The sequence below is a fragment of the Alcaligenes phenolicus genome (genome assembly GCF_032063905.1).
Lineage (GTDB): Bacteria > Pseudomonadota > Gammaproteobacteria > Burkholderiales > Burkholderiaceae_B > Alcaligenes > Alcaligenes phenolicus.
This window is the reverse complement of the sequence record NZ_DAMBOE010000001.1, coordinates 113659-171329: the sequence shown is the minus strand read 5'-3', so window position 1 is coordinate 171329 and position 57671 is coordinate 113659. Positions and strand designations below refer to the sequence as shown.

The following is a 57671-nucleotide window of genomic DNA, read 5'->3' as shown; positions in this document are numbered from 1 at the left end:
GCCTTGCCATAAGCACCCACAATACGCCCGCGAATACGGCCATCTTCGGTAATGGGTGTGGAAACATCGGCATAGCCACGGGCAAAGTCCCAGCTGCCTACGTCCACGCCCCCCGATGCTGCAAAATCACGCAAGGGACGCTTGCGCACATAGTTGACCGAGGCCGAGGGGCTGCCCGCCCCCGTCATCAAACCTGTCGCACCGCGCACCACTTCAACCCGATCAAACACCACCAGGTCCAGATTGCTTTCACCAAAAGCCCAGGGCGAGAGCACAGGCTGGGTCCAGCCATCAAACTGATAGTTATCGATGCCAAAACCACGCGAGGAAAAGGAATAACGGTTGGTATCGCTGCGCGTCACGGAAATACCCGGGGCGCTTTGCAGGGCATCGGCCGTTGTCTGCATACCGCGATCTTCCATCATCTGGCGGGTCACCACACTGACCGACTGCGGTGTTTCACGAATGGACAATGACAAGCCCGTGGCTGTGCTCATGGCCTTGGTGGTGTAGGACTGGCTGGTTTCGGTCACCCCCGGATCGCGATTGCCTTTGACCGTAATTGTGGACAGCTCCACAGGGGATTGATCAGGAGTCTTGGTCTGCGCCCAGACCGGGCTGCCCGCGGCCGCCAGCAACATGGCGGAGCGAGTAAGAGGTGTCAGCAAACGCACTCGCACGCGAGCAGAACGGGAAAAAACGGCAGACATGAAGGTGGATCTCAGCAAAGGTTTTAGATGCGAATAATTATCATCTTCATGTTTCGTAGCGATGTATTCATAAACGCAAAAACGCTATGCCAAACATCAGTCCTGCCTATGACACGGCCCGATCTGCACGCTTTTGCAGCCAGAGCCAGGCTGCAAGGCTGGCAATTACGGCCAACAGCATCGCGGCCGCCATGCGCACAGGCTGCCCGTAGACCCAAGGTACGCACCAGCCACTGACCAGGGAAAAGGTAGCCATCTGACAAAACCCCAGCAAGGAAGCTGCCAACCCCGCACGTGCGGGAACCTGCGCCAAGACCTGCATGGTCATCACGGGAAACAGCATGGCCAGCCCGGCGGCAAACACTGCCGGCAACCCGACCGCCCACATCAATGCGGGCTCTGCAGCACGTGCCAGGTAGGCGACATAGGCCAGGCAGCTCCCCAGCATCAAGCCATAGGCACAAGTAATCAGCTTGCGCGCCTCCCAACGGCGGGCGAGCTGGGCCGAGGCCAAGGCTCCCGCGCTGGCCCCCATCACCAAGGGCACGAACAAAGCAGCAAATGCGGTCTCGGGCAGCTTCAAGGTATGGGTGATGAAATCAGGCGCGGCACCAATCAGAAATGCCTGCGCACCGATCAACAAGCTCAAAGCCAGACTCATTCCCATGAAACGAATATTGCGCAGCAAAAGCCATAGCTCGCCCCGCAACTGCGACCAGACCAAAGGCTGACGTCTGGACGTCGGCAAGGTCTCTGGCAGGCGCAGCGCACACAAGCAAGCCGCCAGCGCGGCCAATACGGCCAGCATCCAGAACACGGAGCGCCAGCCCAGATGGGCGATCAACTGCCCGCCCACAATCGGTGCCAGCGCGGGCGAGACATTGAACACCAGCAAGATATAAGAAAATGTGCGCTGCGCCTGCTGCCCCTGATAGCAATCACGCACCATGGCCTGCCCGATGACCAGGCCAGCTCCGGCGGACAAGCCTTGCAAGACACGGCCCGCCAACAAGAACGAGAAGCTGGGCGCCACAGCGGCCATCACTGAACCTGCCACATAAACCAGCAGTGAGGCCAACACCACCGGCTTGCGCCCCCAGGCATCGGACAAGGTACCGTGCAATAACAACATGGCCGCATAGGCAGACATGTACACGCCCAAGGTCTGCTGCACGCTGTGTGGCGGCACATTGAATTCCTGTTCCAGAGCGCTGAATGCAGGCAAATAAGCATCAATGGTGGCCGGTGCCACGCAGGCGAGCAGGCCCAACATCAAGACCATCAAGGGATACGGCGGAAGCAGGAAAGGCGGCACAGTCACATACAAAAAGAAGCGGCCCACAAGGGGCAGGGTCTTTCAGCATGAGCGATGCAAGCGTCGTCAGGGAATGCGCAATGCTTGAAGAGCTTTGGGCAATGACGGGACAGCCTAATTCAATTCGCTGGGTGAGATGCCATAGCGCTCACGGAATGCCGTGGCGAAGTTGGTGGCATGGCGATAGCCTACATAGTGTGCCGCCTGCTGTACGCTCCAGCCTTGCGCCAGATACTCTCGCGCCAGTTCCAGCCTGCGCTCACGCAGCCAGCCAAATACCGAGCATTGATAGACCGCCTGAAACTTCACCCGCAAAGTGCTGGGACTCATGCAGGCCAGTTTGGCCAGATCTGCCAAGGTGTGATCCTCGCCAGGCGAATGGTAGAGGCGCTCTCTGACACGTTCCAGCAATTGCCGATCACGTGCGGAGACGGGAGAATCGTTTTCTGTTTCTCGGGCCAGGCCATCCAGCGCATGAGCCAGCACTTGCAAGCTGACGCCCTCCAGCAGCAGATTGTGCAAGGTGCCCTGCCAGGGGCTGTCTATCAACTGATCGATCGCGGTCAACAAATGCGGGGGCACCGCCCAGCGTTGCAATCGTATCCGCGAAGAACCCATGACTTTGGCCAGCATCTCTCCCAAGGGCGAGTCAGCCAAGCTGTCAGGTGTATGTAAAGTGATGTTCAAGCCACGCAGACGCTGCCCAGCAGGATGAGTTCCAGTCATGGCCACCGCGTCCGCATGTGCAATGGTGGCCCCACTTTGAGCCATCATGCTGACCGTGTTCTGGCTGGCGAGCTGAGTCTGCGCCCGACCCTGCAACATGACAATGGCCGAGAACTGCGGCGCGGCCAAAGAGGTCGCCTGGTATTGGTGGTGAGTGATGATGTCTGAAAGCACCATCTTCATGCCGGGCCGGACCTCGTATTCCTGCACCCGCCCTTCAGCAATACAAACCTGCTCCATGTCCTGCTTGGGACCGTTGTAATCCGGCAAGCAATAGCGAAAGCCCGTCGGACTACCGAGTCGGTCAAAGTCCGATACCGTAAATCTGATCATAGGAGTTTGGGAGCAAGCAGCCCGAGCCAGGCCCGCAAATAATTCTTTAATGGCGCGGATGTCGGGAAAGGGTGAAATAGGTCACATGAGAATAGCACACATTCTCAATTATAAGGCGGCTTTATATTTCTACCCTTGCCGTCATGAAACCTGCGCTATCGGGATAGACTGGCAGGCAAGCCTGTCTCTGTACGCTGAACCAGCATGAAATTTATGATCCATACCATTGCTGCTCTCTTTTTCTGGTGGCTATTTTACGAACGCTATTACCAGTATCGCGACTGCATTTAAGCCGATTCCTCAAGCTGCTATGGGCCTGAAGGTAACAACCTGATCAGTGGAGGAGCAGTCTGGTCCGTCCCCGCTTTGCTCTTTAGCAGCATCGCGGCTTACCAGCTGTATAAATTGATTCGTCACTACAGAGGCCGTAGGATGTAATAATAATCATTATCAACTTACCTTATCGCCCTACAATTTGATAATGACCTCCCTGCCCCGCTTTCTGATCAGTACCGCCACGCTCTGCCTGGCGTTGACACTTCCCTCCCACGCCCAGCAAACCCAGCGCCCCTGGAACGAGGCAGCCGGCCCCTCCATCGTGGACCAGCAACAAAGCCTGTACCGCTTCGAGACGCTGATCATGTCCTCGGAAGACGGCAAGCGGCACTACAAAATACAGATAGGCACCCCGAACCGCCCCGCCCCCGCACGCGGTCATCCGGTGATTTATATGGTGGATGGCAATGCCGCCATGGCCAGTATTGATGTGGACGACCTGAAAGCCATCAGCGCCCTGTCTGCCCCGGTACTGGTTGCCATTGGCTACGACACCGAAGCGCGTCACGATGTGATTGCACGCGCCTTCGACTACACGCCTCCCGTTACGGAAAACGGCATCAGCAAGCCGGTGGAAGTACGGGGCCGTTCAGGAGGCGGTGCAGATATTTTTCTGGACTATATAGAAACCCACATCAAGCCTGCCGTGGAAGAACGCGAGCCTATTGATCGCTCCCGTCAGACCCTGTGGGGCCACTCTTACGGCGGCCTGTTCGCCTTGCACACCCTGTTCACCCATCCTGATCTGTACCAGCGCTACGTGGCGGGCGATCCCTCCCTGTGGTGGTATGACGGGATTCTGGTCAAGACGGCTCAAGCTTTTGATACAACGCTGGCCAAGGACAAGCGAATTGCCATCATGGTGGGCGGGCAGCGCCGCAGTACCTCCATGAGCAATGCTGCGGCTCAATGGTCCGCACAGGATATGGCCAAGCATTTGCAGGATGCAGGTCTGAACGTCAGCTACGAAAACTTCAGCGACTTGAACCACGGGCAGATGCTGGCCGCCTCCTTGAAGCCCGCCCTGCGAATTGCGGCTCAGCCGTAATGCCTTCAAACCAAAGGCATCACCACTGATCGCTCTATCAGCGCCCTGCCCTCAAGGGCGCTGAGCTGCACCTACAAAGCCACCATCAGGCAACTTCAAGACATTGAAAGGCGCGGGCTCAATGACCGCTCCCTTGGCGTGAATGCCATCAATGACGGCGCCCATATTATCCAGCGACAAACCGGGCGTGAAAGCGGTCGCCTTCTCCCATTCCCCATTAGCGGTCTGCACAAAGACAGCGCCATTGTTCATGGGGTTGTTAACCGACAGAACAATCGCTTCGTCTCCCGCTTCGCCCGGCAACAAATCCACAAATACCAGCAAGCAACCGGGATGGTTGCCCGGAGTTCGAGTCTCGCAAGCCTTGGCCAGATAGGCGATGTCCCAGCCTGGATAGGTTTCGATAAAGGACTGACGTAAAGGATGATCAGCTGGGGAGCTGGGCAAGGAGCCCAAGAGCATCTGCCGCGCCTTGTCCTCACCGATGTCCCAGACTTCGAGCTCTTGATCCGGCACAGCCTCCTCAGGTTTATCCTCGGACTTCCCAACCAACAAATTCTTCTCGACCACATAGTCCACGGCCTTTTGCCCTGGCAGTCCCCAATACATTCTCATTTCCGTATCCGGGAACTCATCTGCGCTTAGCGTACCGGCCTCAAGCCGAGCCACTTGCGAAGCCGCCGAGATCGCTTCGGGAGAGCCAATACGCAGCAGCCAGATAATAGCCAGCACAATCAAAGCCAGCGCCATCCCCACATTGGAGCGGCGTACTCGCGCCATCCAGTGTTGAGAGTGGCAGGCAGCCCAGAAGTAGCTCAAACCATAGCCAGCCGCCACCAGCGCTGCCGTCATGACCAGAACACGACTGGGGGTCCAACCATATTGAGCAACCCGCGCCCAAATCGCCCACAAGGCCACACTTGCCAGCACGGGCATGACAAAGCCCAGTAAACGGGCCGAGGCGCGCAACAAAGGGTTTGCGCTGGCATTCGCATCCTCGTCCGCGACGACCGAAGACACCAGAGTCGAGGCACCCAGAACGGCCGCCACGCACAAGGCGGCCAATGGCAAACCTTCACCCGTACGCCAGGGCAAAGCCACAATAAACACGACCATCACCACCAGCAAAATGGGGGTCAGCAAACGCAGCAGCTTCAGCAACAGAATAGGGGACAGATAGCCGCCATCCGAGTCCGAGGCCAACGCCAGACCTGCTCCCACCAAAGCACCAGACACCACAGCCGCAACCGTGGGTTCCAACAGCACATCCCCTAACAGGGTGATGCCGACAAAGCTGAGCAGCATATGGCACGCCATCAACACGCCCCAGGCCAGGCCGCAGAAGAACAGTGCGACGGCCCAGGAACACACCATGGACCAACTCAGCTCGAACAGGCGACGGTAATCAGCCCAATCGCGTGGACGCTCTACCAGAATGGCAAGAAACGGCAGAGTAATAGTCGCCAGCAGCCCCATTGCCACCCACATCTGCGGTGCCCGCCAAAAAAGGGCGACCTCTGCATATCCCCCTTGCGCCTGCAAGATCAGCGCCGCGCTGGCCACGCCCAAACCCAGGGACACCAGCAAGGCCTTGCGCACAGAGACGTGCATCAGCAAGGTGAAAGACGCCACCCCAAAGATTCCCACCGCCAACAGCAAGGACACCCAGATATGCTCGCGCGGCGCAGGCGCCATCATCAAATTGCTGAAGGCCACCCATTCAAGCAGGCCCAGCAGGGCCCCGGCCAAACACAAGGTCAGCGTCCGCCGGTTTTGTAAGGAAGAAAATGATATCGCAATCATGGTGAGTAAAAAGCAGTCGATTCAACAATGACAGCAGATGGAAGAACACCATTGCTGACGGCGTCAGGACATAGGGTGATAAGCCGCGTCATGCCCTGCGGAACCCGGCTAGTTTAGTACGGTGGAGCACCGCCCTTTGTCCCGAGCAGAACTGCTCTTGTAAGCAGAAGTTAGGCCTGAAATACGGCTTGCTTACACGCTACCTAGAACGATCAACACCCCAATCCGTTCGGCCAGATCCAGCACGGCATCGTAGCTGGCCGGGTCTTCGCTCAAACTATGGGATGGGCCTTGAGGCTTCAAGGCGCTTTTGGCAATGCGATCCCCAAAGAGCATCACGGCCCTTGCCGAATCATCCTGCCGGGACACCCAGCACAAGCCTTGCGCCTGCGGACATTGCTGATAAATCGCGGCAGCCCACAGACGGGTTGCTGGATACTGATCTTTTTCGGTGTCGATCAGTTGCTTGCGTGTCACACCCAGTTTCCTTAGCGGGACACTGGCCAGATCGACCAGAACCAAAGGCGCATTCAGCAGCACGGTGGAATGCACCTGTCCCAGCAGCTTTTTCTTGTCATAGCTTTTAAAGCCAGCAGCGTGCGACACGTCATGAAAGACGGTTTCCATCATGGCGCAATCGCGGCTGGTGCCACCGTACAAGGTAGGAATGGCGCTGCCCTTCTCATCCTGAATCGGACTGAAACGCGCATTGCCCTGCGTACCAGGGTTGAATTGGGTCACCAAATATTTATCTTGATGAACGCGGTGCAGTAACTGCCCTTTGGGCCATTCCATCAAGGTCAAACGCAACTCGCCGCCGGGAACGGAGATTCCTGATCCCTCCTCCTGCGGACTATGCTTTTTATCAGCGACCGAGGGCGAAGCTGGCTTAGCCATGAGCCACGGCTTGCACTTCGTCCTGAGCCGCGGCAATGACCTTTTCCGGTGCAGAGATCAACAAGTCCTGCGGCCGCTTGCCACCCAAAAAACTGTTGCTGGACATGAACCAGTAGGCCATGCCCCAGCTATCTTTATGTCCGGCCAGAATCTCCAGAACCTGGGCCAACGGTTTGGCAGGACGGAAGCTGGTAGCCGGGTCCAGACCATAGCCGGGAAAGTAATCCGCGCCACCATGATTGATGGCAAAAATCTGCCCCTGCTTCTTCCACTTATTAGGCTGGGCGCTAGGGTTGCGGGTACTTAAGCCCGCCAGTTGCGCCACATCAGCAGCACTAAGCCAATCCCCGCTTTCCAGCACCGCTGTACGGGCCTGAACCAGCATGGCGGCTTCTTTCAGCAGACGGGGCGATGGCGGCGTGCGGGGCACCAGAGCTTCAGCCAGACGCTCCAGCGACTCCTTGTCCTGACGCTCCTGCAAGACCTCGAACATGGACGAGGCCACATTGGTGAAGTTCTCTGCCAATGCCTTGAAAGCGGCGGGCTTGATGTGATCGAAAGCCAGCACCAACACCTGCTCGGCCTTGGACCGTCCTAAACTTGCCTTAACCTCTTTGGGCGTACCCACCAAGGTCGAGACACTGGGGCTACTTACCAGGACGCTCATGGACAGTTTCCTTGAAGGTTACCTTGGATAAAAAATAATACCATAACCTTGATAACCCAATAACTCGCGCCCTTATCACGTCGCCTCGTTACCTCACCCGCACCCGAGCCCGGTTCCCAACAACTAGAAAATCAAACCAAATGCGTAGGCGACGGCTCCAGAACCAAAGCGCCATTCGACATATCAGGCAAGCAGACAAAGAACCCCTTGCGTCAGCGACACCCAGTGTTGCGGTCTCCTCTAGGACCACATACAACGTCTGCCTCACTGCTTGGCGAGCTCGTATTCCGACTAGCAGACGAAGAACGCCTTTGGCTAGCAGCTTGTGTTTGAATGATTTGCTGCATGGATTGCATGAGAGCGGTCGAATCAGGCGGTGGGGGTGCGGCAACTCGTGAATAGTCTGGCTGCAAATTTCCAGACTGCACAGACTCGCTAACCAATGCATCAATTTGTGCTTGTATCTGAGCCTGTCTGTCCTGCTCCTGACGTGCTGCATCACGCCCCTCACAGACCTTACAACTAAAGATCTCCGCCTGCTCGGGGCGTATGGCTTTCTTGGATGTACCCAGAATCCTATCTTCACCAAACTTGCCATCTCTTAACAGTGTCATGTGAGGCGTACTGTCAATGTAGTACTCCACCTTGGCGCAATACGGTGCATCCGCATGAAAACGTAAGTCCGCACCAAACAACTTGGTACCCGGGGACTTCGTGGGAATAAGCTCCATAGTTGCCTGACAACTGGCGACTACCTTGCTGCAATTGCAGGGCCAGTCCTGGGCATAGCTAGAATTACTCACTCCTACAAGCAACGCCAGCATAAGCCAAGCCTGCACCATTCGATTTTTCAATGTGCGCTTTAACATGCCCCTCTCCATCCAGACTTATTATTTAGCATTGCTTCAAGGAGCGAATCTTTGTGATAAGTTCTGCTCTATTTTCATAGGCCTCACCATCAGCAGCCAGCTTGTCTCGCGTATGCGAGCGTGACTGATCAATTTGCTCTTGCTGTTGCACGACATCGGCCCTTCCCAAGCCCATAGCCAAGCCAGAGGTCACTGCCCCCAGAAAATCCATAAAGCCAAATCCCTGCTCATCTTTTGCGTGTTCAACCCTGGCCTCTAAAGCTGTCTGCTCTTGCTGCAGCTCCTGGCAATCAAGTTGCGCATAAGTATTAGTGTCACGCAGCTGCGGCAATGTTGTACAAGCGGTTGATACAACAGCGCAAACCAGCATAATGGGGAGTCGAGATAGTCTATCCATATATCAGCCTTTTCCAGAAAACGTCCGTCCTGCCTTGCAGGTCAGAGCATTTGTAATTTGTTGCTATTTTGAAAAAGATGATACGTACTAACCCTTCTTGTTTCCTCACCCATATGGATGAGAATAGGCGAAAAAACAATCGCCCAAAAAACAATCAAAAAGGGCTCAAAAAAACAAATTCACTTCAGGAAAAACTGCAATGCTAGCCGACAACGAGCATATGAACACGCTAATCGGGCAGATATATGAGTCCGCCCAGGACAATAGCCTGGTAACCCCTATAATGCGCCAGATCTGCAACATCATTGGTGCCACAGTTGGGCACTATGTGCGTTTGGACGAGAGCAGCGGCACGGTAACTGCATCTGCTATTACAGACAGAAGTTATCTTGAGGGCGAGGCCGCTTATTGTGATTACTTCGCTGGAATTGATCCGCGTCTGGACTGGATTGGTACGGGTGCTGTGGGAGAGTGGCGCACCGACCGACAACGTTTCAATGCAGACTTTATTGCACGGAACGTTTTTTACAATGAGTTCCTGTTCGAGTACGAACTACAACATATAGTTTGCTGTGTGATCAGTCAGACAGGTAATCAGAAAGAACTAATGGGTTTGCTGTTCCCAAAAGGCAAAGCAGGTTGCTCCGAAAAAAAAATCAATACCCTGCGCAATCTCTCACCGCACTTCGCAAGATCAGGGACAACTCGCACCCAATGGGATCTGCTCAAACAACAAAATGAGCAAGCACAAGCTGCGCTCTCACTCCTTCCATTTGGGATTGTGTGGCTTGACGAAAACCTACAGATCCTGCATTGCAACACTGCCGCGCAGTTAACTCTACAACAAGCTGATGGTCTGATACTAAAGGGGCATCGCTTACATACGGGTGAGCCCAGCTTACACATAGCGTTAGAGCTAGCCTTAAGCTCGCAAAAACAGCAGTGGTTAAGCATCCTGCGTAAAAAAACAAATACACCCTTACTACTATCAATTGTCCCTGGTGGCCCCTCCCGACTGATCGTCCTTATTCAAGACTTTATGGCACAAACCCAGCCAGAGATCACACTGCTCCAAACTGCCTTTAGGCTCACTGCCGCTGAAGCGCGTCTAGCTCAAGCCCTGTTAAGCAATTACACGCTTCAAGAATATGCAGACAAAGCAGGCATTACGCGCAACACCGCTAAAACTCATTTAAGCAGCCTGTTTGCCAAAACCGATACCCGACGTCAATCGGAGCTTATTAACCGATTACAAACGCTGCGAAGTAATACAAGCAAGCTCACATAAGCAAAAAAAAACCTGAGCCGGCACAGCACCGGACTCAGGCAAAAAGGTTTCCGCTGTTAGCGGTCTATCAGAACGCAGCGCTGTAAATAGCGAATGCATCGTCTTCAGTCACGTCGCGGGGATTGTTGCCCAGCAGACGGGTTTGTTTCATGGCTTCCTGGGCCATACGGCGCAGGTCGCTTTCCTTGATGCCGACTTCGCGCAGTTGACGCTCGATGCCGGTATCAATGGCGATCTGTTCCATGAAGTTGATGAAGGCCTCGGTCTTGGAGGCTTCATCACCCTGGATGCCGGGGATCAGCACTTCAGCCAGTTCGGCATACAGCGGGGCTGCAGCCGGAGCGTTGAAACGCAGAACGTGTGGCAGGACCAGCGAATTCGACAAGCCGTGTGGCACGTGGAAAATACCGCCGATCGGGTAAGCCAATGCGTGTACGGCACCCACGGGAGCGTTCGCAAAAGCCTGACCAGCCAACGTGGCACCCAGCAGGATGTCCTGGCGAGCCTCGGCATCCTGGCCGTTGCGACAAACATGCACCAGCTTGCTGCCAATCAGACGCAGGGCCTGTTTGGCCAGGTTGTCCGACAGCGGGTTTTTCAGGATACGGCTGGTGTAGGCCTCGATGGCGTGCACCATGGCGTCGATACCCGTCGCCGCCGTAATGCGGGGAGGCAGGCCCAATGTCAGTTCCGAGTCCAGAATGGCCAGATCAGCGTACAGCTCGGGTGCCACCACACCGGATTTGGTGGTTTCGCCGGTGGTCACGATGGAAATAGGCGTCACTTCCGAGCCTGTTCCCGCCGTGGTCGGGATCTGCACCAAGGGCAGGCGCGAGCCGCGCACATTATCAATGCCGTACATCTCTTGCAGGGGCTGGTCCGACGCCAGCAGGACGGCCAGCAATTTGGCCACGTCCATGGACGAACCGCCACCCAGGCCAACAACGATTTCCGTTTTGGCCTGACGAACGCGCTCAGTTGCCTGCAAAACAATGTGCTCTGGAGGATCGGCAATAACATCGTCAATCACTTGCACGGTCCAGCCGTTGGCTTTCAGATCAGCCAGGGCAGGATCCAGCAAGCCGCTTTCGTGCAAGAAACGGTCGGTCACCAGACAAACGCGCTCTTGCGAGTAGCGCTTGCGCAGGATCTGACCGAGCCGGGCAGCGGCTCCGCTTTCAACATAAATAGCGGGGGTGGTTCTGAACTCGAATGCCGACATGGGCTTTCTCCTTATGGTATGGCGGGCTGCGGTACTTCGATACGGCCGCGGTCCATCCGGTAGGTGTAATCAATCACATTGCCTGCGTGCTGCAAGTCAGCACCGGACAACAAGGCACTGAAGCCCTCTTTGCTCAACTCGCCCACCACTTCTGCAATACGCTTGGACAGCGCAGGAGCAACACCTTCAAAAGGCTCGTCCAGCAAAAGCAGCTTGTCAGCCGTCATCAAGGCTCGGCCAATGGCGACCAGCTTTTGTTGACCGCCCGACAATTGCAGGGCGCGGCGTGGGCCGAATACTTTCAATTCAGGAATGATGCGCCAGACGCGATCCAGACGCTCTTCAATGTCCTGGGATTTCAGGGCCCAGGCGGGCAGGCGGATGTTCTCTTCCACGCTCAGTTCGGGGATCAGTTTGCGATCCTCGGGGGCAAAGCCCATGCCCAAACTGGTGCGACGGTAAGCGGGCATCTTGGCCAGTTCCTGACCATCAAACATGACCGAGCCACTGTCCACGGCCAGCAAGCCCATCACGGTGCGCATCAGCGTGGTTTTACCCGCGCCGTTACGACCGGCCAGGCCCACGATCTGGCCTTGGCGCACTTGCAGGTTTACCTGGCGCAGGATGCTGGTGGGGCCAATACGTACATCCAGATTTTTGACATCAAGCAGCATTGTCGGCCTCCTGTTTATTGCGTCCCACCGGCTCGCCGATGATGTATTCACGGACCTGCTCATGGGCCAGCACTTCGTCTGGAGTGCCGTTGGCCAGAATGGTGCCGTCGTAGAAAGCCAGCACGCGATCGCTGTAGCGACGCACGATTTCCATATCGTGCTCCACAAACAGAACCGTCACGCCAGCATCACGAACCACTTTCATGACGCGGTCCATCACTTCAAATTTCTCGTCACTGGCCACGCCACTGGTGGGCTCGTCCAGCAAGAGCACTTTAGGCTGGGCCACCATGGCCAAAGCAATGTCCAGCAACTTGCGAATCCCTTCCGGCAAGGTGCCGGCCTGGGACTGGGCGAAGGCGCTCAGGCCGAAACGCTCCAGAATCGCACTGGCTTCGGACAAGGGCTGCTTGGCCACGCCCAAAGCAATTTCCACGTTTTCCAAAGCGTTCAGCGAGGTGAACAGCTGAGGAATCTGGAAAGAGCGAGCAATACCCATGCGGGTTACTTCCCGGGGTGGCAAACCCGTGATTTCACGACCAGCAAAAAAGATATTGCCGGAGTCCGGCTTCATGTAGCCGGTCAACATGTTCACGAAGGTGGTTTTACCTGCGCCATTGGTACCGATCAGGCCCGTAATGGTTTGCGCATGGATATCAACGGTCATATCGCGTGCAGCGTGGACAGCGCCAAACTGCTTGCACAAACCTTTAGCGGAAATCAAGGGTGACTGACTCATGAGCGGGCCCCTGTCGGTGAAGAAGAATCGTTGGAGGTAGCTGCTGCGTTGCGACGGTTCAGAATACTGATCAGGCCACCGGGCAAGAACACAATCAGGGCCAACATGCTGACACCCATGACAATCTGCCAGGTGTTAGGAGCATATTGGTAGGCCAGTGTGCGGATCAGTTCCAAGCTCAGCGCACCCAGGAAAGGTGCGTAAGCGTTACGAGTACCGCCCAGCACAGCAATAAAGATGAATTCGCCCGAGGTGGTCCAGAACGCCAGTTCAGGGTCCACGTGACCGATGCTCAGCGAGGACAAGGCACCGCCCAGGCCAGCCAGAGCCGCAGCCAGCACGTAGCTCAAGTGAATATTGCGGTAAGCCGACGCACCCAGGTATTCAACGCGGATTTCATTGTCCTTGATGGCTGGTCCCAGGCGACCGGCACGGCTGCGCAGGAAACCTTGCATGGCCCACAGCACAAAACCCACCAGCACCACGGTCAGGACAAATACGCCTGGACGCGAGAGGGTTTCAGCAAAGGCACCCCACATGAAAGAAGGCGCGTGCACGTTAAAGCCGTCACTGCCACCCAGGCTGGGGTTACGCACCAGCAAGCCGTACATGATCATGGACAGAGCCAGACTGAGCATGGCGAAGAAAATATCGCGGTAGCGAGCCAGCAGAAAACCCAGAACCCAGGCCAGCAGCGCCGCGCACGCAGCGGCAAATGGCAGCAGGATCACGGTTTCACGCCAGTCCAGGTAGTTCATGGCCATACCGACACCATAGGCGCCGATGCAGTAGTACAAGCCTTGACCAAAAGAGGCAAGGCCGGAACGCAGCAAGAGCACCACGCCCAGGGCAACCAGGCCCTTGGCCAGCGCCACCGTGATCAGAAACTGCCAGGATGGCAGGCCAAAGCCCACAATCAGGGCGGCCACCGTAATGACCAGGGCAATCATGCCCTGCTTAAGCGTAATGTTGGTCTTGTTCATATCTTTCGGGCCTCGGCGGCAGCAAACAATCCTTTAGGACGGACGGCCAACACCAGTGCCATTACCGCGTAGATGGAGAAAAGTTCGATTTCAGGCCAGTAATGCACGGCAAAGGAGCGCACCAGGCCAACGATCACGGCACCGAGAGCGGCACCGGGCAAGGAACCCAGACCACCGATCACGACTACGGCGAAGGCCATCACAATGACCTCGACACCCATGCCGGGAGCAACAGAAATAGTAGGAGCGGTCAGCGCACCACCCAGGGCGGCCAGCGTGGCGCCTGCAATAAAGGTCAGCAGGAAGTAGCGTTGCACGTTAATGCCCATGGCCTGGCTGACTTCGCGGTCATGAATCACGGCCAGCAGGATGCGGCCCTGACGCGAATACTTCAGGAACAAGGTCAGGAACAGGCCGGCCAGAATGGCAGCCACAACAATCACAAAGCTGTAGGTGGGGTAGAACAGGTCGCCGAATTCGACGTTACCCAACAGACCGTAAGGTTCGGCGATCACATAAGGATCCACGCCCCAGACCAGCTTGACGGTATCTTCCAGAATCAGGAAGACCGCATAGGTAATCAGCAAAGAGACAACAGGTTCTTCCTGGTAGAAGAAGCGCAGCAAGCCATATTCAATGACAAGCCCCAGGACCAGACCGGCAATAACCGCGGCCAGGATCAGCATCAGATAGCTGCCATAAGGGCTTTGATCGGTGGAGAGCCACTGCGTCACCATGGTGACGGCGGTATAGGCGCCAATGGTATAGAGGCTGCCGTGGGCCATGTTCAGGATCTTCATCACACCATAGATCAGCGTGAGTCCGACCGCGACCAGAAACAGCCAGGCGGCGTACATGATGCCATCTATTAGGGCAGCAGAAAGAAGAGACATAGTCGGTTTCTGTGGAAATGGAATAAAAAATGCCACCACGCCTTCGGTTCGCTTCCCCTTATGGGAGAAGCTTTTACCTGGGAGTGGCCTAGCGGTAAAAACCGGACATGCAAAACAAGATCTTGCATGCCCGGATTTTCAGGGCAGCGTCCCTTGCGGGACGCATGCTCAACTTAGTGCTTCAAACCGCCCTTGATCCAGTCGATGGACTTCACGCCTTCAGGAGGAGTGACTTCTTCGGGTTTGAAGTGACGCAAGTCGGTGTAGCTGATCACGCCTTTATCGTTTTTCACCACGCCCAAGGTCGTACCTTGAACAGCCTGGTGACCTTTACCCAGGGACATGGTGACGTCACCCGATGGGCTCTCGAAAGTCAGGTGTTCAAAGGCGCTGACCACTTGCTCGGTGGAAGGCGCTTTGCCTTCGTTGGCAGCCTGGGCTTTTTCGTAAGCGGCTTTCAGACCCAGCAGGGTTTGCGTCATCTTGTAGGATGGGTAGCTAGGATCGGCATTGAATTGCTCGCGGTAGCTGGCACGCAACCAACGGTTCAATTCATTGTCAGGAGCGAAAGCCGCGTGTGGGCCGCGAGCACCGATGATGGTGCCGGTAGGAATCTGGTTGTTGGCACGGTGTGTCGCGGTTTCACCAGCGGTCAGCACGGTCAGGGTGTTGCGGAACAGACCACGTGGCAGAGCCTGCACCACGAAGCCTTCCAGATCGCCACCCCAGAAGCTGGAGTGAATCACTTCAGGACGGGCGGCCATCAAGGACGAGATTTCAGCGTTGTACTGACCGGCGCCCAGTTTAGGCATTTGCGAAGTCTTGGCTTCTACACCGGGTTTGAGGGCTTGCAGCGTGCCTTCAAAGTCGTGCCAGGCGTCCTGGCCCCAGGCGTAGTTCTGGTTGATACCAGCGTAGCTTTTCAGCTCGGGGTTGCGCTCCAGCACAAAGCGGGCAGCCGCCACGTTGTCCATGGTGGCGTGGGCCACAGGACGGAACACGTATTGGTAGCTGGCATCTTCAAACAGGCGCGGTGTGCCGCAATCAAAAATAAGCGTCAGTTTTTTCAGTTCTTCAGCAACGGGGGCCACGGCCAGACAATCGCCCGAGGAGATGTAGCCAACCACGATGTCCACGTTCTGTTGCTGAACCAGGTTGCGGTACTCGCTAACCTGTTTGGCTGTACCGCCGTTCTCGTCGATAAAGACCAGTTCAATCGGTGCGCCACCCAGACCCTTGGTGTTGTAAGGGGCAGGTACTTTACCTTCATTCAATTGGGCAGCCGTCAGTTCAGCGGCATTTTTGGCAGGCACGCCAAACGGACCGGAAGCAGCGCCTGACAAGAAAGTCACCACACCAATCTTGATGGGCTTGACATCATCAGCGTTGGCAGTCGTGCTGGCCATCAAGCCAGCGGTGGCCAGTGTCAGGGCCAAAGTCAATTTTCGTGGGGTTGCAGACAGGATAGACATAGCGTCTCCTTTATTTAGCTTATTGTGGGTTTCTGCTGATGGGGCGCTCTCTCTATAAGAGCGGCCCCCTTCGCTGCGCTGGGCGCGGGCATGTATCAACTTACAGCTGCTGGCACATGTATTTGATTTCCAGGTACTCGTCGATTCCGTAACGGGAGCCTTCGCGACCCAGGCCGGATTGTTTGACGCCACCAAACGGAGCCACTTCGTTGGAAATCAAACCGGTATTGACGCCGACCATGCCGTATTCCAGAGCTTCGCCCATGCGCCAGGCACGTGCGTTGTCGCGGGTGAACAGGTAGGCAGCAAGACCATATTCGGTGTCATTGGCCATCGCGATCGCTTCGGCTTCATCCTTGAAGCGGAACAAAGGCGCCACAGGGCCAAACAATTCTTCGCGAGCCACGCGCATGGCCGGTGTTGCATCACCCAGCACGGTGGGCGAGAAGTACGTACCGCCCAGAGGATGAGGCTGGCCACCTTGCAGAACGCTAGCACCATGCTCGACGGCATCATCAATCAATTCGCGCAGACGGTTAACGGCTTTTTGTTCGATCAGCGGACCTTGTTCCACGCCCTCTTCCATGCCGTTGCCCACTTTCAGGGCCGCAACACGTTCGCTCAATGCCTTGGCAAAGCGATCGTAAATACCGTCTTGCACCAGGAAGCGGTTGGCACACACGCAAGTCTGGCCGCTGTTGCGGTACTTGGAGGCCATGGCGCCTTCAATGGCGGCATCCAGGTCAGCATCGTCAAACACGATGAACGGTGCGTTGCCACCCAGTTCCAGAGACAGGCGCTTGATGGTGGGAGCACATTGCGCCATCAGCAAACGACCCACTTCGGTCGAGCCGGTAAAGGACAGCTTGCGCACAATGGGGCTTTCCGTCAGGGCAGCACCCACCACACGGGATTGACCGGTCACCAGCTGGAACACGCCAGCGGGGATACCGACGCGCTCGGCCAGTACGGCCAGGGCCAGGGCGGTCAAAGGAGTCAGGTCGGCAGGACGAACAATAATGCTGCAACCGGCGGCCAGAGCAGGAGCCACCTTGCGGGTAATCATGGCCGCAGGGAAGTTCCAGGGAGTGATGGCCGCACACACACCAACGGGCTGCTTGACCACCACAATGCGTTTATCCGCCTGGGGGTGTCCGACCACGTCGCCATATACGCGCTTGGCTTCTTCGCTGAACCATTCCACAAAGGAAGCGGCGTACAGCACTTCACCACGAGCCTCGGCCCAGGGCTTGCCCTGTTCCATGGTCATGATGGTGGCCAGGTCGTCCGCGTTGGCAACCAGCGCATCGAACCAGGCGCGCAACAGCTTGGCACGCTCGTGCCCGCTACGTGCCTTCCACTCGCGCTGGGCCACTTCAGCATCGCTGATGACCGCTTCAATTTCTTGTGTGGCCAGGCTGGCGACATTAGCCAGGCACTCGCCCGTAGCAGGATTCAGAACGGCAAATGTATTGCCATCACCTGCGCTGACCCAACCCTGAGCGGTCCAGGACTGATCTTTTGCCAGGCTGGGATCCTTCAGTTTGCTAATCAATGATGCCGCGATATTGTTCATTATGCTGAACCTGTTTCTCTTATAGTGAACTTGATAGAATTATAGGAGCCGAAAAAACGCGACGTCAACGAATCGGCTTACGGGTTTACCCGTAGAAGATCAGTCGCCGTATTTTTTGTTTTGGGGTGTTTGAGGGCACAATGGAACGCTGGCATCAAAGCGGCAAATCTGGCCTAATTCAGGACCTGTGCGTCTGGTCCGGTCGGCTCGCCCGTGTGATGCGTCAAGCGGTACTGACGGACCCTTACCCCTGTTTCCAGAGTTCAGCCCCCGGGGCTTATGGACTTCCTGTGTGTTGTTATGGAGTTAGTCGTAGTGGAAGAGAAGAAACTGGTTCCGGCTGTAGTACGTGCAGTCACCGTACTGGACGAATTGGCGGCCTCACCGGAGCCCCTGTCATTTACGGACCTGGTCAAACGTCTGGGCATGCCCAAAAGCTCCCTCTATGGTCTGTGCACCACCCTGCTGGATCTGCACCTGATCCGTAAGCTGGAAAATGGCAGTTTCACCCTGGGCACACACGTGATGGGTTGGGCCAATGCCTTCCTGTCCCAACTGGACCTGACGCAAGAGTTTTTTGCGGCCTGGGACGATATGCGCGTCCTGCCTGAAGAGACCATTACCCTGTCCATTCTGGATGGTGAGGATGTGGTCTACATCGCCTGCCGCAACGGAACCCGCCCGCTGGGTTTCACGTTCCGTGCCGGGATGCGTTTGCCAGCGGTCTATACCGCAACGGGCAAGGCCATGCTCAGCACCTTGCCAGGTTCAGAACTGGAGCAGGCCCTGAATCACCCTTGGCCCGAGCCACTGACCGGACATGGTCCGCGCAGCAAGGATGATTTGATGGTGGAACTGAACGATGTGCAGCGCCTGGGTTACTCCGTGGATGCCTGTGGCGTACGCGATGGCATGCACTGCTTTGGAGCCGCCGTGTTTGATTCCAATAACCGCGCCGCCGTGGCCGGGGTGGCCGTCAGTTTGCTGACCCAGGAAGCGGATGAAGCGGCACAACGCCGTGCTGGTGAAGCCATGCGAAAACTGGCTAATCGCCTGTCGGAGCGCCTGGGGGCATCGCGCAAGGCATAAGCTTTTTCAAGCGCGTACAGCACACTGTAAAAACAAGGGGCCGCGCAAGCAGCCCCTTTTGTTTGAATTACTTCTTGATCCCCGGGGCCTCCCGGAAGGTGATACCAGTAATTTGCCTGCTTGCCGGTATCCAGTCGCATTCCCTGCTTTCTATTTCCCAGCTATCAGCCTGCAAACGGTAAACTGTCGCTAAATCCTTTATTTTGCAGTTCTTTTTGATGTCACCCATCGTGCCCCATACCTCTTTCAGTACCCTTCCCCTTCTGCCCGCCTTGCTTGAAACCCTGGATAGCCTGGGTTTTGAAAAAATGACGGCCATTCAGGAACAGAGCCTGCCCTTGATTCTGCAAGGCCGCGACCTGATCGCCCAAGCCAAGACCGGCAGCGGCAAAACTGCCGCGTTTGGCCTGGGTCTGTTGCAAACTCTCAACCCCAGCAAGCTGACACCGCAAGCCCTGGTGATCTGTCCCACGCGCGAGCTGGCCGATCAGGTCACCACCGAGCTGCGTCGTCTGGCCCGCCAGATTCCTAACGTGCGCATGCTGACGCTGTGTGGTGGCGTGCCTTCGCGCCCGCAAACAGAAGCCTTGCGCAATGGCGCTCACGTGGTGGTGGGAACACCGGGCCGAATTCAGGACCATCTGGAGCGCGGCAATCTGGACTTGTCCGCCCTGAAAACCCTGGTGCTGGACGAAGCCGACCGCATGGTGGATATGGGCTTTCACGACGACATCGTGGCCATTGCCTCGCACTGCCCGCCCCGCCGTCAGACCCTGCTGTTTTCGGCCACCTACCCGGAAAATATCCGCAAGCTCAGCGCCCGCTTTCTGAAAAACCCCGCCGAAGTCAAAGTGGAAGCGTTGCACGATGCCAGCCAGATCGAACAGATTTTTTACGAGGTCCACCCCGAGCAGCGTCTGTCTGCTGTGGTCACACTGCTGGAGCACTTCCGCCCCGCCTCTACCCTGATTTTCTGCAACACCAAAATGCGTTGTCAGGAAGTAGTGGAAGAACTGCAATCCGAAGGCATCCAGGCTCTGGCGTTGACCGGCGATCTGGAACAGCGTGATCGCGACGAGATTCTGGTGCAGTTCTCCAACCAGAGCTGCGCCGTACTGGTTGCCACCGACGTGGCCTCGCGCGGTCTGGATATTCAGAATCTGGGCGCCGTCATCAACGTGGACGTCACCAAGGACAGCGAAGTGCATATTCACCGCATTGGCCGTGTTGGCCGTGGTGATCAGAAAGGCCTGGCCCTGAATCTGGTCTCACGCAGCGAACAGCGCTGGGTGAAGCTGATTGAAGAATTCCAGGGCAGCGAAGTGAAATGGGGCAATCTGAAAGCCTTGCGCTCGCAGTCCAAAGAGCCGCTACGCGCGCCCATGATGACGCTGGAAATTCAGGGTGGCAAAAAAGACAAGCTGCGCCCCGGCGACCTGCTCGGTGCCCTGACCCGCGATGTGGGTCTGAAAGGCGACCAAGTGGGCAAGATTGCCATTACTGATGCGCGCTCCTACGTGGCCTTGGATCGCCGGATTGCGCGTCAATATTTCGACCGCATCGCCAACGCCAATATCAAGGGCCGCCGCTTCCGTATGCGCTTTGTGGAAGATAAATAAATAGGGCAGCGACAGTCCCTGAACCAAGGACCGGCAACGCGAGCACCATAAGCTATTGGAAGCAATAGCCAGTGCCGTTGCCGAGTCAGCAAGCAGCCGCTCGTGCCATACCAGGCAGTTATTAGCTTAGGCAGCTAATTTTTAAAATAAATGCCGCAGCCAAAAAAAATATATAAACTACCTTTCAAGCTCAAAAGCGCCGCACGCTCCTACCGGAGCACAGTAAAGCACACACATATCCAATTTTAAAAAAGAGACAGAAGCCTGGAATCATTAGCCAATTAACAAGCTATAAGCAAAAGGAACAGCCATGAGCAACCACGTTTTTTCTGCAACCGCAACGTTAATAGACCAACTAAAGATTGAATGCACTTCCAGGGATTTTTCCATTGTTCTGGATGAACCCGGCAAGAGAGATAATGGCAGCGGCGGGATGACCCCCCTGGAGGCCCTGCTTTCAGCAATTGGCGCCTGTAAGTGCATTGCTGCAAAAAGCTTTGCAAAGAGTCAAAATATTGACTTAATCGACATCAAAATCGAGATGGACGGTGAAATAGACACAGATGGCTTCTACGGGATCAATAAAGAGGCCAAAATGGGATTTCATAAAATCACGTGCAAATACTATATCCAGGCCAATAACAGTGATGAAGAAATAGAGGAATTCGTCAATTTCATTGAAAGAACCTGCCCAGTCCTGGACACAATAATAAATGCACCTGAACTCTCAAACGAGATCCACATTATCAAAAAGTAAGATAGAGCCCGTATTCTTGAAAAACGCCCTCGCCTGTATGTGCAACTACATACAGGCGATTTTGCTGGGAGCCAGTTTCAGATGACTGACAGCCGAGGGGCCCGAACCGTGCCAGCGAGCCAGCTCCCGTATACGCTCAATCAAGCTGACCGCGGCCTCGCTCATGCAGCCTGTATCTCGTGGATAGGCCATCAATAATTCGCAGCGCGGGCCGCCACCGATCAAGGGGCGCGACACCACATTCTTGGGCATGAAGTATTCCGCATAGGTAGGCAATAAGGTATAGCCTAGGCCAGCAGCGACCAGATTAATGCTCATCAGGGGGTTGGCCGAGTTATAGGTGTGCTCGGGCACCACTTTATGATGAGCCAGATAGCGGGCCAGCACATCGTGCATGGAGCGGCCATAGGAGCGATCCACCGCAATCATGGGCAAGCGATTCAGGCGTGCCGGCGGGATCAGACTATAAGCCTCCAGGCTATGCCCCTGAGGCAGATACACTCGCAAGGGCTCATCCAGCACCACTTCGCTGAACACATTGGTGGCGCGCACCGGGCCGCGCATGAACCCCAGGTCCAGCTCGCCACGCGCCAGCGCTCCTTCCTGCTCATTGGAAGTCAGGCTGCGCAACACCACATCGACCTGAGGAAAGGCTGCACGAAAAGCGGGCAGCACTGCTGGAAAGATACGCACCTCGGCCGCGGGCACAAAGCCTATCGTCAGCACTTCCCGCGCCTGCGAGGCCGCCTTGCCGGCCCGCTGTACGGCCTCCTCCACCTTGTGCAGGATCTCGCGCGCGTCATCCAGAAAAATCACACCTGCTTCGGTCAATTCGACTTTACGGCGCGTGCGGTTCAGCAAGGGATAACCGATCTCTTCTTCCAGATTTCGGATCTGCTCGCTCAAGGAGGGTTGAGAGGTATACAGCCGCTCGGCAGCACGGGTGAAATTCAACTCTTCCGCGACTGCAACGAAGTAACGCAAGTGTCGCAACTCCAAGTTTGTCTCCTGTCAAATTGATCGTTCCCTGCCCGGAACGTACCCGCACAGCGTTGGACGCAGCCTGCTGTGAGGACCAAAACAAGCCTTTCTTTTAGGCACTATTGTCGCCGCTCCCACGCCCTGAAAAGCAGACCCAATCTTCAATGCTGCAGCGCAGCAATCATAGCTAGCGTAAACCCTAGGTGTCGCCAAAGCCGCATCAATACTGGCCTGAAACAGAAACCCACACGCAAGCAAGGGGTTTTAGAGGGACTTATCGGGTTTGCCGATCACCCGATCTAAAGCAAGTATTGGTCGGATTCATTTCAAGCTTCTACATTTTGCCGCTAGCGACAAAAACCTGTTTTGCAAAAGCACGCATTGCAATAGCGAGGAGCAAACGATGGGAATCAACCCTGAAAAAATCGAAGCCTTGGTCGATGCACGTAATGGACGCGTCACCCCTTCCATTTACACCGACCCGGATATTTATGAGCTGGAGCTGGAGCGCATCTTTGGCCGCACCTGGCTGTTCTTGTGCCACACCAGCCAGATTCCCAAAGCGGGAGACTTCTTCAATACCTATATGGGCGAGGACCCGATCATCGTGGTTCGTCAGAAAGACGGCTCGATCAAGGCCTTCCTGAACCAATGCCGACACCGCTCCATGCGCGTGTCTTATGCAGACTCGGGCAATACCAAAGCCTTTACCTGTCCCTACCACGGCTGGAGCTACGGCACCAACGGCGATCTGGTGGATGTACCGCTGGAGCCACGCGCCTATCCGCAAGGCTTGTGCAAGGAAAAGTGGGGCCTGCAGGAAGTAACCCGCGTCAAAGTATACAAAGGCCTGGTCTTTGGCAATTGGGACGCCACAGCGCCTGATCTGGAAGAGTACATGGGCGACATTGCCTGGTACCTGGACGGTGTACTGGACCGACGCGAAGGCGGTACTGAAATCATCGGTGGTGTTCAGAAATGGACCATCGAATGCAACTGGAAATTCCCCGCCGAACAGTTTGCCTCCGACCAGTATCACGCCCTGTTCTCGCACGCCTCTGCCGTGCAAGTGCTGGGCCAGAAACCCGGTGACGAGGACAAGGCTCTGGGCGCCGGACAAACCGCACGCCCGGTTTGGGAAACCGCCAAGGACGCCGTCCAGTACGGCCAGCGCGGCCATGGCAGTGGCTTCTTCTTTACCGAGCAGCCTGACGCCAACGTGTGGGTGGACGGTGAAGTCTCCCAGTACTTCCGCGACACCTATGCCGAAGCCCACGAACGCCTGGGTGAAGTCCGCGCCCTGCGCCTGGCCGGTCACAACAATATGTTCCCTACCCTGAGCTGGTTGAACGGCACCGCCACACTACGCGTCTGGCATCCCCGTGGCCCCAATCAGGTAGAAGTCTGGGCCTTTTGCATTGCCGATGCAGCCGCTCCCGACGATGTAAAAGCCGCCTTCGAGCGCAGCGCTACCCGCGCCTTCGGTCCCGCCGGTTTCCTGGAACAGGACGACTCCGAGAACTGGGCTGAAATCCAGAAAATCCTGCGTGGCAAACGCGCTCGCGGCACACAACTGTGCATGGAAATGGGTTTGGGCAATGAAGGGCTGCGCAGCGATGGCGTACCCGGTGTGACCAACTACATCTTCTCCGAGACCGCCGCCCGTGGCCTGTACAAGTACTGGGCCGACCTGATGGTGTCCGAGACCTGGGATGAAGTGCTGGAGCGCAGCCGTGCCTACGAAGAGGAGCTGGTGAAATGAGCGCCGTCATTCAAGAGCCAAATCAAGCTGCCATCGTCGACATGCAGCTGCATCACGAGATTGCCGACTTTTTGTACCAGGAAGCCGAACTGCTGGATGACTGGCAGTTCCGGGACTGGCTGGACCTGCTGTCCGAGGATGTGCACTACCACATGCGCAGCACGACCAATGCGCAGACCCGCGATCGTCGCCGTAGTGTGCAGCCACCGAGCACCTGGATCTTCAACGACAACAAGTTCCAGCTGGAGCGCCGCGTCGCACGTCTGGAAACCGGCATGGCCTGGGCGGAAGAACCACCCTCCCGCACCCGTCACTTTGTCAGCAACCTGCGTATCCGCCCCTCCGCCGACGGCCAGGGTTACGAGATACGCAGCAACTACATCCTGTACCGCGCCCAGAAAGAAAAGGACGAGACCTGGTACGCCGGCAAGCGCCTGGATTATGTACGCCGCGCAGACAACCGCTTTGGTTGGGAACTGTATGAACGCGAGATCGTTCTGGATCAAGTCGTCATTACATCCCACAACCTGAGCGTTCTGTTCTGACCCTGCTCACTTTCCGATGTTGATTGATATGACACGCATTACCGCATGTGAAACCGGTGCCCTGGCCGATGGCGAGGCACTGAAGATAGACACTCCCGACCGCCAGATTGCCCTGTTCAATATTGATGGCACTTTCTATGCGACTGACGACCGTTGCACTCATGGCAACGCGTCCATGTCCGAAGGGTATATCGAGGACGACGGCACCGTGGAGTGCCCGCTGCACGCTGCCCGTTTCTGTCTGAAAACGGGCGCTGCCCTGTGCCAGCCCGCGACCGAGGCGCTACGCACCTATCCGGTGATCATCAGCGAAGGCATGGTCTATATCGATCTGGAGGCCCAGGCATGAATGGCTGGCTGCAAAACGAGGTCGCCTTGATCACTGGCGGTGGTTCAGGCCTGGGTCTGGCATTGGTAGAGCGTTTTCTAAAGGAAGGCGCATCCGTGGCCGTGCTGGAGCGCTCGGCAGAAAAATGTGCCGATCTGGAACAGAAATTCGACGGCAAGGTGCTGGCCATCCAGGGTGATGTGTGCAGCGCAGCCGACAACCAGAACGCCGTGGAGGCCACGGTGGCCCGCTTTGGCAAGCTGGACTGCTTTATTGGCAATGCGGCCGTCTGGGATCACGGCGCACGCCTGATCAACACCAGCATGGAGCAATTGGACAAAGGCTTTGATGAGCTGTTTGCCATCAACGTCAAAGGCTATCTGCTTGGGGCCAAAGCGGCCGCCGCCGAGCTGGTGAAATCCTGCGGCAGCATGATCTTTACCTTGAGCAACTCCGCCTTCTACGCAGAAGGCGGTGGCCCTTTGTACACCGCCAGCAAGCACGCGGCGGTCGGTCTGATTCGTGAACTGGCATTCGAGCTGGCCCCCAAGGTACGCGTCAATGGCGTGGGCCCTTGCGGCATGAAAACCGATCTGCGCGGACCGCAGGCTTTGGGTCAGCAAGACACCCGCATCATGGACTCACGCTCGCCCGATGCAATCAAGGCCATCCTGCCCCTGCAGTTCTTCCCCGAACCGGAAGAATTTACCGGCCCCTTTGTGCTGCTGGCATCACGCCAGAACAACCAGACACTGACCGGCGTCATGATCAATGCTGATGCGGGCCTGGGTATACGGGGCATCCGCAATGTGGCTGGCGGTCTGGAGCTGTGATGCAAGCACCACATATCCTCATTATTGGAGCTGGGCAGGCCGGCACCACAGCAGCCGCCGAACTGCGCAGCCGTGGCTTTCAAGGCGCGATCACGCTGGTCGGTGATGAACCCCATCTGCCCTATGAGCGTCCACCGCTGTCCAAGGACGCCTTGCTCAACCCCGAACAGGCCCAACTGACCCTGCACCCCGCAAGTTTCTACCAGGAGCAGAATATCGATCTGAAACTGGGTGTACGTGCTGTGGCCATTGATGCTCAAGCTCGTCAGGTAAGCCTGTCCAATGGTGAAAGCCTGCCTTACGACTCGCTGCTGCTGGCCACGGGTGCACAGGCCCGACGCCTGCCCGAACTGGATGCCTTGGGCTCTGTGTCGCATGTGCTGCGCACCCTGGACGATGCCCATCGCATTCGCGCCCAGATCAAGCCCGGTAGTCATGCGCTGCTGGTAGGGGCTGGCGTGATTGGTCTGGAGCTGGCCTCCAGCCTGGTCGCCATGGGCGCAACTGTCGAGCTGATTGACCCGGCCACCCGCATCATGTCGCGCAATGCTCCCGAGGTCTTGAGCGATTACTTGCTCGGCGTCCATCAAGCGCGTGGCGTCCGCGTTCATCTGGGCACCCATGTCGAGCATGCAAGCCTTGAAGCTGAACACAAAATTGCTTTGACACTAAGCAACGGCAAGACGCTGCAGGGGGATCTGCTGATATACGGCGTAGGCGTCACCATAGACACCTGCCTGGCTGATAGTGCCGGACTGAATACCGAGCAAGGCGCCGTGGTCATTGATGAGCATGGCCGCAGCTCCTGCCCCGGTATCTATGCCGCCGGCGACACCACCGTTCAGATCGGGCTGGATGGCCGCTGGCAACGGCAGGAAACCTGGGAGAACGCCAACCGCCAGGCCGTGATGGCTGTGTGCCACATGCTGAACCAGGAACCCGCCAAAGCCACTCCCTCCTGGTTCTGGACCGACCAATGCGACCTGAACATTCAATTCGCCGGGGAGATGCAGGCGGCTCATTGGGTCCTGCGTGGCTCACTGGAGCAAACGCCATTTGTGCTGATCGGCCTGGACCCGGAAGGTGCCATCTGTGGCGCCATCACCGTCAACCAAGGCCGCGACATGCGTCCCTTGAAGGAATTGATTGAACAAAGAGCCATCTTGCCATTGGAGGTCTGGGCCGATACCACTCAGGCCTTGCGCAATCTGGCCAAACAGGGAGCAAGCCTTGCGCTTGCCACACAAGCCGCAGCTCCATGCGTCGCGGCCCCTTCACACTCATAAAACAGGAGACCGGGATGCAGGCACATCTGGAGTGCTTATCGCACACCCCCTTGCTGGGTCATCACGACCCGGCACAGGCCGTACTGGACGAAGTCTTTGCGGTACAAAAAGCCGCCCGCGAGCGCATTGCCGCCTTCAAACCGGATTTGATCGTGCTGTTCACGCCCGATCACTTCAATGGTTTTTTCTATAACGTCATGCCCAGCTTTTGCATCGGCACCGGTGCCCATGCGATTGGGGATTTTGGCAGTCTGGCCGGGCGCTTGAACGTGCCCTTTGAGCTGGCTACCGACTGCGCCACCTATGTCATCAATAGCGGTGTGGATGTGGCGATTTCGCACGATATGCAGGTCGATCACGGTGCTGCCTATCCGCTGGAGCATCTGGTGGGCAGTCTGGATCAGTACCCGGTTATTCCGGTGTTCATCAACTCGGTAGCGGCCCCCCTGCCCACGTTCAAGCGTGCACGCCTGCTGGGTGAAGCCATCGGTCAATGGGCCCGTTCTACCGGAAAACGCGTGCTGTGGCTGGGTTCCGGCGGGCTGTCACATCAGCCACCCGTGCCCGTTTACGCCGACGCGCCCGAACCCGTGCGCCGCTCTCTGGATGGCGAAGGCTACACCCTGTCACCCGAAGCCCGTGCCGCCCGCACCCAGCGCACGATTGATGCTGGCAAGGCGTTCACCCAGGACCCCTCGGTGTTGCATCCGCTTAACCCCGAGTGGGACCAGAACTTTCTGGATCTGCTGCAAACGCAGCGCTATGCCCAGCTCGATGAGGTCGCCAACGACGACGTGTCCGCCCTGGCAGGCCGCAGTGCCCACGAAGTCAAAACCTGGGTAGCCGCCTTTGCCGGGCTGTCAGCCTATGGCCCGTACGAAGCAGGCCATCGCTACTACCGCGAAATTCCCGAGTGGATTGCCGGTTTTGGTGGCTTGTCTGCCCATCCCAGCAAGAACTGAAATCCACCACAACAAAACATCAGGAGATTGTCATGAGTCTGAATGAATCTGATTACAGCCGTTTCGCGACCGTGGTCGAGGAAGGCAAGGAACTGCGCATCCACTACAACGATCTGGGTCAGGGCGAACAGACGGTTGTCATGCTGCACGGCTCGGGCCCCGGTGCCACCGGCTGGGCCAACTTCAATCGCAATATTGAACCGCTGACCCAGGCTGGTTATCGCGTCCTGCTGATCGACTGTCCTGGCTGGGGCAAGAGCGATTCCATCGTCAACGGCGGTTCACGCTCCGACCTGAACGCCCGTGTGGTGAAAAGCATTATTGACCAACTGGGCATAGACAAAATCCACATGCTGGGCAATTCCATGGGCGGCCATAGCTCGGTGGCCTTTGCCCTGACCTGGCCCGAGCGCGTGGCCAAGCTGGTTCTGATGGGTGGCGGCACAGGTGGCATGAGCCTGTTTACCCCCATGCCCAGCGAAGGTATCAAGCTGCTGAACGGTCTGTACCGCGAGCCCACGCTGGAAAACCTGAAGCGCTTTAACAATGTGTTCGTCTTCGACGCCAGCGTGCTGACCGAAGAGCTGCTGCAAGCCCGTCTGAACAATATGCTCAGCCGCAAGGACCACCTGGAAAACTTCCTGAAATCCCTGGAAGCCAATCCGCGCCAGTTCCCCGATTTCAGCCCACGTCTGCCTGGCATCACCGCCCCTACCCTGATCATCTGGGGCCGTCAGGACCGGGTTGTCCCTTTTGATACCGGCCTGCGTCTGCTGGCTGGCATTCCCAACTCCGAGCTGCATGTCTACAACCAGTGCGGTCACTGGGCGCAGTGGGAACATGCCGAGAAATTCAACCAGCTGGTTCTGGATTTCCTGGAGCGTTGAGATGAACAAGGCATCCAGCGATCTGCTCGATACCCTGGCCAGCCGTCTGCGCCAGGCCGAGAGCAGCAATCAGTCCATAGACCCGATTCGCAGCCTGATTGGTGAAGACAATGCCGAGGCGGCCTACACCATCCAGCGCATCAATATTGCCCGTGGGCTTGCCCAAGGCCGTCGCCTGACAGGCCGCAAGATTGGCCTGACCAACCCCAAGGTCCAGAAGCAACTGGGCGTATCGCAACCCGACTTTGGCGCCCTGTTTGCCGACATGGCCTATGGCGATGGCGAAACCGTCCCTGTCGAGCGTGTCCTGCAACCCAAGATTGAAGCCGAAATTGCCCTGGTACTGGAGCGCGACCTGCCCCATGCCGACACCAGCTTTGGCGATGTCGCCGCAGCAGTGGGCTGGATCATGCCCTCTCTGGAGATCGTGGGCAGCCGCATTGCCAACTGGGATATCCGCTTTGTGGATACCGTGGCCGACAACGCCTCCAGCGGCCTGTACGTGCTGGGCGGCCCTGCTCGTCGCCTGGACGGCCTGGACCTGCGCAATGCCCGCATGAGCCTGCATCGCAATGGGGAACTGGCCTCCAGTGGCAGCGGTGCCGAATGCCTGGGCCACCCCTTTAATGCCGCCGCCTGGCTGGCCCGCACCATGGCCAAACTGGGCGAACCGCTACGGGCCGGCGATCTGATTCTGACCGGTGCACTAGGCCCGATGGCACCCGTTGCTCCCGGTGATCACTTTGAAGCCGTGATCGAAGGCATAGGCTCGGTATCCGTCACCTTCAGCGCAGGCTAAGTCCTCTTTGTACGGAGTAACACACATGACAAACCCCAACGGCATTGCCGTCGCCATCATAGGCTCGGGCAATATCGGCACCGACCTGATGATCAAGGTGATGCGCCAAAGCAAACACCTGAAAATGGGCGCAATGGTCGGCATCGACCCGGCCTCTGATGGTCTGGCCCGTGCGGCCCGCCTTGGCGTGCCCACCACCCATGAAGGACTGGATGGGCTGTTGAAGCTGCCCAACTTCAAGGACATTCGCATTGTGTTTGATGCGACCAGCGCCGGAGCCCACGCCCGTCACAATGCCGTCCTGCAAGAGCATGGCATCCAGGTCATTGACCTGACCCCTGCGGCTATCGGCCCCTACACCATCCCGGTCGTGAACCTGGACGACAATCTGGACGCACCCAACATCAATATGGTCACCTGCGGCGGGCAGGCCACCGTCCCTATCATTGCAGCGGTCTCGCAGGTCACCCCCGTGCACTACGCCGAGATCATTGCCTCGATCTCGTCCAAATCCGCCGGTCCGGGCACCCGCGCCAATATTGACGAGTTTACTGAAACCACCAGCAAAGCCATGCAGGTCGTAGGCGGTGCCACCGTAGGCAAGGCCATCATTGTGCTCAACCCGGCCGAGCCGCCTTTGCTGATGCGCGATACCGTCTACACCCTCAGCGATCCGGGCCAGGAAGCGGAAATCGAGCAGTCCATCCAGCGCATGGCCGACAAGGTTCAGGCCTACGTGCCAGGCTATCGCCTCAAGCAAAAAGTGCAGTTCGATGTGATCCCCGAGGACAAGCCCATCAATGTGCCCGGTCTGGGATGGCGCTCCGGCCTGAAAACTTCGGTGTTCATCGAGGTGGAAGGCGCCGCACACTATCTGCCTGCCTATGCTGGCAACCTGGACATCATGACCAGTGCTGCGCTGGCCTGCGCCGAGCGTCTGGCCCAAACCCGCCTGCTGACGCAAACCGCATGACACGCAAGGACATCACAATGGCACACGATCCCAACAAGAAGCTCTTTATTTCCGACGTGACCCTGCGCGACGGCAGCCACGCGGTGCGTCATCAATACAGCGTGCAAAACGCCATGGATATTGCCCGTGCCCTGGATCAGGCCAAGGTCGATTCCATCGAAGTGGCCCACGGCGACGGGCTGTGTGGCTCCAGCTTCAACTACGGTTTTGGCGCACACACCGATCTGGAATGGATTGAGGCCGTAGCCTCGGTCATTACCCATGCCAGGATTGCCACCTTGCTGCTGCCTGGCATTGGCACCATTCACGATCTGAAAGCCGCTTATGACGCCGGTGCCCGCATTGTGCGGGTGGCCACGCACTGTACCGAGGCCGACGTCAGCAAACAGTACATTGAATATGCCCGCAATCTGGGCATGGACACGGTGGGCTTTCTGATGATGAGCCACATGACCACGCCTCAACATTTGGCTGAACAAGCCAAGCTGATGGAAAGCTACGGGGCAACCTGCTGCTATGTGGTCGACTCGGGCGGGGCCTTGAACATGAACGATGTGCGCGACCGTTTCCGCGCTTTCAAGGATGTGCTCAAGCCCGAAACCGAAACCGGCATTCACGCCCATCACAACCTGTCCCTGGGTGTGGCCAACAGCATTGTGGCCGTGGAAGAAGGCTGCGACCGCATTGATGCCAGCCTGGCGGGCATGGGTGCCGGAGCCGGCAATGCTCCGCTGGAAGTGTTTATTGCTGCCGCCGCACGCATGGGCTGGAATCATGGCACGGATCTGTACACCCTGATGGATGCAGCGGACGATATTGTGCGCCCCTTGCAGGATCGCCCGGTGCGCGTAGACCGCGAAACCCTGGCTCTGGGCTATGCAGGCGTCTACAGCAGCTTCTTGCGTCACAGCGAAGTAGCCGCCCAGAAATACGGCCTGAAAACCGTGGACATTCTGGTCGAACTGGGCAAACGCCGCATGGTGGGCGGCCAGGAAGACATGATTGTGGACGTGGCTCTGGACTTGCTGCAACGACAAGCCGCGACGGCCTGATTCCAAAAAATCGAAAAAAAAGCTCTACCCCGACTCACCGCCGCTTTAGCGCGCGGTGAGCGGATTTCTGCGCCCTGAATTCGGGGCGGGCAGGTCGCAGAAGCAAGAAAAAAAACGTCCCGGTCAACCGAGGAGACATCGCAATGACACAAACCCACGGCCGCAGACACGCGGTCATTACCGTGGCGATCTGCTTTCTGATCGCTGTTATCGAAGGCATGGATATTCAGGCTGCTGGCATTGCCGTTAAAGGCGTAGCAGCGGAGTTTGGTCTGGATAAAACCTATCAGGGCTATTTTTTAAGTGCAGGCATTCTGGGACTGCTGCCCGGTTCACTGATGGGCGGGCGCTGGGCCGATAAATACGGTCGCAAGGCCGTGCTGATTGCCTCGGTCGCCATCTTTGCCCTGTTTACCTTGTTCACCGCCTGGGTCAACAGCCTGGCCATTCTGTTGATGGTACGCTTTCTGGCTGGTGCCGGGCTAGGCGCAGCCATGCCCAACCTGATCACTCTGGCCGCCGAATCGGTCAAGCCAGAGCACCGTGCCCGCGCTGTGGGCATGATGTATGCGGGCATGCCTGTGGGTGCAGCCATCCTGTCACTGGTGGCCGCCTCCAACTTTGGCGAGAACTGGAAAAACATCTTTTACCTGGGCGGCTTGCTGCCCCTGCTCGTTATTCCTGTCATGGTGTGGTTCTTGCCTGAATCACGCGAGTTTCTGCAGGCACGCCAAAGCCAGAACATCGTCCAGGGACGCTTCCAGGATCTGTTCAGCAATGGTCTGGCCACCCGTACGCTGCTCCTGTGGGTCAGCTATTTCTTCACGCTGATGGTGGTATATCTGATGCTGAGCTGGCTGCCTTCCCTGTTCCAGGAGCTGGGCTTTAGCCGCAAGCAAGGCAGCACCGCACAATTCTGGTTCATGGTCAGCGCAACCGTGGGCACCGTCTTGCTGGGCTATCTGACAGACCGCTGGCACAAGGCGTTGGTAATCGCGCTGATGTATGGCGGAATCCTGGCCGGTTTGCTTAGTCTGAACGGCGCATCGGGCTTGGGACAAATGTATTGGGCCGCCGCATTGACGGGCGCTTTTGTCATCGGTTGCCAAGGTGTCCTGTATGCTTTTGGCGGCATCGTCTACCCCACTGCCGTGCGAGCCACAGGTGTAGGCACTGCCGCTGCAGTCGGCCGCATTGGGGCCACCTTGGGACCGACCATTGCAGGTATGCTGCTTAGCCAGGGCTACGGTGCTGCTGGTGTGATCAGTTCGGCCATTCCCTGCATTATTGTCTCGGCGCTGTGCATGTTCCTGGTGGTGCGTCAGATCAGTCAGGAGCGAGCACTGGCCTCCAACAATCCCGCCCTTTCAGCAGCAGGCAAAGCGTAAGAACAGAGCAGATTGCAAATCAAAACTGGGCTGCAATCTGCACACCAGCCCTGCCATAGCCAGCCCTTGCACTTAAGGGCTGCTGCCAAGCCAAAGTAGCACTGTCTGCATGACTGGCTCCCCAAGGATGAATCCGTATTCGACCTTGGGGGCCACTCGCAATGGCAGCCCCCCATTCGGCGTTGCAGACCTATGCGATCTATGCGGGGTCACTTGTGGCAATCCCTGAGGAGAATGGAAGCAAGAATAAAGAATGACGGGATACAATGGCCGGCTGCTATTTTGGCAGCAGTTTTTTATGGTCGGGCGTAACCCTGCAGCGGGGAAACAAGAACAAGGTGCCTGACCCAGCACGGAAACACGAGTGATGGACACAGTCATACTTCTTCTGATCGCCGCTATTGCCTTGCATTTTGTGCGGGCACGCTATCAACGCGGGCGCATTATCTTGCTGGGCCGCCACCTGAGCAGCTTCCAGCTGGAGCGTCATATGGAAACGCTGACAGAAGGCTATGCCCGTGCCATCGGTGAACAGGATCCCTCGCGCCAACTGCAGGTTCTGGAGATGTTTGCCCAAACTGAACATGCCGTGGCGACGCAGGTTCAATCCTTGGCGGATCTGCTGCAAAAGGAACCCGCAGAAAGCACCCGTGTGGTCATGCTGCCCTTCTGTGTGCCTTATGCAGAACGAATCATCCCGTCCATGACGCGAGACTTTCGTCAGCTCCTGCAGATTCATGCCGCCGGGCTGCGCCACATGGTCGAGAACCCTGAACAGCTTGATCCCAAAAGCCGGGCCTATCATTTGTCGGCGGAGCTATACCTGTTTCAGCACAGTTGCCACTGGTTCTGCAAATCCCGCACGGTGGCTGATGCCCGCTTGCTGGCACGCCACAAGGTGACGCATCAAAAAGTGCTGGAATCTGTCTCTGCCCAGACTCGCAACGCCTATTTGCGCTGGCAGCAAAGCCCGGACAAGAAATAAAAAATGGAGCCTGTTGGCTCCATTTTTTATTCGCTGCTTATCAGGGATACATAATCACAAAGGTGGCCGCTGCCTCCAAAGGTCCTGGTCTGATGTCAGCTTCGGTTTTATTCGGAAGGCGTACGTACTGGGCGGTAAAGCCGGTAGTCAACGTCGCCCCGTCTGCCGTTGCCGGTCCTAACGTCGGTGCATAACGCTGCGGCACCCAGGAGCCGGAAGGTGCGGGGCCAAAAGGCAGGGGTTCATACTCACCACGATAAAACAGTCGTATGCCCACTGCCGGATTACTCGTCAGCAAATAGTTTTTTGTCGTTGCCGTATCCCGAGTATCGGTGAAATAGAAACTCAGCTTGGTGTCTTTCGTACAACCGGTTCCCTCAATCAGGAAATAATTCTGCCCTGCTTCCCCCGAAGGGCGAAGTGTACTGGAAGAGGGAATCTGACCAGGATCAACCGGCCCCAAGGTGACGCTCTGCGTCAAGGTACTGGTGGAGAACTTGCAACTTGGCAAGGCAGGTCTGGGCAATTCTGGCACCTGTACCGTGCCGGTCAACGCCGCCATAGGATCTATATAGCCATCGACACAAAGCTGAGGGGTACCCGTGCCTCTTTGGTTGGCTATCAGAACCCGAACTTTATCTACCTCAGTAAAGGTCAACTTGCCACCCCTGTATACCTTGTCATCAATCACCACCAGTTCAAAACTATAAAACTGGGTCAGTGTGTAATTAGCCGTGGTCCGCGCCTGCAACATGGATGTCCACTGACTGCTGGAGATAATGGTTCCTGACGGTGCAACCGGGCCTACTGGCGTCAAAGTAACAGTGGAGGAATACCCCGACCAGCGCACAATCAAGCCCAATCCAGGCATTCCGCTCAAGGGGACGGCCCTATAAGGATTACTTACTATCTGCCCGTTAGCATCGATTCTGATCGTTTCACCATGGGCAATAGGGACGTAGTACTGGGCGTAGGCGGACGTACGCCCCACTATATCTCCATTTTTAAAAACGCTGCCGCTAGGGGCCATGCTCCAGTTGGTACTGGGTGTAAGGTCCCGGGATCTGAAACAGGTCGCCGACTGAGCCTGCACCTGGCCCACGCCCATCAGCAAGACAATAGGCAGGATCAGCGCTTTGGGCCACACAGTCCGCTGGCGGGACAGCTCCGGTCTTTTGAATAGAACGTTCCACATATCGCGCTCCTCATTCATCACAATTTGTTTGCAACCCTTATATGGGCTGATTGATGATGAAATTCTAAAAGCGCAAACCATTTAATTATTTAAGACTAATCCGAGAATACTTTTCCTGTATTTAATAGACACTTGCATTCACAGCGCTTAATCGTCAAGAATTGCAAAGCAAGCATTCAAGCTACTTGACAGAGAATTTAATTAAAAAAACAAATCCTCTCAATTAACAAGTCTGAATTTTAAGAATAGTCCTAAATCTTTTCACCGATTGATTTCCTAAACTTCAATTGTGCCCAAACAGAGCACACTCCTGGGAACCTTAGAGCGCCCCAAGGCGTACAACAAGGTTGCTTCGTTTGTCCAACAATCGGAAGTCAAATCAATCATGAAAAAGATCCTTTTCGGCCTCACTATCCTTTCCGCTTTCGCTGCAGCCGGTGCTCAAGCCGAATCCACTATCGGTGCCCGCGGCAACATCAACTTTGTGGGCAGCATCAACGCTGACAGCTGCACCGTGCGCTCGCCTGGTGCCTCCAGCTCCGGTGCCAACATGCTGGTAGACATGGGCCCCGTGTCGGCCAAGACGCTGGGTACCGAAGCCCAGCCCGCTACCTCGGCTGGTGGCATCACCTCGATCGCCAAGAACATCGACATGCAAGTTGAATGCGCAAGCGGTACCAAGGTTGCACTGAAGCTGGCTCCTACCAACACCTCCGGCAAGGGTATTGCGGTTACCGGTGGCGCCCAGAACGTGCAGATCATGCTGGTCAACAACGACGCCCCTCTGGACTTCACCAGCGGCACCGCCACTTTGGAAGCGCCTTACGCTGACGGCGCCATCAACATCCCTCTGACCGCCTACTACACCCGCAAAGCCGGTGCTGAACTGGCTGATGTGGTCGGTGGCCAAGCCAACGCGACCGTTGCTTACGAGCTGTCTTACGAATAAGACCGCATAAGCCCCTGGCAAAGGGTGATCCTCTTTGCCAGACCTACCCCTCAAGGAGAATGAACCATGTCCATCTTAACTTTCAAGAAACTGGCTTTCGGATGTCTAACCCTGAGCGCTGCGCTGTTAAGCAGCCAGGCAAACGCATCGATCTCCTTGAGCGGTACTCGCTTGATCCTGCCCGAGAAACAACAAGAAGCCTCCATCGTGGTTCGCAACGACAATTCGCCCATCCTGGTTCAGTCCTGGCTGGAAACGAATACCGATCACGATCAGGCTGAACTGCCTTTTGCCATCACCCCCGCATTGGTCAAAGTTGCCCCTAACGGACAACAAGTGATGCGCGTGCTCTATGCCGGTGGTGATCAAGGCCTGCCCCGCGACCGCGAAACCGTGCTCTGGCTGAACATCCAGGAAATCCCCCAACAGGGGCCCGGTGAAAACCAGCTGCAGATTGCCATTCGCCAACGGATCAAATTATTTTTCCGTCCTGACGGCCTGCCCGGTTCGGCAGAGCAGGCCCCTGCCCAGCTGCAGTGGTCTGTGGTGAACAGTCAGGGCAAACCCATGCTGGAAGTCCACAACCCCAGCGCATATCACGTGTCCATGTCCACCCTGCGCACCGCCAAGGGCCAGGATATGGAAGACCCCGGCATGATTGCCCCCGGCCAGACTCGTCTGCTGCCACTGGGCCGCTCGGGTGCCCAGGACACCTTGCAGTTTCGCGCTATCAGCGACTACGGCAGTGCCGACCCGTATGAAGTGCGCCTGAACGGCCAGACCAAAGTTCAGGGCCGTGCCTTGAGCACCGACACTCCGTAAGACAGCGGCGTCGCGCACCGCCTCCCCCCGCCTCACGTCTGACCCTTTCGGCTACTGGCACCTGGCCAGTAGCAGGAGCCCTTGCACGTCTTCAAATCGTCAATTACGCCCCCTGGGTGCAGAGTCATGTTCACAAAAAACCGTCAGTTCTGCCAACGCATTCGACCCATCAGCCGCAAGCCACTGGCCGCGCTGTGGCTTGCCTTGCTGCCCTGCATGGTCATGGCGGCTGGCTCTGCCCAGGCTCAGACGAACTCTGTCACCGTTCCCGCTGCCCAGGACAATCAGGCTGAAGCGGTTCAAGTGGCCGCTCTGGATAACACGGAAACACTGGGCTTTAACATGGCCTTCCTGCAAGGCCAGGCCTCCACCGCTGACCTGCGCACCTTGCTCTCGAACAGCAACGTGCCCGAGGGTGTACAGCGGGTAGACCTGTATGTAAACCAGCAGCGCACTGGACGGCGCGACATCACCTTCAAGCACAACCCGCGCACCGACGAGAACGAGCCCTGTTTTGATCAGGAAATGCTCGATCAGGTCGGGATTGACATGAGCAAGCTGCCCGCCCCGGTATCGGTGGGGGCCACTTGTCTGCGCCTGCCTGAGATCGTGCCCGAAGCTACAGCGGTATATGAAAGCGCCCAGCTGCGTTTGATGCTGAGCATTCCCCAAATTTATCTGAACCCCAGCAAGCGCGGCTATGTAGACCCTTCGCTGTGGGATTCGGGTCAGACCGCTGCCTTTGTGAATTACGGCCTCAATGTGCGCCGTGACCAGAGCAAGGGCATGTCCGCCACCAATGACGTCAGCGCAGACCTGCGCATGGGCGTGAACATCGGCTCCTGGCGCGTACGCAACAACTCCTACTACAGCTCGGGCACCAACCGTTCCAGCACCTTTACCAACCAGAACACCTATGCCCAGCGCGATATTGTCAGCCTGAAAAGCCAGGTGCTGGCCGGTCAAACCTATACCCGCTCGCCGCTTTTTGACAGCGTGCGCTTTATGGGTGTGCAAATGCTCTCGGATGACGCCATGCGTCCTGACAGCGAGCAAGGCTACGCACCAGTGATCCGTGGCACGGCCGAGAGCAATGCCACCGTGGAAGTGCGCCAGAACGGCTATGTGATCTACACCTCCAACGTGGCTCCAGGCCCCTTTGCGATCAGCGACCTGGCCCCCTCGGGCTCGAATGGGGATCTGGAAATTACCATTATCGAAGCCGATGGCTCACGTCGCACCTTGCGCCAGGCTTTTTCGGCTCCACCCTTGATGGTGCGCGAAGGCCGCCTGAGCTACGACATCGCCGCCGGTCAGGTGCGCCTGAACGACGATATGCAGGAGCGCCCCCACTTTGTCAGCGGCTCCATGCTGTATGGCGTCAGCACCAACACCACCCTGGCCGCGGGTGTGCAGGTCTCCAAAGATTTCAACGCCTACTCTTTGGGTGTCGGCATGAATACCCAGTTGGGCGCGGTGTCGCTGGATGCAACCCGATCCACCAGCCGTGTGCAGGGCCAGCAAACCCAGGGCACCAGCATGAACCTGCGTTACAACAAGTTCATCGAAACCACCGGCTCGAACGTGTCCATCAATATGCGTCACGATCTGAGCCGTGGCTATCGCACCCTGGCCGATCACGTCAACGCCAGCGAAGCCCCTTCGCACCTGCGTCTGTACGGTCAGCGCGACTCGCGTCAGCGTATTGATGCCAACATCAGCCAGCCCGTAGGCGGCGGCAATATGTACCTGAGCGCCTCCTACAACAAGAGCTGGGACAAGGATTCCTCCAACAGCTTGTCGGTGGGGTACAGCAACCATATCGGCAAGGTGAACTACAACCTGTCCTACACCCGTACCCGCAACCTGCAATCCTCGTTCGGTCCTTCGCGTTCACACGACAACGCCATCATGCTGACCCTGAGCATTCCTCTGGGTAGCGGCCCGAACGCGCCACAAAGCTTTACCACCGTCAACCACGACAATTCCGGCAATGCGGTCCAGGCCGGTGCCAGCGGCCTGCTGCCTACCGAACGTGAAATCAGCTATGCCGTTGCCGGTGGTCGCAGTGCAGCCGGTGACAGCAGTGCCTCGGTCAATGTGGGCACAGCCACTTCCTTTGCTCGCATGAATGCAGGCTACTCTTATGGCAACCGTCACAGCTCCGGCAACTTCTCGGCCAATGGCTCGATTGTGGCGCACAGTGGTGGCGTGAATCTGGGGCAGGCTCTGGGCGAGACCATAATGCTGGCCAAGGTGGAACCACCTGTTGCGGGTGTGGGCGTTTCCAGCCATGCCGGTGTGAAAACGGGCTCGAACGGCTACGCCATCATCCCCAACGCCACGCCGTATCGCAGCAACCACGTCAGCCTGGATACACGCAACGCTCCGAAAAACGCCGAGTTCAACAATGCGGTGCAGCAAATCGTGCCTACCCGTGGCGCTGTTGCCTTGGCGACCTTCAAGGCCGAAGTCGGCTACCGCGTGCAATTTGAACTGCGCGACGAACAAGGTGCGTCCCTGCCCTTTGGTGCCATGGTGCGCGACGCCTCGGGCCAGCAACTGGGCATGACCGACCCGCGCGGCCGCATTCTGACCATGGTCTCGCCCGAACAAATGCGCGGCTATCTGGATATCAGCCGTGACGGTCAGCTGTGCCGCGCTCGCTACGAGCTGTCCGAAAATGCTGAAAACCTGAACTATCAGCTGGTTCGTCTGAGCTGCGTCAATCGCGATCCTGATCCCATGCTGCCGGGCGATCTGGCCAAACAGGATACCGCCCAGGACGGTGCGGTATGAAGACAAGGCAGCTAGGCGGCGGCCCCCTGCGTGAGAACCTGCCAGCCATGCAGGTTCCACGCTTTCCCAGCGTCTTGCTGGGCGCGCTGTCGCTGATCCTGATCTTGTGTGCTTCACTGGGCACCGGGGCCTACCTGTATGCTTCGGCCACGCACCTGATTTCCGAATATCGACGACAGCTCAATAGCGCCGCCGACCATGCGCAATTGTTCTTTGACCAGCGTGAGGTGTTGCTACGCGCTGTAGCCGCCACCGCAGTGGCGCCGGACACCGTGGTACTCTCCGACCAGCGCAGCAATCTGGAAACCATGAACACGCCGGACAACCGTTCGCTCGATCACTACACCTTGTTATTGACGCGTCGTCATTGGAATGCCATCCATCGCACGGGCACCCTGCGTTACAGCGAGCTGAACCCCGTTCAGGACTATCGCCTGGAACGCGATGGTCAGCGTCTGTCCTGGGAGCCTCAAGCCGATGCCTTGGCTACGCGCCTGATCACTATCAATCAAGAGCCCCATGCCCGGCAGATTCCTGTGGTCTGGCTGCACCAGGACGTTGACTCCACCTCGCAGCTGGTGGCCTACACCCCTATCGACAGGGACAACCGTCAGGGCGCCTGGCTGGGACTGGAACTAAAGGACATAGACCGTGCGCTGACCCTGACGCCCCCGCCACCCAGCACCGAATACATTTTGTTCGATATACGCGGACAAGCTGTCCTGTACAGCAGTGCCCCGCCCGACTCATCCGAGCTGCGTTGGGTACAGCAAGACTATTTTGGTTTTGATGGCAAAGGCTGGCCGCACCATATCATCCTGAGCAAATCCATCGGCACAGGTGGCTTGCGAGTGCTCTATGCCTTGCCCATCCAGCAATTGCTGCACGATGGTCGCCGTGCCCTGATCACCGCCTTGCTGACGCTGACCGTGTTCACCACCATTGTTCTGGTCGGTGCCAGCCTGATCCGACGCCGTTTGCTCCTGCCTGCCCGCCAGCAGCAGCAAAGCCTGGTCGATAGTGTGTCCCTGAATCGCAAGCTGATTGCCATGGCCCCTGTGGGTCTGGCCCTGGTCGATGCCCAGGGCGAGGTGATCTTCCAGGAAAACCTGCAAGCACGGACCTGGATGCAAGGTGATGAGCAATGGCGCTCGCGGCTGCCGGGAGAGCATGAACAAAGCGCCTGCACCGACCTCACCTTGAAGGATGGCCGCAGCGTGCGCGTGCATGCCATCAGCCTGAGCTACCGTGGCAATCGGGCGGCCCTGTGCTCCATCATTGACATTACCAGCGAGAAAGCAGAAGAGGCGGCCCTGCGTCATTCCCGCCAATTGGCTGAAAATGCCAATATCGCCAAGACCCAGTTCCTGACCACGATGAGCCATGAAATCCGCACGCCTCTGTACGGCATTCTGGGCACGCTGGAACTGCTGTCCCTGTCCGAGAAACACCCACACTCTTCTCCCTATCTGGACACCTTGCGCCGCTCGGCAGAAACCCTATTCCGGGTGGTGGGCGAATCGCTGGACCTGTCGCGCATTGAAGCGGGCCACGTCACTCTGGAGCCACGCGAATTTACGCCGCAAGAGCAGGTGGATGAAGTGATTGCCGCCTTTGCGGCCACCGCGCAAAACAAGGGCTTGCTGCTGTATTCCGTAACCCCGGTACGAGCTTTGGTGCCTACGATTGGCGACCCCTTGAAGATCCGCCAGATATTGAGCAATCTGATCAGCAATGCCATCAAGTTCACGACCTCGGGGCATGTGGTGCTGCGTCTGCATACCGAGCCTCAACCGGGCAAACGTCTGGCCCTGCGTTTTCAGATTACGGACTCGGGTCACGGCATCAGTGCAGAAGTATTGCCCAAGCTGTTCCAGCCCTACTTCAGCCTGAACGAAGGCGGCATCAGCAAGCAGCCCGGTACAGGTCTGGGTCTGCCTATTTGCCAGCGCCTGGCCAGCCTGATGGGCGGGTCCCTGTCCGTGGTCAGCGAACCCGGTCTGGGAACCAGCATTACCTTTGAAGTGATTTTGCCTATTGCCACGCCCCCCGGTACGCCGCCAGCACCGGAGTCTGTGCTGGCGTTCCGACCCGTGTATGTCACCGGAGACATTCCCGAGATTGTGTCCAACGTCAGCAAATGGCTGCGTCACTGGGGTGCCTATGCCTTGCCCTACACAGGCCAGCCAGCCAAACCTGGTACGGTGCTGGTCCATAGCTGGCCTTCTTATGCCACCAGCACGCCTGAATGGACGGGCCGTCAGGTCATGGTTCAGCCCAACACCCAAAGTACGAGCACTCAAACCGACAATCCGGACTGTTTTTACACCGCGTCCACAGCCATGAATGACATCATGCAGGCAGTACAACAGGCTCAGGCATTGGACTGCGCTCCTGTACGGGCCGACGAGCCTTTTACGCTACCCGTCCGGGCCCAGCACGTGCTGGTGGTTGACGATAATCCGGTGAACCGGCAGATTCTTCAGGAGCAACTGACCGTGCTGGGCTGCACCAGCCATCTGGAAGCCAGTGGCGAAGCCGCCCTGGCGCTGACCGACAAGAACCGCTTTGATATTGTCTTTACCGACCTGTTCATGCCCGGCATGGATGGCTACTCCCTGGCCCGCGCCCTGCGGGCGGAAAACTACCAGGGGCGCATTATTGGCATTACCGCCAATGCCATTCTGGATAAAGACAAGGAATGGTCCGCCGCAGGCATGGATACCCTGCTGATCAAGCCTTTGCCCATGGCTGCCTTGCGCGACAGCCTGCAGCCTCCGACGCTTTAAGCCTGCCTTTAAACTGCGACTCCTGCACTGCCATCGCGACGCGGGACGGTATGATACGGCAGGACTTGCCCCGTACGGCGACCCCACGGAGAACCATGGCCAATTCACCTTTTAACCGCATGACGCGACGCTCGCGTGGACACACACGGCTGTTGCTCGGCGTTATTCCTGTTTCCTTTATTTTGCTAGGCGCGCTGGTCGTAGGCGGCCAGCATTTTTTCAGCAATGAGCGCCATCGTCTGGAATCAGATTTCACGGTGACGGTGGCTTATATCCACGAGCAGGAACGCTTTCTGGCGCAATTAAAGGCAGATGCCAGCAAGCTTGAAGCGGGCCCGGAGCCCGAGCCACCACCCGTGGAGAGCGGCCATGCCGTCAGCATCTGGCGGCCCACCGCCAGCGTATCCTTTTCCATGATTTGCGAGCAGCATTGCCGTGCGCCCAAAGAGGCTTACGGGACGATGGGTGCCGACCTGGCCGACAGCTTTGCGTCCTTCTGGGCCCTGTCCTATTTTCCATCCGGCTACCTGTTCCTGTTCCATCCTGACATGGAAGACAGTTTGAGCATTCCGGAGCTGGAGTCCTCCCGCACGGATACGGTCTTGCCCATTGCTTCACACAAAGAGGCACGCCAACACATTCAGCCCCCCGGCAACCTTGTCTCCAACCCGTCTGCCGTGAAATGGGTTTCCTTGCCCGAACACCCGCTGCACATGCTGGGCATCATTCCCCTATCCTTGCCTGGCCTGCCAGTGCCCGGCGCGGACCCGACCCGATTCCAGGCCATGAGCCTGTTTGACAAAGGCAGGCTGCGCGAGTTTTTCAATCAATCCGAAGCCCCACTGGGCTATCGCTTCTGGCTGCACCACACCGAGCAAGGGTTGTTGATCGGGAAGGACGACTCCCCCGACCTGACACAGGATGGCTTTACCTTCAGCCTGCAAGGACTGGCCTTCCAGATGCGCGATCCTTCGGGAACCTGGACGGGCCGCTATCTGATCAGCCCCAGCCAGTTGCTGGATAGCACCTGGGTGCCATTGGGTACGGTCGCTTTTCTATTATTGAGTTTGTTGGGCGGCCTGGCCTATGCCCGCTGGTATGGGCACCGTGTCGTAGAACCGGCCCGCCAGGCGCAACAGGCACTACTGGAAAGCCAGGACTTCAATCGCAACCTGATTGATACCTCGCCAGTGGCACTGTGTGTCATCAGCAAGGAAAAACGCCAGATTATTTTTGGCAATGCGCAAGCCCTGGAATGGTTGGAACTGGAGGCAGGGGATCTATTGCCCGAGCAGGCGCCCCTGTCCCTGGCATTGAGCGAGCTGCAGCAACAAGGCCCCGACGCCAGCGAAGGAAAAGTGGATTTACCCGATGGCCGCAGCCTGCATCTGGCCTGTGCACCCAGCCGGTACCACGAACAGGATGTTTTGCTGTGCGTCCTGATGGATCTGACTGCACAAGAAGAAATTCAACGCGAGCTGGAACGCGCGCGCACCGCCGCAGACGAAGCCAGTTCGGCCAAGTCCGCCTTCCTGGCCACCATGAGTCACGAGATCCGCACGCCCTTGTACGGCGTGCTGGGTTCCTTGGAATTACTGTCCATGACCGAACTGGACGGCCAGCAGCACCAGCAGGTGGATCGTATCCAGGGGGCTTCGCGCCAGTTGCTGCAAATCATCAGCGACATTCTGGACATCAGCCGAATTGAGGCGGGCCAGACTCATGTGCAATCCGTAAGCCTGGACCCGGTAGAGCTGGTGCAGGATTGCACGGCCACGTATAGCGCCATGGCGCAGCAGAAAAATCTGCTGCTGTTTTGCCATGTAGACCCGGATGTGCCGCGCAGCGTTCTGGGCGATCCTCTGCATATACGCCAGGTATTGAGCAATCTGATCAGCAATGCCGTCAAGTTCACCCAGGCCGGCCACATTATTGTGCGGCTACGCCAGGAACGGGTCACCCAAGGCAAGGCGCAGTTGCTGTTTCAGGTAGCCGATAGCGGCGTAGGCATTGAGCACGAACGCCAGGACAAGCTGTTTACCCCGTTTTATGTGGCTCATTCAGGAGAACACACCATACGTGGGGCAGGCTTGGGCTTGTCGATTTGTGCCCGTCTGACCGAACTGATGGGCAGCCAGATTCAACTGACCAGCGAGCCTGGTCTGGGCAGCAGTTTCTCTTTTACGCTAAATCTGCCTCTGGAGCCTGCACAAGAGCAGACCCGCCCTGCACCCGATCTGCAAGGCATGAAGCTGCATGTACGCACCCCCCATGCCGAATTGTCCGAGTCCATTTGCACCTGGCTCAAGCACTGGAATGCCCAGGCCCAGGCCATACTGCCCAGCTATCCGCTAACAGGCAAGGCCGAAGATATCTTGCTGGATGTGATGATGCCCGGCAGCAAACCGGCTCCACACTGGCCTGGCCTGTATGTCAGCGTGTCTGCACGCGACGGCAGCGCCACCTTGCCCGAGGCCGACGGCACCAACCCGGAAAGCATTGCCCGTGCGCTGGAGCATTGGCAGACACAGCAACAGGCTACGCCCGAGCAGGAAGCCAAGACCGCGCCCCCTGTCAAAACCGCCATCAAAGCCCCTGGTCGACCCGGTCTGCATGTGCTGGTGGCCGAAGACAATCCCCTGAATCAGGCGACCTTGCGCGAGCAGCTGGAGCGTTTGGGATGCCAGGTTACCCTGGCTCAGGATGGGGAGGAAGCACTGGGCCTGTGGGATGGCAATAACCACGATCTGCTGCTAACGGACGTGAACATGCCCAATATGACGGGCTACGAGCTGGCGCGCCGCTTGCGCGCCCAAGGCATGAGCGCCCCCATTATTGGCATTACCGCCAACGCCATGCGTGACGAAGCCCAACGCTGCACCCAAAGCGGCATGAACGCCTGCCTGGTCAAACCCATGAATCTGGCTACCTTGGGCAATTTGCTGGAATCCCTGATCAGCTCGCCCGTGCCTCAACGCTACCGGGCTATTTTCCGCAGCACCATGAACAAGGATCTGGAAGCTCTGGAACAGGCCCTGCAAGAACAGAATGCCACCAACAGTCAGGCCATCTTGCATCGCATGGCCGGTGCGCTGGTGGTAATGGGTTTGCATGAAATCGCAGACAGAGTGAAAGAACTGGAACAGAATTTCAGGCAGAATACTCAACAAACTGAAACACAGATTCAAACAGCCGTCGCAGTTTGCAACGCACTACGCGACCTGATCGAACAAGCTTAGCGAAACAGTCAAGGAACCCCGGTATGCCCGCGATTCAAAAACTGCGCGTCATCATTGCAGACGATCACCCATTGATCCTGATGGGGATACGCGAACTGCTGGGCCGCGATATCAACCTGAGCGTGGAGGCCGTAGCGGCCAGCCCCTCGGAGCTGGTCGAACACCTGCAAAAAAGCCAGCCCGATGCCATCATTACCGACTACTCCATGCCGGGCGATGAGCAATATGGCGACGGGATGCGCTTCATCTCCTACCTGCGACGCCACTTTCCCGACGTCAAGCTGATTGTGTTGACCATGGTGTCCAACCCCATGATTATTTCTTCTTTGTACGATGCTGGCGTACAAGGGGTGGTACTCAAACAGGATGAACTGTCCGAGGCGCTGGTGGCCCTGCATTTGTTGCGTCAAGGCGTGAAATATTACCCGGCCAATTTCAAGCAAGACACACCCAAGGACGTGCTGGAAAGCTCGGTGCCTGATCGTCTGGCCTCCTTGAGCCCGCGTGAATTTGAAGTGCTGCGCCTGTTTGCCATGGGTGACTCCATCAGCAGCATTGCTGAACAATTAAATCGCAGCATCAAAACCATCAGCGCGCAAAAAGCATCCGCCATGCGCAAATTGAATGTACATAACAACCAGGACCTGATTGCGTTCTGTACCCAAAACAACCTGTTCACCTAGGCTGGCCAACGCTGACGCATCCACATATCCAGTTCGAAAGCCGGAGTGGGTTTGGCAAACAAATAGCCTTGGGCATAGTCACAACCCATTTGCTGCAGGATATCCAGATCGGCCTGGGCTTCCACACCCTCTGCCGTCACACGCAAGCCACGCTCCTTGGCGGTCGCAATCCAGCCCAGAACCTGCGCCGCCTGCTGACGATCAGCCGACAAGCCATGCACAAAGCGCCGATCCAGCTTCAGCTCTGAAAACGGCGCACCAGCCAGTCGCTCCATAGAGCTGTAGTCCACCCCCACATCATCCTGAGCCAGCCCAAAACCCATCGCCACCAAGCGACAAGCCCCCATGAACAAGGCGCAAGCAGTCTTGGTGTCAGAGTTCTCCAGCAACTCGAAAGTGATGTCACAGGCTCGCCCCCGCTTGGCCTGCACACAAGCCATCAAGCGATCAGGCAGGCCAGCATCATCGAGCAAATGTGTGGGCAAATTCACCGACACCGGCATCACCGTTCCTTGACGTAGCCAGTACGCCTGCAGGCCCAAAACCTCTTGCAGGACGTGCATCAGTAAGGCTTCATCCAGGCCGTGCTCGCTGAACCAGGGCAAAAACACATGGGGCGATAACAAGCCCAACTGCGGATGACGCCAACGGGCCAAGGCTTCCAGCGCCACCAGCTTCTGAGAGCGCACCGTCACCTTGGGCTGCAACCAGGCCTGAATCTGATCCTTGTGCAAGGCATCCAGCAAGACAGACCGGCTGATGATGGCTCCCCCTGCCTGAGCACCCGGCAAGGCCACCGCAGGCCTTGGCACCCACAAGCCCGACTCGGAGCGGGCGCGACGGGTGGACCGAGCCAGCGTTCTGGACGGGCGGTAGGTCAAACATCCGGACGATTGTTGAAACACAGAAGGTGCAAACATGAAGAGCCCCGGCAACAAGAGAGGCGCATCGCAAGCCGCCTTGCGGATCACGAGCCCCCATCGATGCTTCAAATCGTAAGATTCCGGGCGCCGTGCAGGTCTAGGAATAATCCGAAAAACCTGCTGGCAAACCATCCATGCAGGGTAAACATGGAGGCTCGGTCTGCGGCCAAAGGCCCGCCAAGCCTGTGTGCACTGCCGGCATCCCAAGCGCTGGAAAACCCTAGTATTTTTCAGAAGGCATATTTTGTAGATTAATTAGGCAGACAACTTTGTCTGCCAAAACAGATGCATGCGCTGCCAAAGTTGCCAGCGACATGCAGGCAATAAAGCCTCACTCCCTGTCACCAGGGGTGGGGCTTTTTTTGTGCGCGCGATTTATGCATGCCTGTTTTATGACCACCACAAGGAGAAGACAAATGACGGTAAGTGTGAAAGACGCCTTGGCGGCAAAAGGGATACATCCCAGCCCCCAGCATCTGGAGAAACTGGAAGTCAAATGGCGCGAAATCCAGGCCATGAAAGGCAATCTGGAAGGCATCGCCATTGACGATGCAGACGTAGCAATCAAACACCTGGCCGGAGGCGACCACCATGAATAAAGACCTGCTTGAACTGAGCGTCATCGATCTGGCCGACAAGCTGCGCAGCAAAGCCGTCTCCCCCGTTGAAGTGACCGACAACCTGCTGAGCTACATCGAGCAATCCAACAAGCAAACCAACGCCTACATTTCTGTTACCGCTGAGCAAGCCCGCAAGAGCGCCAAACAAGCGGAACAGGACATCATGGCCGGCAAGTACAAAGGCGTGTTCCACGGTGTTCCGCTGGCCCTGAAAGACAATATTTACTTTGCGAACGAGGTCACCACCATGGCCTCCAAAATCCACAAGGACTTTGTCTCCAAAGACGACGCGACCGTGGCCACCAAGCTGCGCGATGCCGGGGTGATCTTCACCGGCAAGCTGAACATGCACGAGTACGCCTGGGGTATCGACAACAACAACCCGCACTTTGGCGCCGTCCATAATCCCTGGAATGCCGACCGCGTCCCTGGTGGCTCCAGCGGTGGCTCGGGTGCAGCGGTAGCCTCCCACAGCTCCTACAACACCCTGGGCACCGACACGGCCGGTTCCATCCGTATCCCATCGGCCGCATGCGGCATCGTCGGCCTGAAACCCACCCATGGCCGCGTCAGCAAATTCGGCGTCTACCCCCTGGCCTGGACCCTGGACCACGTAGGCCCCATGTCCAAAACCGTGGCTGACGCCGCTGCCATGCTGGAAGTGATCGCCGGCTTTGATGGCCGCGACCCCACCTGCGCCAACGTTCCCGTCGGTTCCTACCTGAGCGCACTGAATGGCAACGTTAAAGGACTGCGCATCGGCATCATCGAAGACTACTTCTTCAAGAACGTGGACGCCGGAATCGAAAAAGTAATCCGCGACCGCCTGGCCGACCTGGAAAAACAGGGCGCCAAAGTCATCCCGCTGAAAGTCCCCGCCCTGCGCTACTCCGAATGGGCCGAGCTGGCCGTCAGCCTGACCGAAGCTGCCACCATCCACCACCAGGACCTGATCAAACGCCCCGACGACTTCGGCGGCGACATCCGCTTCCTGTTTGAACTGGGCGAACTGTTCAGCGGCATCGACTACCTGCAAGCCCAGCAAGTACGCCGTGCACTGAAACAACAATTTACCGCCACCTTCAAAGACGTAGACGTCATCATCGCCCCCACCCTGCCTTGCCAGGTACCCAATATCGGCACCGATACCGTCAACATCAACGGCAAAACCCTGGACTTCATCGACGAAGGCATCCGCTTTACCGGCCCCAGCAACCTGACCGGCCTACCCGCCGTCACCGTGCCAGCCGGTATCTCCGAAGGCATGCCCGTGGGCCTGCAAATCATCGGCCCCGCCTTTGAAGAAGCCCGCATCCTGAACGTTGCCTACGCCGTGGAAAACATGAAACCACTGGCAGGACACCACCCCGTCCTGAAACCGTAAGCTAAAACAAGCCCCACAGGAACAAGCCCCTGTCCGCTAACAGCAGACAGGGGCTTTCTTTAGAAAAGCGGAGAAAAGAAGCAATCTCTACAGCTCGGACCCCGCTACCGAAAACAACAAAAATACAGCTCTGATCTATCGTCATCTTTCAGCATCCCACGCTGAACGCCAAACACGTCAGGCGACTCCTTACCTGCTCAGTCACTTAAGTGGACTCAGACAGTTTGACCCCACACGAACTGGCCCGATACCCCACACCCGACCAGACCAAGCAAAGGCAAATACCAACACAAGCAATCCCCAACCAGGCCAAAGCCAAAGCCAAAGCCAAAGCCAAAGCCATCAAAATCGTAAACACAGAGGGACTCTATTTTCTTTCAATAAGCCATTCGGGTTCGCCCCAGGGCTGAGCGGCGAGTCAGAGTTCTTGCCGCGGGCGATTGCGGGATACGGGGTGCAAGCGCCCTTCTGTTCGCGCCCGACGCTTGTGATGTGTCCGGGGGACACATCACCGGGCAAGTTAAGGGCGCGCCCGTATCCTGCAATTGCCAAGGGGACCGACGCGCAGCGTCGGCAAGGACTCAGCCGCTCAGCCCTGGGGCGAACCCGAATGGCGTCTTTCAGAACGAGCCCCCTGCTCCAACCCGAGACGCTTCAGACAAGAAAGCAATCTAAACCGAGCAAAGCAAAAAGAAGCCAAATCAAACAGCACCAGCTCTTACGTCCACCCCAAACAAGGCATCACCTCCTGCGTCAAGTGCGCTACATTCAAGCGCATCCTGTCCCTGAAATCCTTGCCTACCGCAAACGACGCCCCCGGCATCAGCAAGATCCCCTGCTGCTCCAGCCTCTCTATATAAGCCGTCAAATCCGGCATCTCCGGATGCCCGACCCACAAGAACATCCCGCCCTGCGCCGGCACATCAAATACCCAGCCGTATTCCATCAGCGCTTTCTGCGCAATTTGCTGATGCGTCATCAATTGCCGCTGAATCGCCTGCGTATGTTTCGCATACGTGCCATCCGCCAGAATCGTATTGACGAAACGCTCGCAAAATCCCGGCACAGCCACACTGGTCAAGAGCTTTAGCCGAATCAAGGGCTCCAGCAACTGCAACCCGCAGGCGATGTAGCCAATCCGCAAGGAGGCCGACAAGGACTTGGAAAAACTGCCTATATAAACCACATGCTCCAAATCCCCCAGCCCCGCAAACGTCTGCCGCACGCCAGGGAAAAAGTCCCCGTACACATCATCCTCAACAATCAGGAAATCGTGCTCCATCGCCAGCTTGACCACGGCAAAGGCCACCTTGGGACTCAAACCCGCCCCGGTCGGATTATGAAAGGTGCTATTGCAGAAAAAAGCCCGCACCTTGTGCCTGCCCAAGATCTGCGCCAAAGCCCCTACATCCGGCCCATCCGCCAGACGCGGCACCCCGATCGGCACGCCCCCACACAAGCGAATCAACTTGATCAAATTGCCATTACAGGGTTCATCCACCAAAACATGGTCGCCCGGAACAATCACAGTCCGCGCAATCAGATCCAGCGCTTGTGTCGCCCCCAGAGTCGTCACAATCTGCTGGGGAGAGACCTCGATCAAAGTCGATTGCCGCAACAACATGGACAGTTGCTTGCGCAAGGGCAGATAGCCCTGAATGTCGCCATACTCAACCAGACCACTGCGCCCGGAACGCGCCGTCTTGCGTATGGCCTTGGCCAAGGCATCCGTATCCCGCCACGGCACAGGCAACCAGCCACAACCCAGCTTGCACTGCTCGGGCTTGGCTTGCAGGATTTTAAGCAAAGGGTCCGTCGCCGCCTCGGACGGCGATAAGGGCAAGTGCTCCCCCAGCCCGGACCAACGCGCCACAAAATAACCGCGACCTTGCAAAGCCTCCAGCATCCCCTCGCCAACCAGACGGGTGTAGGCGCTGACCACGGTGTGATGGCTCAGGCCTTCTGTGGCCATCATCTTGCGGATGGAAGGCAGTTGCTGCCCCACCGCCCAGTCACCCTGAAGAATCGCCTCCTTCAGACGTTCGTAAAAATCCATGCTGCCCGCCTCCAGTCACTGTTAGAAAAAATTAACTAACAGTTTTCAGGATAGTACACCGACTGTTCGAGACAAGGGCGTCGTGACACTCCAAAATCGTCCCGACTGCTTTTCATTTGCTGTGTTTGCATTGCCCTGCTCTCAACAACAAGGCTTGTATTCGCGCAACCTTCCACCCCAAGCTTCATCACCGTGTAGCACCATGACAGCCACCCGCCTGCCGTTTCGAACCTACCTTTATTTCCTGGCCCAATCCATCAACCTGACCACCGCCGTCATGTCCGTCACCATGGCGGCCCTGGTCGGTGGCAGTCTGGCTCCCGAACCGTGGCTATCCACCGTGCCCTACGGTTTTCAGTTCCTGTTTGTGATGCTGTTCACACTGCCGGCCTCCAGGCTGATGGCCGCCATAGGCCGGAAAAAATCCTTTTTGCTGGCCAGCCTGCCCTTGGCCGCCTCGGGTGTGGTCGGTTACTGGGCAATCGAACTGAAACAGTTTTCCTGGCTGGTGGCATCGCATGCCTTGCTGGGCATTTACATTGCCTTTGCCAACTTCAACCGCTTTGCCGCCACCGACGGACTTGGCAGCATGCTCAAACCGCGTGCTATCTCCCTGGTGGTAGCCGGAGGCGTAATTGCCGCCGTAACAGGCCCCTTGCTGATACGGAGTTTGAAAACCAGCAGTTTCGGGCCCGAGTTCGCCGCCTGCTATGCCGCCTTCACCTTGTTAGCGCTGGTCTCGTGCATCCTGAATCTGTGCATCAAGGAAGTGCGACCAGCTCAGCCTGCGGCGCGCCAGAAAACCAATCGTGGCCAGACCTTGGGCCTGGTGCTGCATAACAAGACGCTGGCTATTGCCATCTGCATCGCCGCGATTGGCTACGGCATCATGAACTTGCTGATGATTCAGGCGTCCATGCACATGTCTCATCTTCATGTGCATTTTTCAGACATCAGCACCGCGATTCAATGGCATGTGCTGGCCATGTTCGCCCCTTCTTTCTTTACCGGTATTCTGATCCAGAAATTTGGCCTGAAAACCATTGCCATCACCGGCATCCTGCTTTTGCTCGTGAGCAGCCTGGTCAATATTGTTGGTCACAGCTACACGATGCTCACCCTTTCGCTATTGATTCTGGGCTTAGGCTGGAACTTCACCTATGTGGGTGGCAGCGCCTTGCTGACGGAATCCCTGGAAGGCAAACCGCAGTTTCTGGAGGTACAGGGCTTGAATGATCTGGGTGTATCCATCTGCGCCACTCTGGGGGCGTTCGCACCGGCCTTTCTGTTCAGCTTCGCAGGCTGGAGCGGTACCAATATTCTGACCGCCATTATCTGCCTGGTGCTATTGCTCCTGTCGCTGCTATATATCCCGCCTCAAAAGAGCTGCAAGCCATAGCACCGGCCCTGTCCAGATCTAGACAAACCCCTCTTTCCAAATGATATCGCCGCTACCCCGATTGGGAAGTGGCGATTTTTTTTTACGTCTACCTCAATAATAGAAAGGCATGAAAATCAGATAGTTCTTAATTTTTAGTCGGCATCTGCATGTTCCAATTTCAGCGTAAAGCAAGCTGATGCAATCTGGTTTTGTTGAAGCTGACAATCATCCAAAGCAAGGAACCGAGGCCCACGTTTTCAAGACTTGCAACAACGCTCGAATTCAATACTCGCCCCTCAAAAACCTGAATAAAGCTAGTCGAACGTATCGAGGAATTTATGCGATTCACCCTACCCAGCGCGGCCATCCTGGCCGCCTTTGTTTTATCTGCTTGCCAAGCTACCACCCCTATTCGTAACACCGAAGAGTCTGGTGCATCCAGCAAGGAAGATAAATGCTTTCAAGAGTTCGCTGCACTCAAAGAGCTGGACCCCCTTGCCTACGAAAAATACCGACTGCAAATGCAGACCATTGATGAGAACTTCGGAATCTATAAATCCAACGAGGCTCTGATTGATGAAAACGCGTCTGAGATCATGCTGACCGAAGTCAATAAAATGCTTTCTCTGGTCTGTGTCCGCATTAATAACGCTGTCTATACCAACATGATGGATCGCGTTCAGAACCTGAATAAGCTATGAGGAAATACTTCAACGCAGCGCTTTGCTGCAGTCTGCTGCTTTTCTATGAGGCTTCTCATTCTGTCGGAACAGGCCTTCTGGATCGCTTGGCCAACGAAAACATCATAGGGAACGGCCTTGCTCGACCGCAGGGAGGTACGAGCTCTGCTCAACCCAGCGCCATTCCTGCTCCAGCAGGCCACGCCGATAACAACGCCTTGCTCAGAAACGAGCTACATCAAGCCAACACCCAGTTGATAGCCTTGCAACAACGCTTGTCTGATGCCGAGAATCTGAATAGCCAGTTGCAAGAACAATTGCAGCTGCTACAGGCAGAGCCAGACGGATCACTGATCCTGGCGCCCGTCACTCTTGATCAGGAGCAAAACCAGGCACGAATCAAGGAATTAAGTCAGCGCCTGGAAGACGAGATGAATCAGAAACACGCTTTGGCATCAGAACTGGAAAGCCTGCAAAAAGCCCGGAACCAGGACCTGTCCAATGATCCCTCACAGGACAGCAAGCGTGCCGCGACCGCTACAGAAATCGCCACGCTCAAGAAGGAAATAGACAAATTAAAAGAGGCCAAGCAGGACTTGCAGCACCGGTTAGTCGCACAGGCTCTGAATTCAAGCAAAGCCGAACCCACCGGAGCGCCCCGGCGCATGGTTGTGAATGACGCCGCCTCACCAGACATTCGTCTGAGCTACGCTATCGGTGCCTGGTACGCGGATAGTGCGCCTCATGAAACACAGAAACTGGCGTCCATCGGCAAAAAACTGGACTTGCAAGCCTTCTCACAAGGCTTTAGCGACAAGATCGACCAGCGTCTGCAATTGTCCTCCAGCATTATTTCTGTGGAGCTGGCCAACGTAGACAAGCTGTTGGAGCAGGCCATGCTGTCCAAGAACGAGAAGCAGGCCCAGTCTGTTCTAGCGGCGGCAGCAGCCGAAAAGGGCGCCGTCAAAATGCCTGATGGCGTGGTCTACAAGATCCTGAACAAGGGCAAGGCACCTATGGTGAGCGCTAGCAGCGATATCTTGTTTGAGCTTGATGAAGAACTGGGCACGGGGGAAATCCTGGCCGCCAGAGAAACCAAAACCAGCCTGACCGTAGACCTGCCGCCGCTTTTCCAGGACATCGTCAAACAACTGGGGATTGGTGGTTCTGCTCGTATCCACGTCCCTATCACGCAGGCCCATGCCGTCACTGGGGTGCCACCCGGCTCGGTGTCAATTACCACGATCAGGATTATTGGCGTGAAATAAAACAAATGCCGGTACTCGCATAAACGTCGAGCACCGGCATAGGACTGCTTTACAAACACGCCAGCGGTATGTGCTCCGTCCATCAAATCGGCAGAGCCACCACCCTTATCGCTTACTTGGCGGTATAGCCCCCATCGGCCACCAGGCACGCACCTGTCATGAAGCTGGCCCCTTCCGAGAGCAGAAAGGCGATGGTATGAGCAATCTCGTCAGAATGCCCCAGGCGACCAATCGGATGCTGAGTCACCAGATCGGCGCGTGCAGCCTCGTCATAATCAGACAGGATGGGCGTATCCACATAGCCGGGGTGAATCGTATTGATGCGTAGGCCCTTGGAGGAATACTCCAGCGCCGCCGCACGACTCAATCCCACCACCCCATGTTTGGCCGCGTTGTAACCGGGTAAGCGCGCATTGGAGACCAGCCCCATGATGGACGACATATTCACAACCGCCCCACCACCGGCCGCCAAAATCGCTGGAATCTGATAGCGCAAACCGTAAGCCACACCATTCAGATTGGTATCAATCAGGCTGTGCCAATCGTCCAGATCCAGCTCGCCAACGGGCTTGGAACCACCCAGAATGCCTGCATTATTCACCGCAAAATGCAGGGCACCGAAGTTCTCGATGGCGCAATCAACCAGTTCCTTCACCTGATCTGGCTTAGTCACGTCCGTTACTTTCGCAACGGCCTTGCCACCGGCTTTTTCAATATCCTTGACTACCTCGTCCAGCGCACTTCGATTTCGACCCGATACCACCACAGACAAGCCATTCGCAGCCAGCAAGCGGGCTGTTGCAGCACCAATACCCGAGGTCGCGCCGGTAACCAGCGCAGAGTGACCAGAGAATGAATACTTCATCGTGGAACCCCTTAAAAAAATAGGCCCCGCTCAAAGTGGGGGCCCGAATTTTCGCTGGCTAGTCTTGAATGAAAATACTGATCTTGTTCTTGCAGCGATGTAACCCCCAACTTAACGAGAGGTGTAACCCCCATCGGCCACCATGCACGCGCCCGTCATGAAGCTGGCGCCGTCCGAGAGCAGGAAGGCAATAGCGTGGGCAATTTCATCGGCATGGCCCAAACGCCCAATCGGGTGTTGGGCTACCAACGCTGCACGGGCAACATCATCAAAGCCCGACAGAATCGGGGTATCCACATAACCGGGATGGATGGTGTTGATGCGTATGCCTTTAGCGGAATATTCCAGCGCAGCAGAACGGCTCAGGCCAATCACCCCGTGTTTGGCGGCGTTGTAGCCGGGCAAAGTGGGGTTGGCCACCAGGCCCATGATGGACGACATATTCACAATCGCGCCCCCACCTGCGGACAAAATGGCGGGAATCTGATAACGCAGGCCATAAGCTACACCGTTCAGGTTGATGTCGATCAGGCGACGCCAGCCGTCCAGATCCATCTCGCCAGCCGGGCCGGAATCCCCGCCCACACCCGCGTTATTGACGGCAAAGTGCAAGGCACCGAAATGCTCGATGGCGCAATCGACAGCGGTTTTCAACTGATCGGGCTGAGTAACATCAGCCACGTTCGCCACGGCCTTGCCACCGGCCTGCTCAATTTCCTTGACCACGGCTTGAACTGCGTCGGCCTGTACGTCCGACACAACAACCGACAGGCCATTGGCCGCCAGCAGGCGAGCCGTTGCGGCACCGATACCCGAGGCAGCGCCCGTTACCAAAACAGAGTGGCCGGAAAATGAATACTTCATGCTGAAAACTCCTTCAAAAATTCACTGAAGCCAAGTCTCAAGACTTGCGCTGACGAGTCCTGGAAGCGGCGCCTGTGCTGGCAGGCTTGGTGGGAGCCTTGCCCTGCCCGGATGCTGGCGGCGAACTCGTTGCAGACTTGGAGGCTGGCGATTTGCTTGTAGCTGGAGTTGCCGAGCTTGAAACGGCGGATGCTGGAGTCCCGGCAGCGCTGGTCGCCTTACCCGGTTCCTTGCGGGGTTCTACCGACTTGGCCTGGGGCTTGGCCGCCTCTGCTTTTGCAGCGGCACCGACCTTGGTATCACCCACGGAACGAGCAGCAGGCTTGGCAGTTACAGGCTTTTCAGCTGCGGGCTTGGCTGCCGCTTGAGCTGCAATACCTGCCGTGGTTTGGGCAAGCGGTTTAGTCGCTGGCTTGGCGGCTGGTTTCACTGGCGCTGTTGCAGCTGTTTTAGCGCTCGTATCTGTTGACGATGTACCCGTCGATTTCGCAGCCGTTTTCTTTACCGTCTGGGCCATCGTTGGCTTTACTGAAGCAGGAGCGGTCGACTTACTAGCCACTGCTGGCGTCGTTTTAACAGCGGCTTTCGTTGCGACCTTGCTTGCTGTTTTAGCAACGGGCTGGGTGTCCGCACTGCTCGACTTCCCGCCCTGCTCCTGCTGTTTGGCAGCCGCCTCGAACAAGCCCAACACTTCTTCCGACGCCTTGACCACGGCCTCGGGAGCCGCATCCTGCTCATCAATGGCGCTGATCAGTTTCTTGATCAGGGACGCCACCAGACGGATTTCCTCTGGCGTATGTTTGCTCAACAAGTGCGGAATCGCTTCCACGGCTTTATGACCATGATGCGCCAGCACCAAGGCCTGCTCGCGAATCGCAGCACGCATTTTTTCAATATCAAACTTGCCAGCATCGTATTGCTCGCGCAAGCGCATGGCGGCATGGTGATAACGCTCGTCCA

The 57671-nt window shown here is 57.1% G+C and carries 49 protein-coding genes (2 of these 49 only partly in view); 28 read left to right on the top strand and 21 right to left on the bottom strand.

Going from position 1 to position 57671, the window contains the following annotated elements; all coding sequences use genetic code 11:
• The 3 genes from fauA to U2949_RS00740 all read right to left on the bottom strand — a co-directional run.
• Positions 1–710: the 5' portion of a TonB-dependent alcaligin siderophore receptor FauA gene (gene fauA, locus U2949_RS00750; RefSeq protein ID WP_257723564.1), read on the bottom strand. Its footprint begins 1489 nt before the window's first position; only the first 710 of its 2199 coding nucleotides appear in the window; it begins with the start codon at positions 708–710; its stop codon lies beyond the left edge, outside the window.
• Between the two features lie 106 nt (positions 711–816).
• Positions 817–1992 (bottom strand): multidrug effflux MFS transporter, encoded by a 1176-nt coding sequence (locus U2949_RS00745; protein ID WP_321286157.1) that lies wholly within the window; start codon positions 1990–1992, stop codon positions 817–819.
• Positions 1993–2139: 147 nt separating this feature from the next.
• Entirely contained in the window at positions 2140–3114 is a 975-nt protein-coding gene (locus U2949_RS00740) for a helix-turn-helix transcriptional regulator (RefSeq protein WP_407654155.1), read from the bottom strand.
• A 451-nt stretch (positions 3115–3565) separates the two neighbouring features.
• Between U2949_RS00740 and U2949_RS00735 the strand changes: the two genes are divergently transcribed.
• Entirely contained in the window at positions 3566–4468 is a 903-nt protein-coding gene (locus U2949_RS00735; RefSeq protein ID WP_026484781.1) for an alpha/beta hydrolase, read from the top strand.
• Positions 4469–4519: 51 nt separating this feature from the next.
• Here the strand turns inward: U2949_RS00735 and U2949_RS00730 are convergent, their stop codons facing one another.
• The 4 genes from U2949_RS00730 to U2949_RS00715 form a co-directional block, all read right to left on the bottom strand.
• Positions 4520–6223, bottom strand: a complete 1704-nt coding sequence (locus U2949_RS00730) for a DUF4153 domain-containing protein (protein WP_321285592.1) — start codon at positions 6221–6223, stop codon at positions 4520–4522.
• 240 nt (positions 6224–6463) lie between these two features.
• Positions 6464–7168, bottom strand: a complete 705-nt coding sequence (locus U2949_RS00725) for an RES family NAD+ phosphorylase (protein ID WP_321285587.1) — start codon at positions 7166–7168, stop codon at positions 6464–6466.
• Positions 7161–7835, bottom strand: a complete 675-nt coding sequence (locus tag U2949_RS00720; protein ID WP_321285585.1) for a hypothetical protein — start codon at positions 7833–7835, stop codon at positions 7161–7163. Before U2949_RS00720 ends, U2949_RS00725 begins: the two co-directional genes overlap by 8 nt.
• An 894-nt stretch (positions 7836–8729) precedes the next feature.
• Positions 8730–9101: a hypothetical protein gene (locus tag U2949_RS00715; protein ID WP_321285581.1), complete on the bottom strand. Its 372-nt coding sequence runs from the start codon at positions 9099–9101 to the stop codon at positions 8730–8732.
• A gap of 199 nt (positions 9102–9300) precedes the next feature.
• Between U2949_RS00715 and U2949_RS00710 the strand changes: the two genes are divergently transcribed.
• Positions 9301–10389 carry a helix-turn-helix transcriptional regulator gene (locus tag U2949_RS00710; RefSeq protein WP_321285579.1) on the top strand — a complete coding sequence of 363 codons (1089 nt, stop codon included), beginning with the start codon at positions 9301–9303 and terminating at the stop codon, positions 10387–10389.
• Between the two features lie 67 nt (positions 10390–10456).
• Here the strand turns inward: U2949_RS00710 and U2949_RS00705 are convergent, their stop codons facing one another.
• The 7 genes from U2949_RS00705 to U2949_RS00675 all read right to left on the bottom strand — a co-directional run bounded on the left by U2949_RS00705 (position 10457) and on the right by U2949_RS00675 (position 17948).
• Positions 10457–11611, bottom strand: coding sequence for an iron-containing alcohol dehydrogenase (locus tag U2949_RS00705; RefSeq protein WP_321285577.1), 1155 nt, complete (start codon positions 11609–11611; stop codon positions 10457–10459).
• Positions 11612–11622: 11 nt separating this feature from the next.
• A complete protein-coding gene (locus U2949_RS00700) occupies positions 11623–12285 on the bottom strand; it encodes an ABC transporter ATP-binding protein (RefSeq protein ID WP_009459228.1) in 663 nt (220 codons plus the stop codon).
• Positions 12275–13024: an ABC transporter ATP-binding protein gene (locus U2949_RS00695; protein ID WP_009459230.1), complete on the bottom strand. Its 750-nt coding sequence runs from the start codon at positions 13022–13024 to the stop codon at positions 12275–12277. Before U2949_RS00695 ends, U2949_RS00700 begins: the two co-directional genes overlap by 11 nt.
• The gene (locus U2949_RS00690; protein ID WP_026484786.1) at positions 13021–14007 is read right to left on the bottom strand and encodes a branched-chain amino acid ABC transporter permease; all 987 of its coding nucleotides are present in this window, start codon (positions 14005–14007) and stop codon (positions 13021–13023) included. Before U2949_RS00690 ends, U2949_RS00695 begins: the two co-directional genes overlap by 4 nt.
• Complete coding sequence (locus U2949_RS00685; RefSeq protein ID WP_035272061.1) at positions 14004–14900, bottom strand: branched-chain amino acid ABC transporter permease; 897 nt, start codon at positions 14898–14900, stop codon at positions 14004–14006. Before U2949_RS00685 ends, U2949_RS00690 begins: the two co-directional genes overlap by 4 nt.
• A 173-nt stretch (positions 14901–15073) precedes the next feature.
• Positions 15074–16372 carry an ABC transporter substrate-binding protein gene (locus U2949_RS00680; RefSeq protein ID WP_321285573.1) on the bottom strand — a complete coding sequence of 433 codons (1299 nt, stop codon included), beginning with the start codon at positions 16370–16372 and terminating at the stop codon, positions 15074–15076.
• Between the two features lie 100 nt (positions 16373–16472).
• A complete protein-coding gene (locus U2949_RS00675; RefSeq protein WP_045930308.1) occupies positions 16473–17948 on the bottom strand; it encodes an NAD-dependent succinate-semialdehyde dehydrogenase in 1476 nt (491 codons plus the stop codon).
• Between the two features lie 300 nt (positions 17949–18248).
• Here U2949_RS00675 and U2949_RS00670 point away from each other — a divergent pair, with 300 nt between their 5' ends.
• From U2949_RS00670 to U2949_RS00660, 3 genes are all read left to right on the top strand, one after another.
• Positions 18249–19037 carry an IclR family transcriptional regulator gene (locus tag U2949_RS00670; protein WP_228125806.1) on the top strand — a complete coding sequence of 263 codons (789 nt, stop codon included), beginning with the start codon at positions 18249–18251 and terminating at the stop codon, positions 19035–19037.
• A 218-nt stretch (positions 19038–19255) separates the two neighbouring features.
• Positions 19256–20656, top strand: a complete 1401-nt coding sequence (gene dbpA / locus U2949_RS00665) for an ATP-dependent RNA helicase DbpA (RefSeq protein WP_035275385.1) — start codon at positions 19256–19258, stop codon at positions 20654–20656.
• A 310-nt stretch (positions 20657–20966) separates the two neighbouring features.
• Positions 20967–21413, top strand: a complete 447-nt coding sequence (locus U2949_RS00660; RefSeq protein ID WP_026484790.1) for an OsmC family protein — start codon at positions 20967–20969, stop codon at positions 21411–21413.
• 45 nt (positions 21414–21458) lie between these two features.
• Here U2949_RS00660 and U2949_RS00655 read toward each other — a convergent pair whose 3' ends face one another.
• Positions 21459–22412 carry a LysR substrate-binding domain-containing protein gene (locus U2949_RS00655; RefSeq protein WP_026484791.1) on the bottom strand — a complete coding sequence of 318 codons (954 nt, stop codon included), beginning with the start codon at positions 22410–22412 and terminating at the stop codon, positions 21459–21461.
• Between the two features lie 385 nt (positions 22413–22797).
• On the opposite strand from U2949_RS00655, the gene hcaE reads away from it, so the two are divergent.
• The 12 genes from hcaE to U2949_RS00595 all read left to right on the top strand — a co-directional run bounded on the left by hcaE (position 22798) and on the right by U2949_RS00595 (position 34194).
• The gene (gene hcaE / locus U2949_RS00650) at positions 22798–24156 is read left to right on the top strand and encodes a 3-phenylpropionate/cinnamic acid dioxygenase subunit alpha (RefSeq protein WP_009459253.1); all 1359 of its coding nucleotides are present in this window, start codon (positions 22798–22800) and stop codon (positions 24154–24156) included.
• A complete protein-coding gene (hcaF, locus tag U2949_RS00645; RefSeq protein ID WP_026484792.1) occupies positions 24153–24701 on the top strand; it encodes a 3-phenylpropionate/cinnamic acid dioxygenase subunit beta in 549 nt (182 codons plus the stop codon). The genes hcaE and hcaF overlap by 4 nt, the downstream gene beginning before the upstream one ends.
• Before the next feature lie 28 nt (positions 24702–24729).
• Positions 24730–25050 (top strand): 3-phenylpropionate/cinnamic acid dioxygenase ferredoxin subunit, encoded by a 321-nt coding sequence (hcaC, locus tag U2949_RS00640; RefSeq protein WP_026484793.1) that lies wholly within the window; start codon positions 24730–24732, stop codon positions 25048–25050.
• Positions 25047–25862: a 3-phenylpropionate-dihydrodiol/cinnamic acid-dihydrodiol dehydrogenase gene (gene hcaB, locus U2949_RS00635; protein ID WP_045930311.1), complete on the top strand. Its 816-nt coding sequence runs from the start codon at positions 25047–25049 to the stop codon at positions 25860–25862. The genes hcaC and hcaB overlap by 4 nt, the downstream gene beginning before the upstream one ends.
• The gene (gene hcaD / locus U2949_RS00630) at positions 25862–27148 is read left to right on the top strand and encodes a 3-phenylpropionate/cinnamic acid dioxygenase ferredoxin--NAD(+) reductase subunit (protein WP_051316406.1); all 1287 of its coding nucleotides are present in this window, start codon (positions 25862–25864) and stop codon (positions 27146–27148) included. Before hcaB ends, hcaD begins: the two co-directional genes overlap by 1 nt.
• Positions 27149–27162: 14 nt before the next feature.
• The gene (locus U2949_RS00625) at positions 27163–28110 is read left to right on the top strand and encodes a 3-carboxyethylcatechol 2,3-dioxygenase (protein ID WP_026484795.1); all 948 of its coding nucleotides are present in this window, start codon (positions 27163–27165) and stop codon (positions 28108–28110) included.
• Between the two features lie 32 nt (positions 28111–28142).
• Positions 28143–28997 carry an alpha/beta fold hydrolase gene (locus U2949_RS00620; protein ID WP_042487227.1) on the top strand — a complete coding sequence of 285 codons (855 nt, stop codon included), beginning with the start codon at positions 28143–28145 and terminating at the stop codon, positions 28995–28997.
• A 1-nt stretch (position 28998) separates the two neighbouring features.
• Positions 28999–29796 (top strand): 2-keto-4-pentenoate hydratase, encoded by a 798-nt coding sequence (gene mhpD, locus U2949_RS00615; RefSeq protein ID WP_257723570.1) that lies wholly within the window; start codon positions 28999–29001, stop codon positions 29794–29796.
• 25 nt (positions 29797–29821) lie between these two features.
• Positions 29822–30769 carry an acetaldehyde dehydrogenase (acetylating) gene (locus U2949_RS00610; RefSeq protein ID WP_026484798.1) on the top strand — a complete coding sequence of 316 codons (948 nt, stop codon included), beginning with the start codon at positions 29822–29824 and terminating at the stop codon, positions 30767–30769.
• 17 nt (positions 30770–30786) lie between these two features.
• Entirely contained in the window at positions 30787–31821 is a 1035-nt protein-coding gene (dmpG, locus tag U2949_RS00605; RefSeq protein WP_026484799.1) for a 4-hydroxy-2-oxovalerate aldolase, read from the top strand.
• A 143-nt stretch (positions 31822–31964) separates the two neighbouring features.
• The gene (gene mhpT, locus U2949_RS00600) at positions 31965–33209 is read left to right on the top strand and encodes a 3-(3-hydroxy-phenyl)propionate transporter MhpT (RefSeq protein ID WP_321285562.1); all 1245 of its coding nucleotides are present in this window, start codon (positions 31965–31967) and stop codon (positions 33207–33209) included.
• Positions 33210–33576: 367 nt separating this feature from the next.
• A complete protein-coding gene (locus tag U2949_RS00595; protein WP_026484801.1) occupies positions 33577–34194 on the top strand; it encodes a hypothetical protein in 618 nt (205 codons plus the stop codon).
• A 40-nt stretch (positions 34195–34234) separates the two neighbouring features.
• Here U2949_RS00595 and U2949_RS00590 read toward each other — a convergent pair whose 3' ends face one another.
• Positions 34235–35389 carry a fimbrial protein gene (locus tag U2949_RS00590; RefSeq protein ID WP_321285558.1) on the bottom strand — a complete coding sequence of 385 codons (1155 nt, stop codon included), beginning with the start codon at positions 35387–35389 and terminating at the stop codon, positions 34235–34237.
• Positions 35390–35774: 385 nt separating this feature from the next.
• Between U2949_RS00590 and U2949_RS00585 the strand changes: the two genes are divergently transcribed.
• The 6 genes from U2949_RS00585 (at position 35775) to U2949_RS00560 (ending at position 46670) form a co-directional block, all read left to right on the top strand.
• Positions 35775–36338, top strand: coding sequence for a fimbrial protein (locus U2949_RS00585; RefSeq protein ID WP_026484618.1), 564 nt, complete (start codon positions 35775–35777; stop codon positions 36336–36338).
• 66 nt (positions 36339–36404) lie between these two features.
• Entirely contained in the window at positions 36405–37160 is a 756-nt protein-coding gene (locus U2949_RS00580) for a fimbrial biogenesis chaperone (protein WP_321285556.1), read from the top strand.
• 126 nt (positions 37161–37286) lie between these two features.
• Entirely contained in the window at positions 37287–39959 is a 2673-nt protein-coding gene (locus tag U2949_RS00575) for a fimbria/pilus outer membrane usher protein (protein WP_321285554.1), read from the top strand.
• On the top strand, positions 39956–42748 hold the full coding sequence (locus U2949_RS00570; protein WP_321285552.1) for an ATP-binding protein: 2793 nt from the start codon (positions 39956–39958) through the stop codon (positions 42746–42748). Before U2949_RS00575 ends, U2949_RS00570 begins: the two co-directional genes overlap by 4 nt.
• 95 nt (positions 42749–42843) lie before the next feature.
• The gene (locus U2949_RS00565; protein WP_321285550.1) at positions 42844–45987 is read left to right on the top strand and encodes a hybrid sensor histidine kinase/response regulator; all 3144 of its coding nucleotides are present in this window, start codon (positions 42844–42846) and stop codon (positions 45985–45987) included.
• A 23-nt stretch (positions 45988–46010) separates the two neighbouring features.
• Positions 46011–46670 (top strand): response regulator, encoded by a 660-nt coding sequence (locus tag U2949_RS00560; protein WP_035275285.1) that lies wholly within the window; start codon positions 46011–46013, stop codon positions 46668–46670.
• On the opposite strand, the gene U2949_RS00555 is transcribed toward U2949_RS00560, so the two are convergent.
• Positions 46667–47590, bottom strand: coding sequence for an EAL domain-containing protein (locus tag U2949_RS00555; protein WP_321285548.1), 924 nt, complete (start codon positions 47588–47590; stop codon positions 46667–46669). The genes U2949_RS00560 and U2949_RS00555 overlap by 4 nt on opposite strands.
• A gap of 419 nt (positions 47591–48009) precedes the next feature.
• Between U2949_RS00555 and U2949_RS00550 the strand changes: the two genes are divergently transcribed.
• Positions 48010–48192, top strand: coding sequence for a hypothetical protein (locus U2949_RS00550; protein WP_026484623.1), 183 nt, complete (start codon positions 48010–48012; stop codon positions 48190–48192).
• Positions 48185–49597: an amidase gene (locus U2949_RS00545; protein WP_321285546.1), complete on the top strand. Its 1413-nt coding sequence runs from the start codon at positions 48185–48187 to the stop codon at positions 49595–49597. The genes U2949_RS00550 and U2949_RS00545 overlap by 8 nt, the downstream gene beginning before the upstream one ends.
• A gap of 718 nt (positions 49598–50315) precedes the next feature.
• Here the strand turns inward: U2949_RS00545 and U2949_RS00540 are convergent.
• Positions 50316–51653 carry an aminotransferase-like domain-containing protein gene (locus U2949_RS00540; protein ID WP_321285544.1) on the bottom strand — a complete coding sequence of 446 codons (1338 nt, stop codon included), beginning with the start codon at positions 51651–51653 and terminating at the stop codon, positions 50316–50318.
• A 202-nt stretch (positions 51654–51855) separates the two neighbouring features.
• On the opposite strand from U2949_RS00540, the gene U2949_RS00535 reads away from it, so the two are divergent.
• From U2949_RS00535 to U2949_RS00525, 3 genes are all read left to right on the top strand, one after another.
• Positions 51856–53052: an MFS transporter gene (locus U2949_RS00535; RefSeq protein ID WP_321285539.1), complete on the top strand. Its 1197-nt coding sequence runs from the start codon at positions 51856–51858 to the stop codon at positions 53050–53052.
• 320 nt (positions 53053–53372) lie between these two features.
• On the top strand, positions 53373–53735 hold the full coding sequence (locus U2949_RS00530; protein ID WP_257723580.1) for a hypothetical protein: 363 nt from the start codon (positions 53373–53375) through the stop codon (positions 53733–53735).
• Positions 53736–53821: 86 nt separating this feature from the next.
• On the top strand, positions 53822–54982 hold the full coding sequence (locus tag U2949_RS00525) for an FKBP-type peptidyl-prolyl cis-trans isomerase N-terminal domain-containing protein (RefSeq protein ID WP_321285537.1): 1161 nt from the start codon (positions 53822–53824) through the stop codon (positions 54980–54982).
• A 112-nt stretch (positions 54983–55094) separates the two neighbouring features.
• Here the strand turns inward: U2949_RS00525 and U2949_RS00520 are convergent, their stop codons facing one another.
• The 3 genes from U2949_RS00520 to U2949_RS00510 all read right to left on the bottom strand — a co-directional run.
• Positions 55095–55847: an SDR family NAD(P)-dependent oxidoreductase gene (locus U2949_RS00520; protein WP_109088167.1), complete on the bottom strand. Its 753-nt coding sequence runs from the start codon at positions 55845–55847 to the stop codon at positions 55095–55097.
• A 111-nt stretch (positions 55848–55958) separates the two neighbouring features.
• Positions 55959–56711, bottom strand: coding sequence for an SDR family NAD(P)-dependent oxidoreductase (locus U2949_RS00515; RefSeq protein ID WP_321285535.1), 753 nt, complete (start codon positions 56709–56711; stop codon positions 55959–55961).
• Positions 56712–56748: 37 nt separating this feature from the next.
• Positions 56749–57671, bottom strand: the 3' portion of a protein-coding gene (locus U2949_RS00510) for a DUF3141 domain-containing protein (RefSeq protein WP_407654142.1). Its footprint extends 1888 nt past the window's final position; the window shows 923 of its 2811 coding nt (coding positions 1889–2811); its start codon lies off the right edge, out of view — the gene reads right to left on this strand; the stop codon is at positions 56749–56751.

Coding starts and splice junctions, on each gene's coding strand:
- U2949_RS00530 (WP_257723580.1), top strand. CDS start 53,373: ATGCGATTCACCCTACCCAGCGCGGCCATCCTGGCCGCCTTTGTTTTA.
- U2949_RS00715 (WP_321285581.1), bottom strand. CDS start 9,101: ATGGATAGACTATCTCGACTCCCCATTATGCTGGTTTGCGCTGTTGTA.
- U2949_RS00520 (WP_109088167.1), bottom strand. CDS start 55,847: ATGAAGTATTCATTCTCTGGTCACTCTGCGCTGGTTACCGGCGCGACC.
- hcaD (WP_051316406.1), top strand. CDS start 25,862: ATGCAAGCACCACATATCCTCATTATTGGAGCTGGGCAGGCCGGCACC.
- U2949_RS00625 (WP_026484795.1), top strand. CDS start 27,163: ATGCAGGCACATCTGGAGTGCTTATCGCACACCCCCTTGCTGGGTCAT.
- U2949_RS00685 (WP_035272061.1), bottom strand. CDS start 14,900: ATGTCTCTTCTTTCTGCTGCCCTAATAGATGGCATCATGTACGCCGCC.
- U2949_RS00695 (WP_009459230.1), bottom strand. CDS start 13,024: ATGAGTCAGTCACCCTTGATTTCCGCTAAAGGTTTGTGCAAGCAGTTT.
- U2949_RS00590 (WP_321285558.1), bottom strand. CDS start 35,389: ATGTGGAACGTTCTATTCAAAAGACCGGAGCTGTCCCGCCAGCGGACT.
- U2949_RS00555 (WP_321285548.1), bottom strand. CDS start 47,590: ATGTTTGCACCTTCTGTGTTTCAACAATCGTCCGGATGTTTGACCTAC.
- U2949_RS00515 (WP_321285535.1), bottom strand. CDS start 56,711: ATGAAGTATTCATTTTCCGGCCACTCTGTTTTGGTAACGGGCGCTGCC.
- U2949_RS00670 (WP_228125806.1), top strand. CDS start 18,249: ATGGAGTTAGTCGTAGTGGAAGAGAAGAAACTGGTTCCGGCTGTAGTA.
- U2949_RS00710 (WP_321285579.1), top strand. CDS start 9,301: ATGCTAGCCGACAACGAGCATATGAACACGCTAATCGGGCAGATATAT.
- U2949_RS00680 (WP_321285573.1), bottom strand. CDS start 16,372: ATGTCTATCCTGTCTGCAACCCCACGAAAATTGACTTTGGCCCTGACA.
- U2949_RS00735 (WP_026484781.1), top strand. CDS start 3,566: ATGACCTCCCTGCCCCGCTTTCTGATCAGTACCGCCACGCTCTGCCTG.
- U2949_RS00565 (WP_321285550.1), top strand. CDS start 42,844: ATGGCCAATTCACCTTTTAACCGCATGACGCGACGCTCGCGTGGACAC.
- U2949_RS00705 (WP_321285577.1), bottom strand. CDS start 11,611: ATGTCGGCATTCGAGTTCAGAACCACCCCCGCTATTTATGTTGAAAGC.
- dmpG (WP_026484799.1), top strand. CDS start 30,787: ATGGCACACGATCCCAACAAGAAGCTCTTTATTTCCGACGTGACCCTG.
- hcaB (WP_045930311.1), top strand. CDS start 25,047: ATGAATGGCTGGCTGCAAAACGAGGTCGCCTTGATCACTGGCGGTGGT.
- mhpD (WP_257723570.1), top strand. CDS start 28,999: ATGAACAAGGCATCCAGCGATCTGCTCGATACCCTGGCCAGCCGTCTG.
- U2949_RS00720 (WP_321285585.1), bottom strand. CDS start 7,835: ATGAGCGTCCTGGTAAGTAGCCCCAGTGTCTCGACCTTGGTGGGTACG.
- U2949_RS00675 (WP_045930308.1), bottom strand. CDS start 17,948: ATGAACAATATCGCGGCATCATTGATTAGCAAACTGAAGGATCCCAGC.
- U2949_RS00700 (WP_009459228.1), bottom strand. CDS start 12,285: ATGCTGCTTGATGTCAAAAATCTGGATGTACGTATTGGCCCCACCAGC.
- U2949_RS00660 (WP_026484790.1), top strand. CDS start 20,967: ATGAGCAACCACGTTTTTTCTGCAACCGCAACGTTAATAGACCAACTA.
- U2949_RS00610 (WP_026484798.1), top strand. CDS start 29,822: ATGACAAACCCCAACGGCATTGCCGTCGCCATCATAGGCTCGGGCAAT.
- mhpT (WP_321285562.1), top strand. CDS start 31,965: ATGACACAAACCCACGGCCGCAGACACGCGGTCATTACCGTGGCGATC.
- U2949_RS00725 (WP_321285587.1), bottom strand. CDS start 7,168: ATGGCTAAGCCAGCTTCGCCCTCGGTCGCTGATAAAAAGCATAGTCCG.
- hcaC (WP_026484793.1), top strand. CDS start 24,730: ATGACACGCATTACCGCATGTGAAACCGGTGCCCTGGCCGATGGCGAG.
- hcaE (WP_009459253.1), top strand. CDS start 22,798: ATGGGAATCAACCCTGAAAAAATCGAAGCCTTGGTCGATGCACGTAAT.
- U2949_RS00550 (WP_026484623.1), top strand. CDS start 48,010: ATGACGGTAAGTGTGAAAGACGCCTTGGCGGCAAAAGGGATACATCCC.
- U2949_RS00690 (WP_026484786.1), bottom strand. CDS start 14,007: ATGAACAAGACCAACATTACGCTTAAGCAGGGCATGATTGCCCTGGTC.
- U2949_RS00585 (WP_026484618.1), top strand. CDS start 35,775: ATGAAAAAGATCCTTTTCGGCCTCACTATCCTTTCCGCTTTCGCTGCA.
- U2949_RS00620 (WP_042487227.1), top strand. CDS start 28,143: ATGAGTCTGAATGAATCTGATTACAGCCGTTTCGCGACCGTGGTCGAG.
- U2949_RS00535 (WP_321285539.1), top strand. CDS start 51,856: ATGACAGCCACCCGCCTGCCGTTTCGAACCTACCTTTATTTCCTGGCC.
- U2949_RS00595 (WP_026484801.1), top strand. CDS start 33,577: ATGGACACAGTCATACTTCTTCTGATCGCCGCTATTGCCTTGCATTTT.
- U2949_RS00540 (WP_321285544.1), bottom strand. CDS start 51,653: ATGGATTTTTACGAACGTCTGAAGGAGGCGATTCTTCAGGGTGACTGG.
- hcaF (WP_026484792.1), top strand. CDS start 24,153: ATGAGCGCCGTCATTCAAGAGCCAAATCAAGCTGCCATCGTCGACATG.
- U2949_RS00575 (WP_321285554.1), top strand. CDS start 37,287: ATGTTCACAAAAAACCGTCAGTTCTGCCAACGCATTCGACCCATCAGC.
- U2949_RS00745 (WP_321286157.1), bottom strand. CDS start 1,992: ATGGTCTTGATGTTGGGCCTGCTCGCCTGCGTGGCACCGGCCACCATT.
- U2949_RS00580 (WP_321285556.1), top strand. CDS start 36,405: ATGTCCATCTTAACTTTCAAGAAACTGGCTTTCGGATGTCTAACCCTG.
- dbpA (WP_035275385.1), top strand. CDS start 19,256: ATGTCACCCATCGTGCCCCATACCTCTTTCAGTACCCTTCCCCTTCTG.
- U2949_RS00545 (WP_321285546.1), top strand. CDS start 48,185: ATGAATAAAGACCTGCTTGAACTGAGCGTCATCGATCTGGCCGACAAG.
- U2949_RS00570 (WP_321285552.1), top strand. CDS start 39,956: ATGAAGACAAGGCAGCTAGGCGGCGGCCCCCTGCGTGAGAACCTGCCA.
- U2949_RS00560 (WP_035275285.1), top strand. CDS start 46,011: ATGCCCGCGATTCAAAAACTGCGCGTCATCATTGCAGACGATCACCCA.